Source organism: Kitasatospora sp. NPDC090091 (genome assembly GCF_044747365.1).
GTDB lineage: Bacteria > Actinomycetota > Actinomycetes > Streptomycetales > Streptomycetaceae > Kitasatospora.
Genome location: NZ_JBIVDY010000029.1, coordinates 57,432 through 101,172, shown reverse-complemented (window position 1 = coordinate 101,172; position 43,741 = coordinate 57,432). Strand labels below are relative to the sequence as shown.

Annotated in this window: 40 protein-coding genes, 4 tRNA genes and 1 pseudogene; 33 read left to right on the top strand and 12 right to left on the bottom strand. The window is 73.3% G+C overall.

Annotation, left to right across the window (positions count from 1 at the left end):
• The 4 genes and pseudogenes from ACIPSC_RS34745 to ACIPSC_RS34730 all read right to left on the bottom strand — a co-directional run.
• Nucleotides 1-134, bottom strand: a pseudogene (locus tag ACIPSC_RS34745) (ATP-binding protein); the annotation flags it as partial.
• On the bottom strand, nt 115-540 hold the full coding sequence (locus ACIPSC_RS34740) for a DUF742 domain-containing protein (protein ID WP_400676724.1): 426 nt from the start codon (nt 538-540) through the stop codon (nt 115-117). The gene ACIPSC_RS34740 and the pseudogene ACIPSC_RS34745, both read right to left, overlap by 20 nt.
• 160 nt (nt 541-700) lie before the next feature.
• Entirely contained in the window at nt 701-1,114 is a 414-nt protein-coding gene (locus ACIPSC_RS34735; RefSeq protein WP_030057391.1) for a roadblock/LC7 domain-containing protein, read from the bottom strand.
• Between the two features lie 10 nt (nt 1,115-1,124).
• On the bottom strand, nt 1,125-4,838 hold the full coding sequence (locus ACIPSC_RS34730; RefSeq protein WP_400832476.1) for a nitrate- and nitrite sensing domain-containing protein: 3,714 nt from the start codon (nt 4,836-4,838) through the stop codon (nt 1,125-1,127).
• Between the two features lie 629 nt (nt 4,839-5,467).
• Here ACIPSC_RS34730 and ACIPSC_RS34725 point away from each other — a divergent pair.
• The 7 genes from ACIPSC_RS34725 (at nt 5,468) to ACIPSC_RS34695 (ending at nt 8,991) form a co-directional block, all read left to right on the top strand.
• The gene (locus tag ACIPSC_RS34725) at nt 5,468-5,692 is read left to right on the top strand and encodes a hypothetical protein (protein WP_400832472.1); all 225 of its coding nucleotides are present in this window, start codon (nt 5,468-5,470) and stop codon (nt 5,690-5,692) included.
• 342 nt (nt 5,693-6,034) lie between these two features.
• Nucleotides 6,035-6,835 (top strand): fumarylacetoacetate hydrolase family protein, encoded by an 801-nt coding sequence (locus tag ACIPSC_RS34720; protein ID WP_238951377.1) that lies wholly within the window; start codon nt 6,035-6,037, stop codon nt 6,833-6,835.
• Nucleotides 6,828-8,327, top strand: a complete 1,500-nt coding sequence (gene gltX / locus ACIPSC_RS34715) for a glutamate--tRNA ligase (protein WP_400832468.1) — start codon at nt 6,828-6,830, stop codon at nt 8,325-8,327. The genes ACIPSC_RS34720 and gltX overlap by 8 nt, the downstream gene beginning before the upstream one ends.
• Nucleotides 8,328-8,561: 234 nt before the next feature.
• Nucleotides 8,562-8,633, top strand: a tRNA-Gln gene (locus ACIPSC_RS34710).
• 49 nt (nt 8,634-8,682) lie between these two features.
• Nucleotides 8,683-8,755: transfer RNA gene (locus tag ACIPSC_RS34705), tRNA-Glu, on the top strand.
• Between the two features lie 26 nt (nt 8,756-8,781).
• Nucleotides 8,782-8,857 (top strand) — tRNA-Glu (locus ACIPSC_RS34700).
• A 59-nt stretch (nt 8,858-8,916) separates the two neighbouring features.
• A tRNA-Gln gene (locus tag ACIPSC_RS34695) sits at nt 8,917-8,991 on the top strand.
• 107 nt (nt 8,992-9,098) lie between these two features.
• On the opposite strand, the gene ndgR is transcribed toward ACIPSC_RS34695, so the two are convergent.
• Nucleotides 9,099-9,812 (bottom strand): IclR family transcriptional regulator NdgR, encoded by a 714-nt coding sequence (ndgR, locus tag ACIPSC_RS34690; RefSeq protein ID WP_148642806.1) that lies wholly within the window; start codon nt 9,810-9,812, stop codon nt 9,099-9,101.
• Between the two features lie 231 nt (nt 9,813-10,043).
• On the opposite strand from ndgR, the gene leuC reads away from it, so the two are divergent.
• The 4 genes from leuC (at nt 10,044) to ACIPSC_RS34670 (ending at nt 13,447) form a co-directional block, all read left to right on the top strand.
• Nucleotides 10,044-11,465 (top strand): 3-isopropylmalate dehydratase large subunit, encoded by a 1,422-nt coding sequence (gene leuC / locus ACIPSC_RS34685; RefSeq protein WP_400832464.1) that lies wholly within the window; start codon nt 10,044-10,046, stop codon nt 11,463-11,465.
• 5 nt (nt 11,466-11,470) lie between these two features.
• Nucleotides 11,471-12,067, top strand: a complete 597-nt coding sequence (leuD, locus tag ACIPSC_RS34680) for a 3-isopropylmalate dehydratase small subunit (protein ID WP_238951374.1) — start codon at nt 11,471-11,473, stop codon at nt 12,065-12,067.
• A gap of 182 nt (nt 12,068-12,249) precedes the next feature.
• A complete protein-coding gene (locus tag ACIPSC_RS34675) occupies nt 12,250-12,597 on the top strand; it encodes a hypothetical protein (RefSeq protein WP_374209270.1) in 348 nt (115 codons plus the stop codon).
• A 133-nt stretch (nt 12,598-12,730) separates the two neighbouring features.
• The gene (locus ACIPSC_RS34670) at nt 12,731-13,447 is read left to right on the top strand and encodes an HU family DNA-binding protein (protein ID WP_400832450.1); all 717 of its coding nucleotides are present in this window, start codon (nt 12,731-12,733) and stop codon (nt 13,445-13,447) included.
• Between the two features lie 290 nt (nt 13,448-13,737).
• On the opposite strand, the gene ACIPSC_RS34665 is transcribed toward ACIPSC_RS34670, so the two are convergent.
• Nucleotides 13,738-13,959, bottom strand: a complete 222-nt coding sequence (locus tag ACIPSC_RS34665; RefSeq protein WP_392883854.1) for a hypothetical protein — start codon at nt 13,957-13,959, stop codon at nt 13,738-13,740.
• A gap of 43 nt (nt 13,960-14,002) precedes the next feature.
• Nucleotides 14,003-14,710 (bottom strand): 2-phospho-L-lactate guanylyltransferase, encoded by a 708-nt coding sequence (gene cofC, locus ACIPSC_RS34660; protein WP_400832441.1) that lies wholly within the window; start codon nt 14,708-14,710, stop codon nt 14,003-14,005.
• 218 nt (nt 14,711-14,928) lie between these two features.
• On the opposite strand from cofC, the gene ACIPSC_RS34655 reads away from it, so the two are divergent.
• From ACIPSC_RS34655 to ACIPSC_RS34645, 3 genes are all read left to right on the top strand, one after another.
• Complete coding sequence (locus tag ACIPSC_RS34655) at nt 14,929-15,759, top strand: lysophospholipid acyltransferase family protein (RefSeq protein WP_400832439.1); 831 nt, start codon at nt 14,929-14,931, stop codon at nt 15,757-15,759.
• The gene (locus ACIPSC_RS34650; protein WP_400832436.1) at nt 15,756-16,757 is read left to right on the top strand and encodes an NAD(P)H-dependent glycerol-3-phosphate dehydrogenase; all 1,002 of its coding nucleotides are present in this window, start codon (nt 15,756-15,758) and stop codon (nt 16,755-16,757) included. The genes ACIPSC_RS34655 and ACIPSC_RS34650 overlap by 4 nt, the downstream gene beginning before the upstream one ends.
• A 216-nt stretch (nt 16,758-16,973) precedes the next feature.
• On the top strand, nt 16,974-18,116 hold the full coding sequence (locus ACIPSC_RS34645) for a D-alanine--D-alanine ligase family protein (RefSeq protein WP_400832433.1): 1,143 nt from the start codon (nt 16,974-16,976) through the stop codon (nt 18,114-18,116).
• A gap of 97 nt (nt 18,117-18,213) precedes the next feature.
• Here ACIPSC_RS34645 and ACIPSC_RS34640 read toward each other — a convergent pair whose 3' ends face one another.
• Together ACIPSC_RS34640 and ACIPSC_RS34635 are read right to left on the bottom strand one after the other, a co-directional pair.
• Nucleotides 18,214-18,726, bottom strand: coding sequence for a DUF3515 domain-containing protein (locus tag ACIPSC_RS34640; RefSeq protein WP_400832430.1), 513 nt, complete (start codon nt 18,724-18,726; stop codon nt 18,214-18,216).
• A 20-nt stretch (nt 18,727-18,746) separates the two neighbouring features.
• On the bottom strand, nt 18,747-18,980 hold the full coding sequence (locus ACIPSC_RS34635; protein ID WP_395294246.1) for an Lrp/AsnC family transcriptional regulator: 234 nt from the start codon (nt 18,978-18,980) through the stop codon (nt 18,747-18,749).
• 210 nt (nt 18,981-19,190) lie between these two features.
• Here ACIPSC_RS34635 and ACIPSC_RS34630 point away from each other — a divergent pair, with 210 nt between their 5' ends.
• The 3 genes from ACIPSC_RS34630 to thiD all read left to right on the top strand — a co-directional run bounded on the left by ACIPSC_RS34630 (nt 19,191) and on the right by thiD (nt 22,283).
• Nucleotides 19,191-20,156 carry a thiamine-phosphate kinase gene (locus ACIPSC_RS34630; protein ID WP_313765658.1) on the top strand — a complete coding sequence of 322 codons (966 nt, stop codon included), beginning with the start codon at nt 19,191-19,193 and terminating at the stop codon, nt 20,154-20,156.
• Nucleotides 20,157-20,420: 264 nt separating this feature from the next.
• A complete protein-coding gene (locus ACIPSC_RS34625) occupies nt 20,421-21,446 on the top strand; it encodes an ATP-dependent 6-phosphofructokinase (protein WP_400832425.1) in 1,026 nt (341 codons plus the stop codon).
• Nucleotides 21,447-21,470: 24 nt separating this feature from the next.
• Nucleotides 21,471-22,283, top strand: a complete 813-nt coding sequence (gene thiD, locus ACIPSC_RS34620) for a bifunctional hydroxymethylpyrimidine kinase/phosphomethylpyrimidine kinase (protein ID WP_400832421.1) — start codon at nt 21,471-21,473, stop codon at nt 22,281-22,283.
• A 163-nt stretch (nt 22,284-22,446) separates the two neighbouring features.
• Here thiD and rpmB read toward each other — a convergent pair whose 3' ends face one another.
• Nucleotides 22,447-22,632: a 50S ribosomal protein L28 gene (rpmB, locus tag ACIPSC_RS34615; protein ID WP_078860753.1), complete on the bottom strand. Its 186-nt coding sequence runs from the start codon at nt 22,630-22,632 to the stop codon at nt 22,447-22,449.
• A gap of 282 nt (nt 22,633-22,914) precedes the next feature.
• On the opposite strand from rpmB, the gene ACIPSC_RS34610 reads away from it, so the two are divergent.
• The 10 genes from ACIPSC_RS34610 (at nt 22,915) to mutM (ending at nt 32,954) form a co-directional block, all read left to right on the top strand.
• Nucleotides 22,915-24,543: a DAK2 domain-containing protein gene (locus ACIPSC_RS34610; RefSeq protein WP_400832416.1), complete on the top strand. Its 1,629-nt coding sequence runs from the start codon at nt 22,915-22,917 to the stop codon at nt 24,541-24,543.
• Nucleotides 24,544-24,679: 136 nt separating this feature from the next.
• Nucleotides 24,680-26,893: an ATP-dependent DNA helicase RecG gene (recG, locus tag ACIPSC_RS34605; protein WP_400832410.1), complete on the top strand. Its 2,214-nt coding sequence runs from the start codon at nt 24,680-24,682 to the stop codon at nt 26,891-26,893.
• Nucleotides 26,894-26,999: 106 nt separating this feature from the next.
• Entirely contained in the window at nt 27,000-27,533 is a 534-nt protein-coding gene (locus ACIPSC_RS34600) for a hypothetical protein (protein WP_238951361.1), read from the top strand.
• Between the two features lie 148 nt (nt 27,534-27,681).
• Nucleotides 27,682-28,266: a 16S rRNA (guanine(966)-N(2))-methyltransferase RsmD gene (rsmD, locus tag ACIPSC_RS34595; protein WP_313765663.1), complete on the top strand. Its 585-nt coding sequence runs from the start codon at nt 27,682-27,684 to the stop codon at nt 28,264-28,266.
• Between the two features lie 50 nt (nt 28,267-28,316).
• Nucleotides 28,317-28,808 carry a pantetheine-phosphate adenylyltransferase gene (gene coaD, locus ACIPSC_RS34590; protein ID WP_238951359.1) on the top strand — a complete coding sequence of 164 codons (492 nt, stop codon included), beginning with the start codon at nt 28,317-28,319 and terminating at the stop codon, nt 28,806-28,808.
• A 207-nt stretch (nt 28,809-29,015) separates the two neighbouring features.
• The gene (locus ACIPSC_RS34585) at nt 29,016-30,206 is read left to right on the top strand and encodes an ATP synthase F0 subunit B (protein ID WP_400832399.1); all 1,191 of its coding nucleotides are present in this window, start codon (nt 29,016-29,018) and stop codon (nt 30,204-30,206) included.
• 160 nt (nt 30,207-30,366) lie between these two features.
• Entirely contained in the window at nt 30,367-31,035 is a 669-nt protein-coding gene (locus ACIPSC_RS34580) for a YceD family protein (RefSeq protein ID WP_400832395.1), read from the top strand.
• A 2-nt stretch (nt 31,036-31,037) separates the two neighbouring features.
• Entirely contained in the window at nt 31,038-31,211 is a 174-nt protein-coding gene (rpmF, locus tag ACIPSC_RS34575; RefSeq protein ID WP_030056747.1) for a 50S ribosomal protein L32, read from the top strand.
• Nucleotides 31,212-31,231: 20 nt separating this feature from the next.
• The gene (gene rnc / locus ACIPSC_RS34570) at nt 31,232-32,023 is read left to right on the top strand and encodes a ribonuclease III (RefSeq protein ID WP_238951356.1); all 792 of its coding nucleotides are present in this window, start codon (nt 31,232-31,234) and stop codon (nt 32,021-32,023) included.
• A 52-nt stretch (nt 32,024-32,075) separates the two neighbouring features.
• Nucleotides 32,076-32,954 (top strand): bifunctional DNA-formamidopyrimidine glycosylase/DNA-(apurinic or apyrimidinic site) lyase, encoded by an 879-nt coding sequence (gene mutM, locus ACIPSC_RS34565; protein WP_400832386.1) that lies wholly within the window; start codon nt 32,076-32,078, stop codon nt 32,952-32,954.
• 162 nt (nt 32,955-33,116) lie between these two features.
• On the opposite strand, the gene ACIPSC_RS34560 is transcribed toward mutM, so the two are convergent.
• Nucleotides 33,117-34,040, bottom strand: coding sequence for a hypothetical protein (locus tag ACIPSC_RS34560; RefSeq protein WP_400832381.1), 924 nt, complete (start codon nt 34,038-34,040; stop codon nt 33,117-33,119).
• A gap of 308 nt (nt 34,041-34,348) precedes the next feature.
• Between ACIPSC_RS34560 and ACIPSC_RS34555 the strand changes: the two genes are divergently transcribed.
• The 6 genes from ACIPSC_RS34555 to ftsY all read left to right on the top strand — a co-directional run bounded on the left by ACIPSC_RS34555 (nt 34,349) and on the right by ftsY (nt 42,404).
• The gene (locus ACIPSC_RS34555; RefSeq protein WP_400832375.1) at nt 34,349-35,707 is read left to right on the top strand and encodes a hypothetical protein; all 1,359 of its coding nucleotides are present in this window, start codon (nt 34,349-34,351) and stop codon (nt 35,705-35,707) included.
• Between the two features lie 118 nt (nt 35,708-35,825).
• On the top strand, nt 35,826-36,335 hold the full coding sequence (locus ACIPSC_RS34550; protein ID WP_400832372.1) for a winged helix-turn-helix transcriptional regulator: 510 nt from the start codon (nt 35,826-35,828) through the stop codon (nt 36,333-36,335).
• 35 nt (nt 36,336-36,370) lie between these two features.
• Nucleotides 36,371-36,670 carry an acylphosphatase gene (locus ACIPSC_RS34545; RefSeq protein ID WP_400832369.1) on the top strand — a complete coding sequence of 100 codons (300 nt, stop codon included), beginning with the start codon at nt 36,371-36,373 and terminating at the stop codon, nt 36,668-36,670.
• A gap of 443 nt (nt 36,671-37,113) precedes the next feature.
• On the top strand, nt 37,114-37,317 hold the full coding sequence (locus ACIPSC_RS34540) for a hypothetical protein (RefSeq protein ID WP_238951350.1): 204 nt from the start codon (nt 37,114-37,116) through the stop codon (nt 37,315-37,317).
• A 191-nt stretch (nt 37,318-37,508) separates the two neighbouring features.
• A complete protein-coding gene (smc, locus tag ACIPSC_RS34535; RefSeq protein WP_400832361.1) occupies nt 37,509-41,150 on the top strand; it encodes a chromosome segregation protein SMC in 3,642 nt (1,213 codons plus the stop codon).
• Nucleotides 41,151-41,198: 48 nt separating this feature from the next.
• A complete protein-coding gene (gene ftsY, locus ACIPSC_RS34530) occupies nt 41,199-42,404 on the top strand; it encodes a signal recognition particle-docking protein FtsY (protein WP_400832359.1) in 1,206 nt (401 codons plus the stop codon).
• 114 nt (nt 42,405-42,518) lie between these two features.
• Here ftsY and ACIPSC_RS34525 read toward each other — a convergent pair whose 3' ends face one another.
• Nucleotides 42,519-43,193 carry a bifunctional DNA primase/polymerase gene (locus ACIPSC_RS34525; RefSeq protein WP_400832356.1) on the bottom strand — a complete coding sequence of 225 codons (675 nt, stop codon included), beginning with the start codon at nt 43,191-43,193 and terminating at the stop codon, nt 42,519-42,521.
• Nucleotides 43,194-43,741: the final 548 nt, after the last annotated feature.

Below are 43,741 nucleotides of genomic sequence, written 5' to 3'. Positions count from 1 at the left end.
GCTTCGGTGCGCAGCGGGTTGATCTCGGAGACGGCGCCGACGAGCGTGGTCTTGCCGACGCCGAAGCCGCCGGCGACGACGATCTTCGCCGAGGTCGTGGCGCGGGTGGCTCCGTTAGAGCTTGCGAAGTCCACTGAGGACCCTTTCGAGCAGCGTGACGTCGGGCGTTCCGCCCGACTCGCCCGCGGCGGCGGGCTGGTGGATGGCGACGAGACCGGCCTCTGCCAGGTCGGCAACGAGGATGCGGGCCACACCGAGCGGCACGCCGGCCAGTGCGGAGATCTCCGCGATGGACTTGACCTCACGGCAGAGGTTCACGATCCGGGCGTGCTCGGGCAGCAGGCCGCCGGTCCGCTCGGCCGAGCCGGTCGTCGAGATCAGCGCCTCGATGGCGAGCTGGTACCGCGGCCGGGTGCGGCCACCGGTCATCGCGTACGGGCGGACCAGCGGCTGCTGCTCGTAGCCGTCGGACTGCTGCCCGCCGTAGCCGCTGCCGTACCCGTTGCCGTACGAGCCGGCGGGTGTCGAAGGCGGGGTCATGGGTCCTCCTAGTGCTGCAGCCTTGGGCAGCCGGTTCCAGCTGGGTGGTGCCAGCTGAGGCGAAATCAGCTGCCTGAGGGTAGCTGAGGGTGAGGCGCCGGGTCTGGTCGGGTCAGACCCGGCGGGGAGGTGGGACGGGTGGTGTCGCCGCGCAGGGGCCTCAGTGCAGGAGACTGCCCTGGAGTTCTGCGCGGAGTGCGGGGGTGAGGACGGCGCCGGCGCGGTCGACGAGCAGGGCCATCTCGTAGCCGACGAGGCCGATGTCGCTGTCCGGGGAGGCCAGTACGGCGAGGGCGGAGCCGTCGCTGACGGCCATCAGGAACAGGAAGCCGCGCTCCATCTCGACGACGGTCTGGTTGACCTCGCCGCCCTCGAAGATCCGGCTGGCGCCGGAGGTGAGGGAGGTGAGGCCGGAGGCGACCGCGGCCAGCTGGTCGGCGCGGTCACGCGGGAAGCCTTCGGACATGCACAGCAGGAGGCCGTCCGCGGAGACCACCACCGTGTGCGACACCCCGGGGGTGTTGTCCACGAAATTGGTGATCAGCCAGTTCAGGTTCTGTGCGGCCTGGCTCATCTGATTCAACTCAACGCTCCTGATGATCTGCGCCGTTGCCGTCGGTCCGGCCACCGAAACTATCGAACCCGGGCTGCTGGGCACCATGCTGGAAGCCAGGATTTCCCTGGCCGGAGGCCTGATCGGCACCGGCCCGGCGGCCCTGCTGGATGCCGCGGCGCAGGTTGGTGAGCCGGCCGCGCACCTCCTCGGGCGCACGGGACACCTGGGGACCGGTCATCGGCGACGCCTCGGCGGTGCCGGAGACCAGGTTGGCCTGCGGGGTGCGCCGCGGGAGGCCGGACATGGTGACCCCGCTGGTCGAGGGCTCACGGACCTGCTCGGCCCGGCGCCAGCGCTCGTCGTTGGCGGACGGGCGCCACGGGGCCTCGCCGGCCGGGCCCTGCTGGGCCTGTGCCTGGGCCTGGGCCTGCTGCGCCTGGGCCTGCTGCGCCTGGGCTTGAGCCTGCTGCGCCTGCGCCTGGGCCTGCGCCTGGGCCTGGGCCTGCTGGGCCTGGGGGGCCGGCTGGTCCTGGAAGCCCGGGGCGGTGGTCCCCGGCCGGCGCGGCTGGTACTGCCGGTCACCGCCCTGCGCGGCCTCGGCCGGCCGGCCCTGCTGCGGCTGGGGCCGGGTCCGGTCCGGAGACTCGAAGCCCGGGGCACCACCCTGCGAGGGGCCGGTCGGCAGCGCCATCGGCTCCTGGCGGACCGGCTCCTGGCGGACCGGCTCCGGACGGGCCGGGTTCGGCACGCCCGGCAGCACCGGCTCGACCAGGCCGAGGCCCAGCGGGTCGCGCGGGTCGATCTCACTGGCCTCGAAGCGCGGCCGGGCGAACTGCGCGGTGCTCTCCATCGCGGACTCGGCCGCCGGCAGCTGCTGGGGCTGGGCCTGCTGGGCGGGGAGCTGCGGCGGCTGGGCCTGCTGCGGCTGCTGGACCTGCTGGGGCTGGACCTGCTGGGCCGGGAGCTGCTGGGGGCGCCCCTGCTGCTGCGGACCCGGGCGCTGCGGCCGGCGCGGACCCTGCGGGCCCTGGGGACCCTGCGGGCCCTGCGGGCCCTGGCCGCCGGGGCCCTGCGGGGCCTGGCCGGGACGGCCGCGCTGCGGCAGGCCGTCCTGCGGGCGGTTGCCCGGACGGGCGGCGCCCTGCGGCGCACCCGGACGACCCGACTGGTCGGCCCAGCCGTGCTGGGGCTGCTCGCCGGTCCGGGGGCCCGGACCGGGCTGCGGCGCGCCGGGCTGCTGCTGGCCGCGGCGGGGCAGGCCGCCGGGCGCACCCGGCGCACCGGGACCGCCCTGCGGCGGGCCCTGGCGGCCCGGGGTGCGCTGCGGCAGGCCGCCCTGCTGGTTCTGCTGCGGGCCCTGCTGCTGGCCCTGCTGGGGGTTCTGCTGCGGGGCCCGGCCCGGCGGGACCATCGGGGTCTCGCGCAGCGCCTTGCCGACCTGTCGGGTCGGCAGACCGCCGGCGCGGCCGCCCTGGCCCGCACCCGGGCCGCCCGGCGCACCGGGACCGCCCTGGCCGAGCTGCGGACGGCCCTGCGGGGCGCCGCCCGCCGGACCCTGGCCGAGCGCGGCCGGGCTGCCGCCCGGGCCACCGGGCATCTGGCGCTGCTGGCGCGGCGTCGGGGCGGCCCCGCGCTGCTGCTTGGCCTGCGCCGGTCCGGGGCGGCCGGGGGCGCGGCGGTCGGCGGAGTTGGTGACGTCCACCGGGAGCATGACCAGCGCGGTGGTGCCGCCGGAGTCGCTGGGGCGCAGCTGGATCCGGATGCCGTGGCGGAGCGAGAGGCGACCGACCACGAAGAGGCCCATGCGGCGGGAGACGGAGACGTCCACCGTCGGCGGGTTGGCGAGGCGCTCGTTGATGTCGGCGAGGTCGTCGGGGCTGAGGCCGATGCCGGTGTCGTGGATCTCGACCAGCACCCGGCCGTCCGGCAGGGCGTGGCCGGTGACCCGGACGCGGGTCTGCGGGCTGGAGAACGAGGTCGCGTTCTCCAGCAGCTCGGCGAGCAGGTGGACGAGGTCGTTGACGACGCGGCCGGCGACCTCGGCCGACGGCACCGAGGCCAGCTCGATGCGCTCGTACTGCTCCACCTCGGAGGCGGCGGCGCGGAGCACGTCGACCAGCGGGACGGGGCGGGTCCAGCGGCGGCCCGGGTCCTCACCGGCGAGGACGAGGAGGTTTTCGCCGTTGCGGCGCATGCGGGTCGCGAGGTGGTCCAGCTTGAAGAGGTTGGCCAGCTGGTCCGGGTCGGCCTCGCGGCTCTCCAGCTCGGAGATGAGCGACAGCTGGCGCTGGATGAGGCCCTGGCTGCGGCGCGACAGGTTGGTGAACATCGCGTTGATGTTGCCGCGGAGGAGGGCCTGCTCGGCGGCGAGGCGGACGGCCTCGCTGTGCACCATGTCGAACGCGTGCGCCACGTGGCCGATCTCGTCCGTGGAGTCGACGGCCACGGGTTCGACGGTGACGTCGACGTCGTGCGGGTCGCTCTCGGAGAGCGTCTTGACCAGCTCGGGCAGTCGCCGCTCGGCGACGTCCTCGGCCGCGGCCTGGAGGCGGGTCAGCGAGCGCACCATCGAGCGGGCGATGACGGCGGCGCCACCGAGGGCGACGAGGAGCACCAGGGCGACGGCGGCACCGGTGATCAGGGCCTCGGTGTCGGCCGCGGCCTGGAGGTCCTGGGCCTTACCGTCGAGGTCCTCGATCAGCTTCGCCTCGATCCGGCGCTCGGCCGTGATCTTGGCGGTGATCTTCTCGTACCAGTCCTTGTAGCTGACCGGCTCGGTCTGGTGGATACCGCTCTGCTGGAGGATCGAGCGCGCGTAGCGGTCGGCGTCGGCGACCACGTTGTTGTAGCTGAGCTGGCCGCGCAGGTTGTCCAGGTCGTGCGAGGTGTAGATGTTGTTGAACCCGGTGAGCGCGTTGTCGTAGGACGTGCGCAGGCGGATACCGAACGACTCGTCGCTCAGGCTGAGGTCCGGGTTCTTGGGGTTCGCGAGCGCGGCGCTGATCAGCGCGCGCTGCTGCGAGGTGACGTTCTTGGCCAGCGAGAACTGCTGGAGCGCGCGGGTGGCGCGCACCAGGTCGCGGTTGTTGGACGCGAGGGCGATGTCCTGGGAGATCGCCAGCAGGTCGCGGATGATCACGTCGTAGGCGGTGATCGTGGCCTGGATGTTCTGGTTGTTCTGGTACGGGTTGCCGCGCGCGTCGGAGATCGAGTTCAGGTCACGGCGGATCTGGAACAGCAGCGCCTTACCGCCGGAGAGTTCGAGGTTCTCGAACTTGTCCGAGGAGGCGGTGAAGGTGCGGTTCAGGTCGTCGGTGATCTTGCGGGCGTTGACGATGTCGTCGTCGAGCGGCGCGTTCGGGTCGTGGGTGATCGGCCCGGCGCTGACGTCGCGCTCGTTCTGCAGGGCGTCGGCGAGGCTGGTCGCCTTCTTGGCCAGGTCGGAGAGGTTGGCCATCTGGGCGAGCTGCTGGGAGGCCTCGAGCGAGGTCTGGATGCGCAGGCCACCGAGGACGAGCGCGACCAGCACGGGGAGGGTGAGCAGGGCGATCAGGCGGGTACGAATCCGCCAGTTGCGCATCGCCAGTCGGCTCACACCCGTGGCGCGCCGCCGGGTGAGGGTCTTGCGGAGCTTGTCCCTGGTCGACTTCCGGTCGTCCCGGCTGTCGTCGGGGCGGCCGCCCACCTCGGGCGCCGGCTCGGCCGGGCCACCGAGCGCCGCCGCCTGCTGGGGGGCTGCCACAGGCTCACGCGACTCCGGGTCACCCGCGGCGCCGCTACCCCTTTTGAAACGTCCCTGCACTGGCGTCGCAACCTCTGGACCGGGCGTCCCGCCGCGTCGCCGCGGCCTGGACGGTGTGGAGTTTCCATCCGCTCCCCGGCCGGTCCGGGAGAGCGGGTCACCGGGGTGGACTGCTCCCTACCCACGGTCCGTGGCATTCCAGCACAGCCGGGGAATCCCAACAAGGGCCGCCAGGGTGCGCGGGGCGGCGCTACCGACCGCGCGCACGATTTCACAGACTGTGCGGTAACCGGACCGGAATACCGCCTTTTTCGGACACTCGACGCATACATGCCAAGTTGGCCCTAGATCAACAGGGTGAGTGGACCTTCCCGAATGTCCGGAATACGCATTATGTCGGTGAAACCTGATGCGGCGACATGTCGGATATTTGAGAATTGATTTCCAATTTGTGAGCAAAATCACAGGCCGATGTGTAGCTTTGGTCACGGTGGCTGTGGAATGAGATCCGTAACCTGGCTGTATCCGGAGCACGGCCTCGATTCAGCCTGCCCGCAATCCCCCCGAACCACTCAGGCCGGTGCCGATCCGTAGCGGTGCGCCGGTCGCGACCCCGAGGTGCTGACGCGATGTCCCAGGCGAAGAAGGCCGCCACCAAGTCCACGCTGTCCTGCCGCTCGACGGCGAACCCGCGCCGGACCACGCTGGCCTCGGTCGAGGACTTCAGCATGATCCCGGGCGCCCGCAAGCCCGGGGACGTCGTGACCTACGGCACCGAGCTGCCGTCGAGCACCGCCAACCCGCGCCGCACCAAGCTGATGGTCGCCCCGGTCGTCGCCGTTCCGCAGGACTGACCCGGCCGGCCCGCGGGGGCCGAACCCACCCGCGTCCCAGGGCGCCGTGGCCGCACCGAGAGGTGCCGCGACGGCGCCCTGCTGTCTGCCTGCCGCCTCCGGGTGCTCCGGGCGCTCCGGGCCCGGCGTCGACGGTCGTCGCCCCGTCGCTCCTCCCTCCCGGTGTCGGCGCGCCCTCGGACCCTCGGCCGCAACCCGCGCTGAACAGGGGCAAAGCGGACGGGGAGGGGCCCGCGCGATAGCCTGGACGCCGATTGACGGGGCCGCGCCCACCGAGGGCGGGGCGCCCACCAGCGCCCGGGCGCGCCCCGGGCGGCCGACGAAGCGAGGGGTAGCCCAGCCGTGCGCATTGCCAGGTTTTCCGTCCGGGAAGGGAGCCCTGCCGCCGGCAGCGTCTCCTTCGGCGTGGTCGAGGGCGATCCCGCCCAGCCCGAGTCTCTGGTCGTCCACGCGCTGGCCGGCCACCCGTTCGGTCAGCCCCAGCCGACCGGCGAGAGTTACCGCCTCCAGGACGTCCGGCTGCTCAGCCCGATGCTGCCCAACAAGATCGTGGCGGTGGGCCGCAACTACGCGGCACACGCGGCGGAGCTCGGCAACGACGTCCCCGACGTCCCGCTGACCTTCTTCAAGCCGTCCACCGCGGTGATCGGCCCGACCGAGTCGATCGCCTACCCGCCGTTCTCCTCGGACGTCCACCACGAGGCCGAACTGGCCGTGGTGATCGGCCGGATGTGCCGCGAGGTGCCGCTGGACCGGGTGCCCGAGGTGATCCTCGGCTACACCTGCGCCAACGACGTCACCGCGCGCGACGTCCAGCAGCGCGAGGGCCAGTGGGCCCGGGCCAAGGGCTTCGACACGGCGTGCCCGCTCGGCCCGTGGATCGAGACCGACCTCGACCCGGCCGACCTCGCCGTCACCTGCACCGTCAACGGCGAGCTGCGGCAGACCGGGCGCACCTCCCTGATGATCCGCTCGGTGGCCGAGCTGATCGTCCACATCTCCGAGGCCATGACGCTGCTGCCCGGCGACGTCATCCTCACCGGCACACCCGCTGGGGTGGGCCCGCTCAACGTCGGCGACGAGGTCGCCGTCTCCATCGAAGGCATCGGCACTCTCACCAACAAGGTGATCAAGCGTGGCTAACACTGACCCGAGCGTTCGGGTTCGCTTCTGTCCCTCGCCGACCGGGAACCCGCACGTGGGCCTGGTCCGCACCGCCCTCTTCAACTGGGCCTTCGCCCGCCACAACGGCGGCACGCTGGTCTTCCGGATCGAGGACACGGACTCCGCCCGCGACTCCGAGGAGTCGTACGACCAGCTGCTCGACGCCATGCGCTGGCTCGGCTTCGACTGGGACGAGGGCCCCGAGATCGGCGGCCCGCACGCGCCGTACCGGCAGTCGCAGCGGATGGACATCTACGCCGACGTCGCGCGCCGTCTGCACGAGGCCGGCCACGCCTACCACTGCTACTGCTCCACCGAGGAGCTGGACGCCCGCCGCGAGGCCGCCCGCGCGGCCGGCAAGCCGTCCGGCTACGACGGCCACTGCCGGAACCTGACGGACGACCAGATCGCCGTCTACAAGCTGGAGAAGCGCGAGCCGATCCTGCGCTTCCGGATGCCCGACCGCACCATCGCCTTCGACGACCTGGTGCGCGGCACGCTCACCTTCGAGCCGGAGAACGTGCCCGACTACGGCATCGTCCGGGCCAACGGCGCGCCGCTCTACACCCTGGTCAACCCGGTGGACGACGCCCTGATGGGCATCACCCACGTGCTCCGCGGCGAGGACCTGCTCTCCTCCACCCCGCGCCAGATCGCGCTCTACGCGGCGCTCGCCGAGATCGGCGTCGGCAACGGCGCCACCCCACGCTTCGGCCACCTGCCGTACGTGATGGGCGAGGGCAACAAGAAGCTCTCCAAGCGCGACCCGCAGGCCTCGCTCAACCTCTACCGCGAGCGCGGCTTCATCCCCGAGGGCCTGCTCAACTACCTGTCGCTGCTGGGCTGGTCGCTCTCCGCCGACGACGACGTCTTCAGCACGGAGCAGCTGGTCGCGGCGTTCGACATCGCCGACGTGAACGCCAACCCGGCCCGCTTCGACCTGAAGAAGTGCGAGCACATCAACGCCGAGCACGTGCGCAAGCTCGCGCCGGAGGAGTTCGTCCGCCGCCTGGTGCCGTACCTGCAGGCCCCCGGCCTGCTGCCGGCCGAGCCGAGCGCCGAGCAGCTGGAGCTGCTGGCCCAGGTGGCGCCGCTCACCCAGGAGCGGATGGTCGTGCTCAGCGAGATCGTGAACATGGCCGGCTTCCTCTTCGTCGACCCGGCCGACTTCGCGGTCGACCCGGACGACGCGGCCAAGGTGCTCACCGCCGACGCCCGCCCGGTGCTGGAGGCCAGCATCAAGGCGCTGGAGTCGCTGGCGGACTTCACCCCGGAGCCGATCCAGGCCGCGCTGCGCGAGGCCCTGGTGGACGGTCTGGGCATCAAGCCCAAGTTCGCCTTCACGCCGCTGCGGGTGGCCGTCACGGGCCGCCGGGTCTCGCCGCCGCTGTTCGAGTCGATGGAGCTGCTCGGGTGCCCCGAGACGCTGCGCCGGCTGGGCGCCGCCCTGGCGGCCCTCCCGGCCGCCTGAGGCCCCTCCGCGGGCGGCTGACGTCCCTCCGCGGGCGGCTGCGGGCCGGGTTCCGACCTGGTCCGCAGCCGCCCCGGCCACGGCCTGGGGTTATCGATTTTGGAGCCAGGCCAGACGTCGGGTAATGTTCTTTCTGCGCCGCCCGGGAGGGAACGGACGAGGGAGCGAAACCCCCGCCGGTTCCGAACGAGAGGCGCAACGCCTGAGCGGGGCCCGACGAGGGTTCAACTCTGGTGGGGTATGGTGTAATTGGCAGCACGAGTGATTCTGGTTCATTTAGTCTAGGTTCGAGTCCTGGTACCCCAGCGCAGTACCCTGAAGTACAAGCAGTGCAAGCAGGACAACTGAAGATCAAGCCCCCGTTGTGTAGCGGCCTAGCACGCTGCCCTCTCACGGCAGTAGCGCCGGTTCGAATCCGGTCGGGGGTACTGGTCCCGCAAGGGATCGCCAGGAAGCCCCCGTTGTGTAGCGGCCTAGCACGCTGCCCTCTCACGGCAGTAGCGCCGGTTCGAATCCGGTCGGGGGTACCAGAGCGGAAGCCGGTGGTTGTCGTCTTCTAGGAGACGCGCCCATCGGCTGAATGCTTTGTTGGGGTATGGTGTAATTGGCAGCACGAGTGATTCTGGTTCATTTAGTCTAGGTTCGAGTCCTGGTACCCCAGCCAGAGAAATGCAGGCCCCGGTGATCCGGGGCCTTTCGCATTTCCGGGTATTTCCACGGAAAGGGCCCGCGCACACTGTGCGCGGGCCCTTTCGTTCGGGGTTCGGCGGCTCAGCCGCGGCGCAGGGCCTCGGTGAGCCGGTTGGCGGCCTCGATGATGGCCTGGGCGTGCAGCCGGCCCGGGTGGCGGGTCAGGCGCTCGATCGGGCCGGAGACGGAGACGGCGGCCACCACCCGGTTGGAGGGGCCGCGCACGGGCGCGGAGACGGACGCGACGCCCGGCTCGCGCTCGCCGATGGACTGGGCCCAGCCGCGCCGCCGGACGCCGCTCAGCGCGGTGGCGGTGAAGCGGGCGCCCTGGAGGCCGCGGTGGAGCCGCTCGGGCTCCTCCCAGGCGAGCAGGACCTGGGCGGCCGAGCCGGCCTTCATCGGCAGGGTGCTGCCGACCGGGACGGTGTCCCGCAGACCGGAGAGCCGCTCGGCGGCGGCTACGCAGATCCGCATCTCGCCCTGCCGGCGGTAGAGCTGTGCGCTCTCGCCGGTGACGTCGCGCAGGTGGGTCAGGACCGGGCCCGCGGTGGCGAGCAGCCGGTCCTCGCCCGCTGCGGCGGAGAGTTCGGAGAGACGGGGGCCGAGGATGAACCGGCCCTGCATGTCCCTGGTGACCAGTCGGTGGTGTTCGAGTGCGACGGCGAGTCTGTGGGCCGTGGGCCGCGCCAGACCGGTGGCGGCGACCAGCCCCGCCAACGTGGCGGGGCCCGACTCCAGTGCGCTCAGCACCAGAGCGGCCTTGTCGAGAACGCCGACGCCGCTAGAGTTGTCCATGCCCTAAGACTGCAGTCTCATTCCGCGAGACGCAAGTTCAATCTTCCGCGAAAAGCGCCACTCTGGATGCAGCAGCCCGGGAGACATCCAGGATGCGACCTCGACAGAGTGTCCGCATCGTGGACACCGATCCGGCGTGCAGGTCGCGCGACGCGTGCCTCACAGGGCGGCGAAAGCACTGACCCCGACGACACGAGAAGGCCGGCAACGCGGCCGGCTGGAGGGAATCCGATGGGACGGACACTCGCAGAGAAGGTCTGGGACGACCACGTCGTGCGGCGCGCCGAGGGCGAGCCCGACCTGCTCTTCATCGACCTGCACCTGCTCCACGAGGTGACCAGCCCGCAGGCCTTCGACGGCCTCCGACTGGCCGGGCGAAAGGTCCGCCGCACCGACCTCACCATCGCCACCGAGGACCACAACACCCCGACCCTCGACATCGACAAGCCGATCGCCGACCCGGTCTCCAAGGTCCAGCTGGAGACGCTGCGCCGCAACGCCGCCGAGTTCGGCGTCCGGATCCACTCGCTGGGCGACGTCGAGCAGGGCGTCGTGCACGTGGTCGGCCCGCAGCTGGGCCTGACCCAGCCCGGCACGACCGTGGTCTGCGGCGACTCCCACACCTCCACCCACGGCGCCTTCGGAGCCCTCGCGTTCGGCATCGGCACCAGCCAGGTCGAGCACGTGCTGGCCACCCAGACGCTGCCGCTCGCGCCGTTCAGGACGATGGCGATCACCGTCGAGGGCGAGCTGCCCGAGGGCGTGACCGCCAAGGACCTGATCCTGGCGATCATTGCGCGGATCGGCACCGGCGGCGGCCAGGGCTACGTCCTGGAGTACCGCGGCTCGGCCATCCGCAGCCTCTCCATGGAGGCCCGGATGACCGTCTGCAACATGTCGATCGAGGCGGGCGCCCGGGCCGGCATGATCGCCCCGGACCAGACCACCTTCGACTACCTGGAGGGCCGTCCGCACGCCCCGAAGGGCGAGGACTGGGACGCCGCCGTGGCGTACTGGAAGACCCTGGGCACCGACGAGGACGCGGTCTTCGACCACGAGATCTTCATCGACGCGAACGAGCTGACGCCGTTCGTCACCTGGGGCACCAACCCGGGCCAGGGCGCGCCGCTCGGCTCGTCCGTGCCGGACCCGGCCTCCTTCGCCGACCCGCAGGAGCGGATCGCCGCCGAGAACGCCCTGGCGTACATGGGCCTGGAGGCCGGCACCCCGCTGCGCGAGGTCGCGGTCGACGCCGTCTTCGTCGGCTCCTGCACCAACGGCCGGATCGAGGACCTGCGCGCCGCCGCGGCGATCCTGGACGGCCGCCGGATCGCCGACGGCGTGCGGATGCTGGTCGTACCGGGCTCGGTGCGGGTCGCCCTGCAGGCCGTCGAGGAGGGCCTGGACAAGGTCTTCACCGCCGCCGGCGCCGAGTGGCGCCACGCGGGCTGCTCGATGTGCCTGGGCATGAACCCCGACCAGCTGGCTCCCGGTGAGCGCTGCGCCTCCACCTCGAACCGCAACTTCGAGGGCCGCCAGGGCAAGGGCGGCCGCACCCACCTGGTCTCCCCGCAGGTCGCCGCCGCGACCGCCGTCCTGGGCCGACTGGCCGCGCCCGCCGATCTCCCGTCCGACGTCGCTGTGGAGGCCTGAGCAGCATGGAGAAGTTCACCACCCACACGGGTCGCGCCGTTCCGCTGCGCCGCAGCAACGTCGACACCGACCAGATCATCCCGGCCCACTGGCTGAAGAAGGTCACCCGTTCCGGCTTCGAGGACGGCCTGTTCGAGGCCTGGCGCAAGGACGAGTCGTTCATCCTCAACCAGCCCGAGCGGCAGGGCGCCACGGTGCTGGTGGCCGGCCCCGAATTCGGCACCGGCTCCTCCCGCGAGCACGCCGTCTGGGCGCTGCAGAACTACGGCTTCCACGCCGTGATCTCGACCCGCTTCGCCGACATCTTCCGCGGCAACTCCCTGAAGAACGGCCTGCTCACGGTGGTTCTGCCGCAGGATGTCGTGGAGCGGCTCTGGGAGCTCACCGAGGCCGACCCGACCGCCGAGATCACGGTCGACCTGGAGGCCCGCGAGGTGCGCGCGCAGGGCGTCACGGCCTCGTTCGAGCTGGACGACAACGTCCGCTGGCGGCTGCTGAACGGCCTGGACGACATCAGCATCACCCTTCAGAACGAGGCCGACATCGCCGCCTTCGAGGCGACCCGGCCGGCCTTCAAGCCGCGTACTCTGCCGGCCGCCTGAGCCGCGTCGGAGAACAGGCATTCTGACGTTCTGCCGGATGGCCCGCCTCCCCTCGGGGGGGCGGGCCATCCGCCGTTCCGGCCCCGGAGTTAGCCGCCCCGGCCCACTGCCGATTGCCGATTTGGCAATGGCGCACAGGGGCCCGCGCAAGCACAACTGCGGGTAGATGGCACAATCAGTACATGCACCGGCACCATGAACCTCCGTACGCGGGCGGCGAACCCGCGTCACCGGAGTCCACGGGCCGGGGAGCCGAACGCCGAATTGACGATCGGCCGGACGCCGCCACCTCACCTGCTGAGGGGCTGGACGACCCGGAAGTCGCAGCGCTCTACGCGCTTGTGGCCGAGCGGTTGAAGCAAGCTCACGCCCGCGTGCATGCGCTGAACGTGTCTGCCGATGCAAAGACCGCTCTCACCCGACAACTCCTGATCGTCACCGAGACCGCCAAGCGCGATCTTCCGGAGGCGGCAAGGCGGTTGAGTCGCTTTGTCCAGGACCTCGACGAGGGGCGCCCGCCCGTCGTCTGAGGTCGCCGACGCGCAAATCCATTGCGACACTAGGGTGATTCGCGCGTTTGGTAATTGAAAGTCCGCAGATACATACCTAACGTGCGAAATGAACGGATGGAATCATCCGGCGCCCGTTTCCGAAGGGGAAGACGTGAACAAGGCTCAGCTTGTCGAAGCGGTGGCCGAGCAGCTGGGCGGTCGCAAGGCTGCCGCAGAGGCCGTCGACGCAGTGCTCGACACCATGGTCCGCGCCGTCGTGGCCGGCGACCGGGTGTCGGTCACCGGTTTTGGCACCTTTGAGAAGGTGGAGCGCTCCGCGCGCTTCGCCCGCAACCCGCAGACCGGCGAGAAGGTCAAGGTCAAGAAGACCTCGGTGCCCCGCTTCCGTCCGGGCCAGGGCTTCAAGGACCTGGTCAGCGGCAGCAAGAAGCTGCCGAAGGAAGGCCCCTCGGTGAAGAAGGCCCCCAAGGGCTCCCTCACCCCGGGCAAGAGCGGTGTCGCCGCGACCCCGGCCGCCAAGCGCGCCGCCACCAAGCGTGCCGCCGCCGCCGCGACCCCGGCCGCCGCCAAGAAGACCACGGCTGCCGCCAAGAAGACGGCGACCACCGCCGCGGCCAAGAAGACCACGGCGACCGCCGCCAAGAAGGCGACCGCCACCAAGAAGGCCACCACGGCCGCGGCGAAGAAGACCACCGCGACCGCCGCCAAGAAGACCACGGCTGCCGCCAAGAAGACGGCGACCACCGCTGCCGCCAAGAAGACCACTGCGGCCGCCGCCAAGAAGGCGACCGCCACGGCCAAGAAGACGGCTCCGGCGAAGAAGACCGCCACCCGCAAGACCACCGCGCGCAAGACCACCGCGAAGTAAGTCCGCGGACGGCCTGCCTGAGCCGTGGCGCACCCCTCCCGGGGTTCCGGGGGCGGGCCGCCACGGCTCTTCGCTTTCCGGGCGAGGCCGGGCGAGGCCGGGCGCGGCGGGGGTGTTGGGCGTCGGCCACGAGAAGTACGGCGGGCGCGATGGGGTGCGGCAGGGGCGCGCGACGGCGCCGATGCGCCTGTTCGGTGGGCGAACCCCCGGCGGTGGCCGGTGCTCGGGCCGGTGCTCGGGCCGGTGCGCGGCCCGCTCTCGGGCGGCCCGGTGATCGGACGCCCGGGGCGTCAGGCCTCGGCCGGGTCGGGGAAGGTCTGCAGCGTCACGAAGACGACCCGGCGGGCCTCGCCGGTGCCCTCGGTGCGGATCCGCACCCGCTGACCGGGGCGCAGCAGCCGGAGGCCGCCGGCGTCGAAGGCGGCCGCGTCGAACGGCACCGGGGTCCCGTCGTCGAGCAGCACGGAGCCGGCCCGGGTGGCGGGGTCGAAGGTGAACGCGGTGGCCTGCATGGCAGCAGCATAGCGAGCGCTGACGCCCGGCCCCGGAGCCGTCTCAGCGCTGCGCGGCGGGCGGGGCGGGGGAGTAGCCGAGCCGGGCCGACAGGGCGGCGGTGTGCGGGCCGACGCCGAGCGCGAGGGCCTCGCCGAGGTCCGCCCCGGTGTCGACGTCCCGGCGCACCGAATCCACGCCGGCCAGGCGGAGTTCACGGGCGCCGCCGGCCGCGTGGCGCTCCCGGGAGCCGTCGCCGAAGGCGGGCGCGAGCGGGCTGCCCGGGGCGCAGGCCAGCAGCGTGGTGCCCAGGCCGGGGGTGTCCGCCAGGAAAGCCCGGCCGGTCGAGGGCACGGCGGCCAGCACCCGGGCCAGTTCGGCCGGGCGCAGGGCCGGCAGGTCGGCCGAGAGCGTGGCCAGCGGCGCGTTCGGAGCCAGTGCCAGCGCGGCCGCCGCGCCGTGCGCCAGTGCGTGGTTGAGACCGCCCCCGGGTTCGTCGGCGACCACCGCGGCACCGAGTGCGGCGAGCCGGGCGCCGGCTGCCGCGTCCCGGGTGACGACCAGGACCCGGGCCACGCCGGGCGTGGCCAGCGCGGCCGCGACGGTGTCCAGGGCGAAGCAGAGCGCGAGGTCCGAGCGGTGCGCTCCGGCGAACGGCGCGAGCCGGGTCTTCGCCAGGGCCGGCGGCTTGAGCGGCAGCACCAGCGACCAGTCGGAGGCGGGTGCGGGGGGCGCGACGGCCCCGCTGGGGCGTACGGTGTCCTGGGTCATCGGCGTCATTGTGGCGCTGGTCCCGGAACCCTCGCCAGGCCGTCCGAGCTGTGCGGACGTGCGTTTGGTCACGCCCGCCGGAGGTGCTGGCGGGGTTGCTCGACAGCCGGTCGGCGGTGGGGCGAGACTGTTCCGCGCCCGCGCCCCGCACCGGGGCCCGCGGGAGGCGAGAGAACCTGCGGCACCCCGGGTGCCGCACCGGAAGAGGAGGACCTGGGGTGGCCCGCCGCTCGTACGCCAGCTTCGGCAACGCCGACTACGGCATCTGGTACCGCTTCGCGGCCGTGCTGGTGAAGCCGGTGACGACCGCGCTGGTGAAGCCCGACTGGCGGGGCTGGGAGCACCTCCCGAAGGAGGGCGGCTTCATCGCCGCGGTCAACCACAACTCGATCATCGACCCGGTGGTGTACGCGCACTGGCAGTACAACAGCGGGCGCCCGCCGCGGATCCTCGGCAAGTCCTCGCTGTTCTCGATCCCGTTCATCGGTTTCATGCTGCGCAAGACCGGCCAGATCCCGGTGTTCCGCGAGTCGACCGATGCCGCGCAGGCGTTCCGGGCCGCGATCGACGCGGTGAACGGCGGCCAGTGCGTGCAGTTCTACCCGGAGGGCACGCTCACCCGGGACCCGGACCTGTGGCCGATGACCGGCAAGAGCGGGGTGGCCCGGGTCGCGCTGATGACCGGTGCGCCGGTGATCCCGGTGGCGCACTGGGGCGCGCACGAGATCATCCCGCCGTACGGCAGGGGCGGCTCCGGCAAGGGGAAGTTCAACCTCTTCCCGCGCCACCGGGTGACCGTGGCGGCCGGGCCGGCGGTGGACCTGAGCAAGTACCAGGGCCAGGAGCTGACCCCGCAGGTCCTCAAGGACGCCACCGAGGACATCATGGAGGCCATCACCGCCGTCCTCGCCGGCATCCGCGGCGAGGAGCCGCCGGCCGAGCGCTACGACATGCGCGCGGCGGCCCGGCACCGGGCCGAGGCGGCCGCGGCCGAGCGGCAGCGCGCGGCAGGCAATCGCAGCAACGGTGACGAGGAGGCCGCCAAGTGACCCGCTGTGCCGTGTTCGGGACGGGCTCCTGGGGGACGGCGTTCGCGCTGGTCCTCGCCGACGCCGGCTGCGAGGTGGTCCTCTGGGGCCGCCGCAAGGAGCTGGTCGACGCCGTCAACACCACCCGGGTGAACCCGGACTACCTGCCGCAGGTGTCGCTTCCGGACTCGGTCCGGGCCACCACCGACGCCGCCGAGGCGCTGGCCGGCGCGGACTTCGCGGTGCTCGCCGTGCCCTCGCAGACGCTGCGCGAGAACCTGGGCGCCTGGGCCCCGTTGATCGAGCCGCAGACCGTGCTGGTGAGCCTGATGAAGGGCATCGAACTCGGCACCGCCAAGCGGATGAGCGAGGTCATCGCCGAGGTCGCCGGGGTCGGGCCGGAGCGGGTCGCGGTGGTCAGCGGCCCCAACCTGGCCCGCGAGATCGCCAACCGGCAGCCCGCGGCGAGCGTGGTCGCCTGCGCCGACGAGGCGGTCGCCAAGCGGCTCCAGGCCGCGTGCCACACGCCGTACTTCCGCCCGTACACCAACACCGACGTGATCGGCTGCGAGCTGGGCGGCGCGGTGAAGAACGTGATCGGCCTGGCGGTCGGCATGGCCGACGGCATGGGTCTGGGCGACAACACCAAGGCGACGCTGATCACCCGCGGCCTGGCCGAGACCACCCGGCTGGGGCTGGCGCTGGGCGCCGACCCGTACACCTTCGCCGGGCTGGCCGGCATGGGCGACCTGGTGGCGACCTGTTCCTCGCCGCTCTCCCGCAATCACACCTTCGGCACCAACCTGGGCCGGGGGATGTCGCTGGCGGAGACCATCGCCGCCACCCGGCAGACCGCGGAGGGCGTGAAGTCCTGCGAGTCGGTGCTCGACCTGGCCCGGCGCAGCGGCGTCGACATGCCGATCGTCGAGGCCGTGGTGGACGTCGTGCACAACGGGCGCCCCACCCAGGAGGCGCTGCAGGCGCTGATGTCCCGCTCGGCCAAGGCCGAACGGCACTGACACGGCCTGCGCAGGTCCGGACCACGCCGGTCCGGACCGCACTGCGGACCGCACCGGTACGAACGGCACCGATTCGAACGGCATCGGGCGCCGCCGGGGCGCCGGGCGGCCCCGAGGCGTCGGAGGGCGGTTCCCGGGCGGTCCGTCGCCCACCCGGCGGTGCCCCGGGGCGGCTGACTTTCCGGAAACACCTCGCACGGTAGTCTCGAACGCGATATGAGCATCGAACAGACCTCCCCGAACCCGTCCGCGAAGCCGCGTGTTGCGCTGGTCTTCGGCGGGCGCAGCTCCGAGCACGCCATCTCGGTGTCCACCGCGGGCAGCGTGCTCAGGGCGATCGACCGCGAGAAGTACGACGTGCTGCCGATCGGCATCACCCACGAGGGCCGCTGGGCGCTGGTGAGCGACGAGCCGTCCCGGATGGCCATCACCGACGGCCGGCTGCCGGACGTCGCCCACGTCGCCGAGGCCGTCGAGGGCCAGGTGTCCCTGCCGGCCGCCCCCGGCAGCCGCGAGGTGGTCCTCAGCGAGCCGGGGACCGCCCCCAAGGTGCTCGGCGAGGTCGACGTGGTGTTCCCGCTGCTGCACGGCCCCTGGGGCGAGGACGGCACCCTGCAGGGCCTGCTGGAGCTCTCCGGCGTGCCCTACGTCGGCAACGGCGTGCTCTCCAGCGCGGTCGGCATGGACAAGGAGTTCACCAAGCGGATCCTGGCCTCGCACGGCCTGGGCGTCGGCCGGTACACCATCGTCCGCCCGCGCGACTGGGAGACCGAGGCCGGCCGGGACGCCGTCCGCGAGCGGGCCGCCGAGCTGGGCCTGCCGCTGTTCGTGAAGCCCTGCCGGGCCGGCTCCAGCATCGGCATCACCAAGGTCAAGGACCTCGCGGACCTCGACGCCGCGATCGAGGAGGCCCGCCGGCACGACCCCAAGCTGATTATCGAGGCGGGCGTGACCGGCCGCGAGATCGAGTGCGGCGTGCTGGAGTTCGAGGACGGCCTGCGCGCCAGCGTGCCGGGCGAGGTCCTGGTCGGCGGCGGCTACGAGTTCTACGACTTCGAGGCCAAGTACATCGACTCCTCCGAGGTGCGGATCCCGGCGGAACTGAGCGCGGAGGAGACCGCGGAGATCCGCCGCCAGGCGATCGCCGCGTTCGAGGCGCTCGGCTGCGAGGGCCTGGCCCGCGTCGACTTCTTCCTGCTGGAGGACGGCAGCTGGATGGTCAACGAGGTCAACACCATGCCCGGCTTCACCCCGATCTCGGCCTACCCGAAGATGTGGGAGGCCACCGGACTGGCCTACCCGGAACTGATCGACCGGCTGCTCCAGGCGGCGCTGGGCCGCTCGACCGGCCTGCGGTAGTCCGCACCCGACGACGAGGGCGGGCCGGGAGCTGCTCCCGGCCCGCCCTCCGTCGGTGCCGCTGCTGCGGGGAGTGCCCGCCGTGGGACGTCCGCCGCTACGGGATGTTCGCCTTCACCGCTGCGCTGAGTGCGGCGACCGGGTCGAACGGGTTGGCGGCGGCCCCGCCGGGGACGGTCACCTCGACGTACGCCTTGCGCATCGTCGAGGTGAACCGGTAGCCGCCGTCGTCGAGCTTCTGCGGCCACCAGGTGACGTCGTCGACGGTGGGGGAGTAGTCCTTGGCGGCCTCGCCGTTCAGCTGCTCCGGGCGGTCCACGCCGCAGCGCAGCACGATGCGCGGCGAACCGGCCCACGCGGCCACGTACGGCGAGGCCGGCGACGGGTCCTTGCGGGCGTGGCCGAGCAGATCCTGCGGCAGTGCGGCGGCGAGGTTCCGGCAGTAGCCGGCCGCCTTGGGGGCCGGTTCCGGCACCTCGATCTGCTCGGGCTCGGACCAGATGCCGAGCAGCACGACAACCGTGCAGGTCAGCGCGACCGGCAGCGCCAGCCAGCGGATCGGGGCCGGCAGCGCTGCCAGGGCGCGGGGAACGCGGAGGTCTCTGGACACCCGCCGATGGTAGCCGGGCCTTACAGGTGGACCACCGGACAGGTGAGGGTGCGGGTGATGCCCTCGATCTGCTGCACCTTGGCCACCACCAGGCGGCCCAGCGCGTCGACGGTCTCGGCCTCGGCCCGGACGATCACGTCGTAGGGGCCGGTCACGTCCTCGGCCTGGAGGACTCCGGCGATCTTGGTGATCGCATCGGCCACCGCGGTGGCCTTTCCGACCTCGGTCTGGATCAGGATGTATGCCTGTACCACGGAAGGACCTCCCGGCGGCTGGGTACGGGGATCGGCGCCGTGATCGCCCGGTCGGGCGTCGGGGGTGGAACGGGCTCACGGGCAGTCTGATCACCACGCTACCGCGCGGGGCCCCCGGGAGGGAGACCTCTGCACCGCCGGAGGGCGTACGCTGCGCGCGGGGGAGCGCGTACCGCAGGAGTTCTTATTTCAAACGCGAGAGGACGGCAGATGCAGGGGACCGTGGGCGAGCTCGGCGAGTTCGGCCTCATCAGGGAGCTGACCGCCCGGGTACCGCTCACCGCCGCGGTCGACCTCGGCCCGGGCGACGACGCCGCCGTGGTGAAGGCGCCGGACGGCCGGGTGGTGGCCACCACGGACGTGCTGATCGAGAACCGGCACTTCCGCCGCGACTGGTCGACCGCCTACGACGTGGGCCGCAAGGCCGCCGCCCAGAACCTCGCCGACGTGGCCGCGATGGGCGCGGTGCCGACGGCGATACTGCTCGGCCTGGTCGCCCCGGCCGACCTGCCCACCACCTGGGCCACCGAGCTGATGGACGGCCTGCGGGACGAGTGCCAGGTGGCCGGCGCGACGGTGGTCGGCGGGGACGTGGTGCGCGGGGACGTCATCACGCTGGCCATCACGGCGCTCGGGGATCTCCAGGGGCGTGCGCCCGTGACGCGCGCCGGGGCGAAGGTGGGCGACGTGGTCGCCGTCACCGGCTGGCTGGGCTGGTCCGCGGCCGGGCTGACCGTGCTGCAGCGCGGCTTCCGTTCGCCGCGCGCCTTCGTCGAGGCGCACCGCCGGCCCGAGCCGCCGTACCACGCGGGACCGGCCGCGGCCGAGTTGGGCGCCACCGCGATGGTCGACGTGAGCGACGGGCTGGTGGCCGACCTCGGCCACGTCGCGCGGGCCAGCGGGGTGGACATCGACCTGCGCGCCGCCGACTTCGACGTGCCGGCGCAGATGGCCGACATCGGCCAGGCGGTCGGTGTGGACCCGCTGGTCTGGGTGCTCTCCGGCGGCGAGGACCACGCGATCGTGGCGACCTTCCCGCGCGGCGTCCAACTCCCCGCCCGCTGGCGGGTGGTGGGCGAGGTCACGGCCCCGGCGCGGGCGGCCCGCGGCGGCCGGGTGACGGTGGACGGCGAGGCCTGGGACCGGGTCGGCGGCTGGGACCACTTCGCGGAGTGACCGCGCCGCTCGCCGAGTGGCCCGGCCGGCGGGGCGGTTGGCGCCCCGCCGGGCGCGCCGGGTCGCCACGTCGGGCCGAACCTCCGGCCCCGCGGGCTCTCCTGCGCACCTCCCCGGCGCGTGGTGCAACGCCGCGCGCCCCTCCCATGGGCGAAGCGCCCGGCTCCGGCCGGGGCCGGCGCGTACGCTGGCGGTGAACCGAGCCCGCCCGCCCGTCCGGTGCGGGTGGTCCGAACCACTGCGGAGCGGGAGAGCCCACCCATCATGCGCATCGGTGTCCTGACCAGCGGCGGCGACTGCCCGGGCCTCAACGCCGTGATCCGCTCCGTGGTGCACCGCGGCACGGATGTGCACGGTGACGAGATCGTCGGCATCGAGGACGGTTTCCTCGGTCTGATCGAGGGCCGCACCCGCCCGGTCTCGCACGACGACGTCACCGGTCTGCTGACGCTGGGCGGCACCATCCTCGGCTCGGCCCGGGTCAAGCGCGACCGGATCGCCTGGGCGGTGGACAACGCACGGACCCTCGCCCGGGACGTCGGCATCGACGCGCTGATCACGATCGGCGGCGAGGGCACACTGACCGCCGCGAAGATGTTCAGCGACGCCGGACTGCCGGTGGTCGGCGTGCCGAAGACCATCGACAACGACATCGACGCCACCGACGTCACCTTCGGCTTCGACACCGCGGTGCACGTCGCGACCGAGGCGATCGACCGGCTGAAGACCACCGCGGAGTCCCACCAGCGCGTCATGGTCGTGGAGTTGATGGGCCGCCACACCGGCTGGATCACCCTGACCGCCGGGATGGCGGGCGGTGCGCACGGCATCCTGATCCCGGAGAAGCCCTTCGACATCGAGGCGGTGGCCCGGATGGTCGAGGACCGGTTCTCCCGCGGCAAGAAGTTCGCCATCATCGCCGTCGCGGAGGGCGCGGCGCCGCTGCCCGGAACGCTGCGCTTCGACCACGGCGCCGTCGACCAGTACGGCCACCAGACCTTCGGCGGGATCGGCAACCGGCTCGCCCACGAGCTGGAGGACCTGCTCGGCAAGGAGGCCCGCCCGGTCATCCTCGGCCACACCCAGCGCGGCGGCACCCCCACCGCCCGCGACCGGGTGCTCGCCACCCGGTTCGGCTGGCACGCGGTCGAGGCCGTCCACCAGGGCGCGTTCGGCCACTTCACCGCGCTGCGCCGCAACGAGATCCGGCTGGTGCCGGTGGGGGAGGCGGTCACCCGCCTCAAGACCGTGCCGAAGGACCGCTGGGCGGAATCGGAGGCCGTGCTCTGAGCGGCCGGGGGTAGGTTGGGCCCCATGCTTTCGACTGCACCTCCCCGCGAGGCACCGCCCCGCGTCCTCACGGTGGCCGGATCCGACTCCGGCGGCGGCGCCGGCATCCAGGCCGACCTGAAGGCCATGCTCGCCCTCGGCGTCCACGGCATGAGCGTGATCACCGCCGTCACCGCGCAGAACTCGCTCGGCGTCCAGGGCTACTGGGAGCTGCCGGCCGAGGCCGTCCGGGCCCAGTTCCGCAGTGTGGTGGACGACATCGGCGTGCAGGCGGTGAAGACCGGGATGCTCGCCTCGATCGAGCTGGTCGAGACCGTCTCCGAGCTGCTCGCCGGGGTGGACGCCCCGGTGGTGGTCGACCCGGTCGGCGTCTCCAAGCACGGTGACGCCCTGCTCGCCGCCGAGGCGGTGGCCACCGTCCGGGAGAAGCTGCTGCCGGTCGCCACCCTCGCCACGCCCAACCTGCACGAAGTGACGCAGCTCACCGGCCGCACCGTCGAGCACGAGGGCCAGATGCTGGACGCGGCCAAGGCGCTGCTCGACCTCGGGCCGCGCTGGGTGCTGGTGAAGGGCGGCCACCTGGAGGGCGAGGCGGCGGACCTGCTCTACGGCGGCGCGGGGGAGGAGCACTGGTACCGGGCGCCCCGGTACGACAACCGGCACACCCACGGCACCGGCTGCACACTGGCCAGCTCGATCGCGGCCGGGCTCGCCAAGGGCGAGTCGCTGCCGGAGGCGGTGGCCTCCGCGAAGGAGTACATCACCGGTGCGATCGCCGGCGGCTTCGCGCTCGGCGCGGGGATCGGCCCGGTGGACCACGCCTGGCGCTGGCGCTGAACGGTGGTGGGCGGGCCCTGGGGCCCGCCCACCCGGGCGCTGCGGAACACCGCCGGCCCCCGACGGGCGGAGTCGACGGGGGCCGGCCGGACCGGAAAGACAGGAAGCCGGTCCATCCGAGGATGAACCGGCTTACTGGAGGACCGGCGTACCGGTCTGCGCGTCAGCGCGAGACCTTACCGGCCTTGATGCACGAGGTGCAGACGTTGAGCCGCTTCGGCGTCCGCCCAACCACAGCGCGCACCGTCTGGATGTTGGGGTTCCAACGACGGGAGGTGCGGCGGTGAGAGTGGGAGATGCTGTTGCCGAAGCCCGGCCCCTTGCCGCAGACGTCGCAGTTGGCAGCCACAGGAGTCACTCCAAGACTTCAGATCACTTACATTCGAAACCCCGCCGAACCAGCGGAGCACTCACGTGAACCGAACCGGGCCGAGGGGTGAGCCCGGACTGTTCCGGGCAACCGGGAGAGCATACAACGCCTGCTCCCGTTCAACGAAACTACCACGATCCGGCAGGTGATCGCTTCGCTCGCCGCCCCCGGCGGCGCCCTCCGGCCCCCGATAACCTGCCAGGTATCACCCCTCGCCGTTCACCCTCGGGCCATCGCGGCGTCCCATCCGGAGGAGACCTGGTGCTGCACACGCTCGACGCCCCGGCCGTGCGCAGCTGGTGCCAGCTGGCTCTGCGCGCACTCGGCCAGGCACGCGAGGAGATCGACGCACTCAACGTCTACCCCGTCCCGGACGGCGACACCGGCACCAACCTGTACCTGACCGTGGAGTCCGCCGCCGCCGAGGTGGAGAGCCGCTTCGCCGACCCCGCCGCCGGCCCGCCGCCCGGGCTGGCCGAGACGGTCCGGGCGATGGCCCGCGGCGCGCTGATCGGCGCGCGCGGCAACTCCGGCGTGATCCTGGCCCAGTGGCTGCGCGGCACCGCCGAGACGCTCGCCGAGGGCGGCGGCGCCGACCAGCTGCGGGCCGCGCTCCAGCGGGCCGCCGACTCCGCGTACCAGGCCGTCGCCGAACCGGTCGAGGGCACGCTGCTGACCGTCGCCCGGGTCGCCGCCCGGGAGGCCGTCCGGGCCGGGGGCGGGCTCGCCCAGGTCGCCGACACCGCCCACCGGGCCGCCCGGGACGCACTGCGGCACACCCCGGAGCAGCTCGCCGTCCTGGCCGAGGCCGGGGTGGTGGACGCCGGCGGGCGCGGCCTGGTCGCCGTCCTCGGCGCGCTCGCCGACGCCGTCGCCGGCCACCAGCCGATGGGCCCGGTCGCGCTGCGCGGGGACGTCCGGGTCGAGCGGTGCGAGACGCACCTGCGCCCGCCCGGCCCCGGCCACCCCGCCTTCGAGGTCATCTACCTGCTGGACGCCCCCGACGACGCGCTGCCCGCGCTGCGCGAGACGCTCGGCGGGCTCGGCGACTCCCTGGTGGTCGGCGGCGGCGACGGCCTCTGGAACGTCCACGTGCACGTGGACGACGCGGGCGCCGCCGTCGAGGCCGGGGTCCGGGCCGGGCGGCCGCACCAGATCCGGATCACCCACTTCGCCGAGGCCGCCGCCCGCTCCGGCACCGCCGCGGACCGGGGCGAGCGCGAGGAGCGCACCCGCGCGGTGCTCTCGGTGGTCTCCGGCACCGGGCTGGCCGAGCTCTGCGAGCAGTCCGGCGCGGTCGTCCTGCACGCCGACCCGGACCGTCCCCCGGCCAGCGCCGAACTGGCCGCCGCCGTCCGCCGGGCCGGCGCCCGGGAGGTCGTGCTGCTGCTCAACGACCCCGAGCTGCGGGCCGCCGCCGGCGCCGCCGCCGACCAGCTGCGCGAGGAGGGCGTGCGGATCGCCGTGCTGCCCACCCGCTCGCCGGTCCAGGGCCTGGCCGCGCTCGCCGTGCACGAGGCCGGGCGGCGCTTCGACGAGGACGTGGTCGCCATGACCTCGGCCGCCGGCGCCACCCGGTACGCCGAACTCGCCGTCGCCGAGGGGGAGTCCTGGACCATGGCCGGGGTCTGCCAGGCCGGGGACGTGCTCGGCCTGATCGACGGCGACGTGGCGCTGATCGGCGCGGACCTCGCCGGGGTCGGCAGCAGCGTGCTGGACCGGATGCTCGGCGCCGGCGGCGAACTGGTCACCCTGGTACTCGGCGGGGGCGTGCCCGACGGGCTCGCCGAGACACTGGTCGCGCACGCCCGGCACCGGCGGCCGGAGGTCGACGCGGTGGTGTTCCACGGCGGGCAGGAGTCGGCGGCGGTGCTCATCGGGGTCGAGTAGGGCCTGACTTGTGGGTCGCGCCGCGACCCCGGGCCGGTCCGCAGGACGGGCCCCGGCCGCCGGCCGGCAGGGGCGGGCGCGGAGCCCGGGCGGGGAACGCCCGGAATGTCGGTGCGGTGGTGTAAACAGGGGCCTGATGGGCGCTCTCGATGAACCACTGACCAAGCTCGTCGGCGACCGCACCGCGAAGGTGCTCGCCGACAGCCTCAAGCTGCGCACGGTCGGCGACCTGCTGCACCACTATCCGCGCCGCTACGTCGAACGCGGCCAGCTCACCAGCCTGGACGAGCTGGAGATCGACGAGCACGTCACCGTGCTCGCCCGGATCGAGAAGGTCACCCTGATCCCGTTCCGCGGGCGCAAGGGCGACCGCCTGGAGGTCGTCGTCACCGACGGCCGCAGCCGGCTCTCGCTGGTCTTCTTCAACCAGGGCTGGCGGCAGAAGGAGCTGAAGGCGGGCGCCCAGGGCCTGTTCGCCGGCAAGGTCGGCGTCTTCAACCGGAGCCGCCAGCTCGTCTCGCCGGACTACCAGCTGCTCGACGAGGACGCCGGCTCCGACGCCGCCCGGCAGTTCGCCGGCCGGCTCATCCCGGTGTACGGCGCCAGCGCCCAGATGCCCAGCTGGAAGCTGTCCATCTGCATCGAGACCGCGCTCACCAAGCACCTGGCCGACGTCGGCGAGCCGCTGCCCGCGGAACTGCGCGAGCGGCACGACCTGATCCCGCTGCCCGAGGCGCTGGAGCTGATCCACCGGCCGCGCAGCCAGGCCGACCGCGAGCGGGCCCAGAGCCGGCTCCGCTGGGACGAGGCCTTCGTCCTCCAGGTCGCCCTAGCCCGGCGTCGGGCGGCCGATTCCGCCCTTCCCGCCGTCCCGCGCAGGCCGTGCGCGGACGGCCTGCTGGACGCCTTCGACGCCCGGCTCCCGTTCACCCTCACCGAGGGCCAGCAGAAGGTCTCCGCCGAGATCGCCGCCGACCTGGCGAGCGAGCACCCGATGCACCGGCTGCTCCAGGGCGAGGTCGGCTCCGGGAAGACGCTCGTCGCGCTGCGGGCCATGCTGGCCGTGGTCGACGCGGGCGGCCAGGCCGTGCTGCTGGCACCCACCGAGGTCCTCGCGCAGCAGCACCACCGCTCGATCGTCGAGATGATGGGCGACCTCGCCGAGGGCGGCATGCTCGGCGGCTCGGACCTCGGCACCCGGGTCGTGCTGCTGACCGGCTCGATGGGCGTGCCGGCCCGCCGCCAGGCGCTGCTCGACATGGCCTGCGGCGACGCCGGCATCGCGATCGGCACCCATGCGCTGATCGAGGACAAGGTGCAGTTCCAGGACCTCGGCCTGGTCGTGGTGGACGAGCAGCACCGCTTCGGCGTCGAGCAGCGGGACGCGCTGCGGGCCAAGGGCGAACAGCCGCCGCACCTGCTGGTGATGACGGCCACCCCGATCCCGCGCACGGTCGCGATGACGGTCTTCGGGGACTTGGAGACGTCCGTGCTGGACCAGCTGCCGGCCGGCCGCTCGCCGATCTCCACGCACGTCGTCCCGGCCGTGGAGAAGCCCAACTTCCTGGCCCGGGCCTGGGAGCGGGTCCGCGAGGAGGTGGCCAAGGGCCACCAGGCGTACGTGGTCTGTCCCCGGATCGGGGACGAGGAGCCCGCCGAGCCGAAGAAGCGGCGCAGGGCCGCCGAGGAGGACCTGGAGGACGTCGCGGACGCCGGCGCCGACAGCGACGAGCGCCGGCCCCCGCTCTCCGTCGTGGAGACCGCCGAGATGCTGGTGAAGGGCCCGTTGGCCGGGCTGCGGGTGGAGATCCTGCACGGCCGGCTCGCCCCGGACGCCAAGGACGAGGTGATGCGCCGGTTCGCCGCCGGCGAGGTCGACGTGCTGGTCGCCACCACGGTGATCGAGGTCGGTGTCAACGTGCCGAACTCCACCGCCATGGTGATCATGGATGCCGACCGCTTCGGCGTCTCCCAGCTGCACCAGCTGCGCGGCCGGGTCGGGCGCGGCAGCGCGCCCGGCCTCTGCCTGCTGGTCAGCGACATGCCCGCGGCCAGCGCGGCCCGGGCCCGGCTGGACGCGGTGGCCGGCACCCTGGACGGCTTCGCGCTCTCCCGGATCGACCTCGAACAGCGCCGCGAGGGCGACGTGCTGGGCCAGGCGCAGTCCGGGGTGAAGTCCTCGCTGAAGGTGCTCTCCGTGCTGGAGGACGAGGAGGTCATCGTGACCGCGCGCGCCGAGGCCACCCGGCTGGTCGCCGAGGACCCGGACCTGGACGCCCACCCGGAGCTGCGCACCGCGCTGGAGAGCCTGCTCGACGCGGACCGTGCGGCCTACATGGAGAAGGGCTGAGGGCGGGCGCACGGGCCGCCGGAATGTCAGACCCCCGGGAGAGAATGTAGTTGTTCGGGACGCACCCTCAAGGTGCGTACCCGGCACGACATTTGGGGGTCCTGCCATGGCATTCCGTCATCTCAACGAGCTCCCGCTGGGCGACAAGGTCTTCCGGATCGAACTCGCCAGCGACGACGACCGCGAGGTCACCCTCACCCTGACCGGCTGGCGCGAGGGGGAGGCCGCCGCGCCCCTCGCCTCGGGCAAGCTCCGCCTGCCGGTCGAGGACGTCGCCTCGCTGCGGATCGCGCTGAACCGCGCGCTCCGGGCCCTGGCCATCGTCGCCGACGTCTCCGAGCCCATCCCCGACCGCGACGTGCTGCGCGAGCTCTACCCCGGCCACGGCGCCCCCTGGGTGCCGCAGCACGAGGAGGAGCTGGTCCGGCGGTTCCACGACGGCGAGACCATCGCCCGGATCGCCGCCCGCTTCGGCCGCACGCCCGACTCCGTCCGCACCAAGCTGCGCGAGCTCGGGCACGACCCGCGCCGCCCCGAGTTCTGCCCGCCCGACGGCTGCCTCTCCTGGTCCCGCTACGCCTCGCCGGCGCTCCTCGGTGCGGCGATCCCGGCCCAGTCCGCGGGGGCGGACGCCGGCTGAGCCGCCGGCCCCGCACGGCCCGCAAGCCCCGCCACAGCCCCGCCGGTCCGTCCGGCGGGGCTGTGCGCCGTCAGGGGCCCGGGGGAGCCCACCTGCGGCCGGGGCGGGATAGCGTGGTCGCGCAGCGACGAAAGGACCTCCCACCACCATGACCCGCGTCATCGCCGGGGCGGCCGGCGGCCGCCGGCTGGCCGTACCGCCCGGCCGGGGCACCCGCCCGACCTCCGACAAGGCCCGCGAGGCGATGTTCTCCACCCTGGAGTCGCTGCGCGGCACCCTGCACGGGGCCCGGATGCTGGACCTGTTCGGCGGGTCCGGCGCGGTCGGCCTGGAGGCGCTGTCCCGCGGGGCCGAGCACGTCCTGCTGGTCGAGGCGGACGCCCAGGCGGCCCGGGTGATCCGGGAGAACGTCCGGATCGTCGACCTGCCCGGGGCGCTGGTGAAGGCGGCCCGGGCCGAGAAGGTGATCGCCGGGCCCGCCCCGGAGGCCCCGTACGACCTGGTCTTCCTCGATCCGCCGTACGTCGTCACCGATGACGAGGTGCGCGAGATGCTGATCACACTGTCGGCGGGGGGCTGGCTCGCGGACGACGCACTCGTCACCGTGGAGCGCAGCACCCGCGGCGGTGAGTTCGGCTGGCCGGACGGCTTCGAGGTGCTGCGCTCCCGCCGCTACGGCGAGGGCACCCTCTGGTACGGTCGCGCCGCCGCCGAGACCCGCCACCACCCCTAGCGGGCCGAGGAGGCCCGCAGCACCCGTCACCCACGAGGGAGCATCACGCCATGCGCCGCGCCGTCTGCCCCGGTTCGTTCGACCCGATCACCAACGGTCACCTCGACATCATCGAGCGGGCCTCGAAGCTGTACGACGTGGTGCACGTCGCGGTCGCGGTCAACCGGAACAAGCAGGGCATGTTCACCATCGACGAGCGGATCGCCCTGATCGAGGAGGTCACGGCGCCCTACGGGAACATCGTGGTCGAGTCGCACCTCGGCCTGCTGGTGGACTTCTGCCGGGACCGCGGCATCCCGGCGATCGTCAAGGGGCTGCGCGCCGTCAGCGACTTCGACTACGAGCTGCAGATGGCCCAGATGAACCACGGCCTGACCGGCGTCGAGACGCTCTTCGTGCCCACCTCGCCGACGTACAGCTTCCTGTCCTCCACGCTGGTCAAGGAGGTCGCCTCGTACGGGGGCGACGTCTCGCACCTGCTGCCCGAGGTGGTGCACCGCCGGCTGGTCGAGCGGATCGCGGAGCGTAAGGCGCAGCAGTAGGCACCTCCGCCCGCCGGGCGCCCGGCGGTGGTCCGTTTCTGCCGGTTCGTCACCACTTGTCCCGGGCCCGGGCGGGCGTCGGGGGCCGGTCGTTGTGACCTCGGCCCGGAGTGGCCGTACAGTCTGTAGTCCTGCCCTGCGGTGAGTTCCACCGTGTCGGGCCTGCCTCCGCCGGAGCGTCGGCGGCACACGGAAAGACGGAGTCCCGTGGACGTGCAGAACAAGGTCGACGAGATCGTCGCGGCCGTCGAGAACGCCCGCTCGATGCCCATGTCGGCCTCCTGCGTGGTGAACCGGGCCGAGCTGGTCGGCCTGCTCCAGGAGCTCAGGGAGGCGCTGCCCGCCGAGCTGGCCCAGGCCCAGTCGGTGATGGCCGACCACGAGCAGGTGGTGGCCGACGCCCAGGCCGAGGCCGACCGGATCATCCACGGTGCGCACACCGAGCGCGGTTCGCTGATCTCCGACACCGAGGTGGTCCGCCGGGCCCAGTCCGAGGCCGACCGGATCCTCGCCGAGGCCCGCGCCGAGGTCGACACCAAGCGCGCCGAGGCCGACGACTACGTGGACAGCAAGCTGGCCAACTTCGAGGTCGTGCTCACCAAGACGCTCGGTGCGGTCGGCCGCGGCCGGACCAAGCTGCGCGGCGACTCCAGCGTCTTCGAGGCCGACTTCGAGGGCGAGACCGACGGCGAGGAGTTCCGGCCGCAGCGGATCAGCCCGAGCCCGGAGGTCGACGAGTACGTCGATGTGAAGCTCGCCACCCTGGAGAACGTGCTCAGCGCGACCCTGGAGGCGGTCGGCAAGGGCCGGGACAAGCTGCTCGGCAAGCGCCCGATCGACGAGCTGGGCGCCTACCTGGCCGCCGCCGACCAGGCCCAGCAGGCCAAGGACCGCGCCGAGGCGGTCGCGGCGGGCTTCGCCACCGACGAGGACGGCGAGGAGGTGCCGTGGTACCGCGAGGAGGTGCCGCAGCAGCAGACCTGGCCCGAGCAGACCCCGGCCGCGGCCGGCTGGCAGCAGCCCGGCGTCGACCAGTACGGGGCCACGCAGCAGCCCGGCGGCCAGTACGCCGAGGTGTACGGCGGCGGCTTCGACCCGGCCGGCCAGGCCGACCCGTACGGCGCGCAGTACGGCTACCCGCAGCAGCAGCCGCAGCAGGGCTACCAGGACGGCGGCCAGCAGGGCGGCTACGGCTACCCGCAGCCCCAGCAGGGCTACCAGGCGCAGCAGCAGTACGACGAGTGGGGCCACCCCCGTCCGGAGGCCGGTGGGGGCTACCCGCAGCAGCCGGCCCTCCCGCCGGCCGTGCCGCACCAGCAGGCCGGCCTGGACGAGACCAGCTTCTTCGACACCAGCATGATCGACATGACCAGGCTGCGGGAGCTCGGCGGCCGCTGACGGGCGTGCTCCGCCGGGGCCGATCGGGGCCGAAGTTGGGCCTGGCCGGAGACTCCGGTAGTCTGACCACTCCGGCCTCTCCGTGTCGGGCCGTCGGTCTGCCCGCGCATCGTCCGGCGAGCAGTGCCGCGCATCAGTTTTCTCAGGAAGTCAGGACACCTTGAACCGCCTCGACCACCGCGACCCCCTCGTGTTCGACACGCACGAGCTGGGACGTCGCCCGGGCTCGCTGCGCAAGGTGTCCCGCACCCTGGAGGCCCCCGAGGGCCTCGGGATCATCGATGTGATCGGCGTCCCGGAGAACAGCGAGATCCGGCTGGACCTCCGCCTGGAGTCGGTGGTGGAGGGCGTGCTGGTGACCGGCACCGCCGAGACCCACGTCGAGGGCGAGTGTGTACGGTGCCTGGAGCCCGTCGACTTCGACGTCGACGTGGACTTCCAGGAGCTGTACTACTACCCGGAGTCCGACGAGCGCCATCGCGCCCGGACCGCCGGGACCGAGGACCTCGACGAGGACTCGGAGGAAGAGACTTACCGTCTGGAGGGCGACTTCTTCGACCTCCGGCCGGTGCTGCGTGACGCGGTGGTGCTCGCACTGCCGCTGCAGCCGGTGTGCCAGGAAGACTGCCTGGGCCTGTGCTCCGAGTGCGGAGCGCGCCTGAGCGACGACCCGGCACACCACCACGACGCCGTCGACCCCCGGTGGGCGGCTCTGCAGGGACTCTCCGCCGACCACGGCGACGAGGCCCGCGGCGACGTCGCTGATCGGCGGCGGGGAATCAAGAACAGCGACACCCGTGAGGGTCTCGCCGAGAACCAGGAGAAGTAGCCGTGGCTGTTCCGAAGCGGAAGATGTCGCGCAGCAACACGCGCCACCGCCGTTCCAACTGGAAGGCCGTCGTTCCGGCCCTCGTGGCGTGCGACCGCTGCCACGAGCCGAAGCTCGGCCACATCGCGTGCCCGAGCTGCGGCACGTACAACCGTCGCCAGGTCCTCTCGGTCTGATCGGCGGGGTGTACGGATCGATGTCGGACGGTAACTCCTCCCGCAAGGCGGCCACCGCCTCGAAGGCTACTTCGGGCGGCGGAAAGGCCGGCGGGCCGGCTTCGACCGAATACGACGTCCTGGAAGGGCGCCTCGGGTACGTACTCGAGCGCGCCCTTCTGGTACGCGCCCTGACCCACCGCTCGTACGCGTACGAGAACGGGGGGCTGCCCACCAACGAGCGCCTGGAGTTCCTCGGCGACTCGGTGCTGGGCCTGGTGGTGACCGACACCCTCTACCGCGTCCACCCGGACGTCCCGGAGGGCACGCTCGCCAAGCTGCGCGCCGCGGTGGTCAACTCGCGTGCGCTGGCCGACGTCGGCCGCGGTCTGGACCTCGGCTCGTTCATCCGCCTCGGCAAGGGCGAGGAGGGCACCGGCGGCCGCGACAAGTCGTCGATCCTCGCCGACACCGTCGAGGCCGTGATCGGGGCCATCTACCTGGACCAGGGCCTGGAGGCGGCGACCGAGTTCGTCCACCGCCTGTTCGACCCGCTGATCGAGGAGTCCTCTCAGCTGGGCGCCGGCCTGGACTGGAAGACCAGCCTCCAGGAGCTCACCGCCTCGGTGGGCATCGGGGTGCCGGAGTACGTGGTCGAGGAGTCCGGACCGGACCACGAGAAGACCTTCACCGCGGCGGCCCGGGTGGCCGGCGAGGACTTCGGCAGCGGCGTCGGCCGCTCGAAGAAGGAAGCCGAGCAGAAGGCCGCCGAGAGCGCCTGGCGGGCGATCAAGGAGAAGTACGCCGACCGCCTGCCCAGCGGCGCCGCCTGAGCGCGCAGTACCCTTCCTCCTGCCCGTTCCCGCGCGCCGGAAGGCTGTCGAGGTGCCTGAACTCCCCGAGGTAGAGGTCGTCCGCCGTGGCCTGGCCAACTGGGTCGCCGGACGGACGGTGGCCGGCGTCGACGTGCTGCACCCGCGTGCGGTGCGCCGCCAGCCGGCCGGGGCGGCGGACTTCGCCGCCCGGCTCACCGGCACCGTGCTCGGCCCCGCCCAGCGCCGCGGCAAGTACCTCTGGCTGCCGCTGGCCGGCTCCGGGGCCGGCTTCTCGCTGATCGGCCACCTCGGGATGAGCGGCCAGCTCCTCGTGCAGGACCCCTCGGTACCGGACGAGACCCACCTGCGGGTGCGGCTGCGGTTCACCGACGGCGGGCGCGAACTGCGCTTCGTCGACCAGCGGACCTTCGGCGGCCTGGCGGTCGAGGAGGCCGAGCCGGACGACCCCGAGGGCACGCCGGTCTCCATCGCGCACATCGCCCGCGACCCGCTCGACCGGCGCTTCGACGACGCCGCGTTCGTGAACGCGCTGCGGGCGAGGCGCACCACGGTCAAGCGGGCCCTGCTGGACCAGACCCTGATCAGCGGCGTGGGCAACATCTACGCGGACGAGGCGCTCTGGCGCTCCCGGCTGCACTACGACCGCCCGACCTCCTCGCTCACCCGCCCGCAGGTGGCCCTGCTGCTGGCCGGGGCCCGGGACGTGATGACCGAGGCCCTGGCCGTCGGCGGCACCAGTTTCGACAGTCTCTACGTCAACGTGAACGGCGAGAGCGGCTACTTCTCCCGCGACCTGGACGCCTACGGCCGGGAGGCGGAGCCGTGCCGCCGCTGCGGCACGGCGATCCGGCGGGTCGCCTGGATGAACCGCTCCAGCTACTTCTGCCCCCGCTGCCAGCGCGTCCCACGCGCCCGCAACGGGGGCTAGCTGCTACGCGCCCGCTCGCCTCCGGGGCGCTCAGACCCGGTGCCGACGGTCGGCGCTCCAACGCCGCTCTCCCCCAGCCTCCGGCCGGGGGTGCCCCCATCTCACGGCGTCCTCGCTTCTTCCTTTCGGCACCGGCGCGCCCCTTCGGCTAGGGGCGGGTGCTCAGCGCTTCGTGAGTTCGGGCTCGGACGGGGTGACGGGTTCGGCCGCGCCGTGGGTGTCCTGGCCGAAGTAGGCGACGCCCACCGCCGAGACGACGGCGAGCAGGAAGCCGGCCACGCCGAGCCAGGCCAGGCCGTCCTTGGAGCTGTCCCCGAGCCACAGCACGCCGACCGCGCCGGGCAGCACCGTCTCGCCGACCACCAGGGCGGCGGTGGCCCCGTTCACCGAGCCGATCTGCAGCGCGACGGTGTGCACGTACATGCCGCCGAGGCCGCCGACCAGGATCGCGTACAGCGCCGGGTCGGAGAGCAGCGCGCCGAGCTCGAACGGCTCGATGCCGTTGAGGATGCGCACGCCGACGCCGAGCGCGCCGAAGCCGAGGCCGGAGAGCAGACCGGCGAGGATCGCCCCGTTGGCGCCCATCCGCCGTACCAGCAGAGTGCCGCCGACCAGCAGCACGGTGGTGGCCAGCAGCAGCCACCAGTGGAAGGACATGTCCGCGTGGTGGCCGCCCTCCGGGCCGGCCGAGACGGCGAGCAGCACCAGCGCCGAGCAGAGCACGCCGATCGAGGCCCACTCCAGCTGCTTGAGCCGGATGCCGAGCAGCTTGATGCTGAGCACCGCGGTGATCACCAGGTTGGCGCTGATGATGGTCTGCGAGAGGAACAGCGGCAGCATGCGCGCGGCCACCGCGCCGAGCCCGAAGGCGATGAAGTCGAGCACCGTGCCGAGGATGAACTCCCAGGTGACGGCGGCCTTCGCGGTGGATGCGAGGCTGGGCCCGCCGTGCTCGGTGGTGCCGGCCGAGGCGTTCCCGGCGGCGGCCTCCTCCCGGGCGGAGCGACGTGATCCGACGGCCTGCAGGACCGAACCGGTGCCGTAGCAGGCGGAGGCCGCCACGGCGGTGACGAGGCCGATGAACACCCAGTGCTCCGATCGAGAGAGAAGGTCAGGACGAGAAGGTCAAGAGAAGGTCATGGGAACCAGGCCCGGCCACCACTATGCCTGGTCGCGGGGTACGGTCGGAGCGCCCCCGCGTCCTGCCCGGCCCCCGTCGGGACGTACGTCCGGGCCGGCGGCCGGGTTCCCGCGGCGGGCGGGGTTCAGGGGCGGCCGGGCAAACATCATCCCCGAGGAGGGGGCGGCCCCCGGCGGACGATGGGGTCGGTTCCGGGAAGTGGTACACGAGCGGTATGCCCTGCCGGGACGCCGCCGGCGGTAGCGTCGATGGCATGAGAACCCTTGCTCCACGACGTTCCCGGAGCGCCGGGCCGCTGGCACTGGTGGCGGCGCTGCTGGGGCTGCTGCTCCTGCTGGCCCCCGCGGCCTCCGCGGCCGGCGGGTTGGACGACGCGGCCGCCTCGCTCAAGCAGGGCCGGGTGTACGTCGACCCGGCGATGGCGGGCCGGTTCAGCCAGGGCCAGGCCGACGCCCTGACCGAGAAGATCCGCAAGGCGGACAAGCCGATCTTCATCGCGGTGGTCCCGGCCGCCGATCCGTACGGCCCCACGACGGTCTTCAACGACCTGCGCACCAAGGTCGGCATCACCGGTACCTACGGCATCTGGCGCGGCGACCAGTTCCAGGCCCGCTCGGACAAGGCGGCGCTGCCGAGCCAGAGCGCCGAGCGGATCGCCGGCGCGTCCTTCCGCTCGCACCCCGGCGACATCGACGCCGTCCTGAACGACTTCGTCGACACCGCCGCACCGCAGGTCAAGGGCCACGGGGTGGACAGCTCCGCGGGCGGCGTCTCCGCCGCTGCGATCGTCGTCCCGCTGGCCCTGCTGGCGCTGGCCGGCGCGGGCGTGTTCCTGCTGTTCCGCCGGTCCAAGAAGCGCAAGGAGGAGCAGCGCCGGGCCGAGCTGGAGCAGCTGCGCCGGGTGGTGGACGAGGACATCACGGCCTTCGGCGAGGAGCTCGACCGGCTCGACTTCGACCCGGGCGCCGCGGACGCCGACGACGTCCAGCGCGCCGACTACTCGCACGCCCTCGACTCCTACGAGCGGGCCAAGCGGAGCATGGACGGGGCGAAGGGCCCGGAGGACGTCAAGCCGGTCACCGAGGCGCTGGAGGACGGCCGCTTCGCGCTGGCCACGCTGGCCGCCCGGCGGGAGGGCAAGCCGCTGCCGGACCGGCGCCCGCCGTGTTTCTTCGACCCCCGGCACGGTCCGTCGGTGCAGGACGCCGACTGGGCTCCGGCCGGCGGCGCCGTGCGCACCGTCCCGGTCTGCCGGGCCGACGCGGACCGGCTGGCGACCGGCCAGGACCCGGACATCCGGACCGTCCCGACCGAGCACGGCCCTCAGCCGTACTGGAACGCCGGCCCGGCGTACGGCCCGTGGGCTGGCGGGTACTTCGGCGGCTACGGCGGCGGCCTGCTGCCCGGCCTGCTGGTGGGCACCGCGCTCGGCTCGATGATGGGCTCCCCGGCGTACGCGGCCCCGGGCGACGTCGGCGGTGACTACGACGGTGGCGACTACTCCGGCGCCGACTACGACTCCTCCGACTTCGGCGGTGGGTTCGGTGGCGGCGGGGACTTCGGCGGTGGCGGCGACTTCGGTGGTGGTGGGGACTTCGGCGGAGGGTTCTGACCGGCCGCCGGACCGGCCCCGCGGCGCCCGCCCGGCACCCACCGGGCGGGCGCCGTCGCGTCCGCGGCCGGCCGGACGATGCGTTTGAGAATGCGACCCTGTGTGGCAGGCTGGCGCCGTGACCTCCAGCACGCCCCCGGCCCGGTCCGCCCCGCCCGCACTCCCCGGGCGGCCCTGCTCGATCGCCGCCGCACTCCACGTGGTGGGCGAGAAGTGGGCCCTGCTCGCCGTCCGCGAGCTGTTCTACGGCAACCACCGCTTCGACCGGATCGCCCGCAACACCGGTGCGCCGCGCGACCGGCTCACCGCCCGGCTGCGGGCGCTGGAGGAGGCCGGGGTGGTCGAGCGCCGCGCGTACAGCGAGCGGCCGCCGCGCTACGAGTACCACCTCACCGAGGCCGGCCGGGACCTCGCACCGCTCACCCAGGCCCTGTTGGCCTGGGGGGACCGCTGGCAGCTGCCCGAGCACCCGGTCGGTCTCCGGCACGAGCCCGAGGGCCACGAGCCGCACCCGTACGACCCGGCGTGGGTCTGCCGCAGCTGCGGCGAGGAGGCGCGGCGCGGGGAGCTGCGGGTCGAGATCCACAGCCCGGGGTGGACCATCGAGGGCCCCGTCGCCGCACCGTGAAGCGGGCCACCCCCGCTGCGGATAGGGTCGGGCCCATGCACGGTCGTGAGGCGCACAGCGATGAACCGGTCCGGGTGACCGCCTGGGTCCGGGGGAAGGTCCAGCAGGTCGGCTTCCGCTGGTGGACCAGGGCGCGGGCGCTGGAGATCGGTCTGACCGGCTACGCGAGCAACCTCGGCGACGGTCGGGTCCAGGTGGTGGCCGAGGGCCTCGCGCTCGACTGCGAGCAGCTGCTGGCCCTGCTGCGCGGCCCCGACACGCCCGGCAGTGTGAGCGGTGTGACCGAGATCTGGACCGCCGTCGGCTCGGGCTACGGGAGTTTCGAGATCCGCTGAGGTACGCCGAGGCCCGCGGAGGCCGGTGTTCACAAGGGTTCGGGCGGATTGCGGACCGGGCGGGCACGAAATGATCGGCAACAGCCGGTGTCATACGGTTGCCATCGGGGCAGACTCGTGGTTGACTCCGCATCGAACGATGATCCACGAGCCCCATGGTGGACCGGCCCGAGGCCGCCCGGCGTGACCACACCGCCAGGCAGGTGACAGGGGCGCGGTAGCGTGCGGTGATCGTGTTGACCCTTTCCGTCTTTGGTGAGACGCTGGAAGCCCGCGCACACGACCGCGTTATTCCGGTAGGCGTATGCCATCGTGAGCCCAGCTCACGGCGGTTGCGCTGTAGTGCCCAGCCAGTACTGCCGGTTGGCGCCGCGCGTGCGTCCCCCTTCCCCCTAGACCTGTACCGTTCCGGTTCGGTCACTCAGCGTGGAGGACCATTCATCATGGCAAAGGCGCTTCTCGGGTACGTCGGCGGCCCCGACCCGCGAATGCTCTCCGAGATGCGACGGCTTCAGCGGCGCGTCCAGGACCTCGAAGCGGAGCTCCTTCGGATGCAGGCTGAGAACGACGCGCTCACCGCTGTCGCTGACGAGCACTCGCTGCTCAACAGCATCGATCTGGACCAGCGGGAGCCGGCTCTCACCTGAGTCCCGCCCGGTCACCGAAGATCGACGCCGTTGTGCACTGAGCCGCCCCGCTAGGGACGCAGCTTGCAAGGGACGCCTCGTGGCGTCCCTTCGTCGTGTCCGGAGGCGTTCGCGCCGGTCACGGCCGGATACAGTCGCCGCAGGGGCCCTGGGAGGTCGAGGGCTCCGGCGAGCGAAGAGGAGTCCGGCCCGTGCACCTGAAGAGCCTGACCCTGCGCGGGTTCAAGTCCTTCGCCTCCGCCACCACCCTGCGGTTCGAGCCCGGCATCACCTGTGTGGTGGGGCCCAACGGCTCCGGCAAGTCCAATGTGGTGGACGCGCTCTCCTGGGTCATGGGGGAGCAGGGTGCCAAGTCGCTGCGCGGCGGCAAGATGGAGGACGTCATCTTCGCCGGCACCAGCGGGCGCGCCCCGCTCGGCCGCGCCGAGGTCAGCCTCACCATCGACAACTCCGACGGCGCGCTGCCGATCGAGTACGCCGAGGTGACCATCACCCGGACCATGTTCCGCAACGGCGGCAGTGAGTACGCGCTCAACGGCGACACCTGCCGGCTCCTGGACATCCAGGAGCTGCTCTCCGACTCCGGCATCGGCCGTGAGATGCACGTCATCGTCGGCCAGGGGCAGCTCGACTCCGTCCTGCACGCCGACCCGATGGGCCGCCGCGCCTTCATCGAGGAGGCCGCCGGCGTCCTCAAGCACCGCAAGCGCAAGGAGAAGGCGCTGCGGAAGCTGGACGCGATGCAGGTCAACCTCAACCGCGTCCAGGACCTGGTGGCCGAACTGCGCCGCCAACTCGGCCCGCTCGGCCGGCAGGCGAAGATCGCCCGGCGCGCCGCCGGCATCCAGGCCGACCTGCGCGACGCCCGGCTGCGCCTGCTCGCCGACGACCTCCTCACCCTGCGCAGGGCCGTCGAGGCCGAGGTCGCCGACGAGCTGGCGCTGAAGCTGCGCCGCTCCACCGTCGAGCAGGAGCTGGCCCGCGCGATCCAGCGCGAGGCCGTCCTGGAGGCGCAGGTCCAGCAGCTCGGGCCGGGCCTGGAAGCGGCCCGGCAGACCTGGTACCGGCTCTCCGCCCTGGCCGAGCGCACCCGCGGCACCGTCGGCCTGGCCGAGGCGCGGGCCCGGCACGCGGCCGCCGGCGGACAGGCCGAGGAGCGGCGCGGGCGGGATCCGGAGGAGCTGGAGCGGGAGGCCGAGCAGGTCCGGGAGGAGGAGGCCGCGCTGGCCGAGGCGCTGGAGGAGGCCCAGTACGCGCTGGCCGAGGCGGTCGAGACCCGGGGTGAGCTGGAGCGCGCGCTCGCCGCGGAGGAGCGGCGGCTCAAGGACGCCGCCCGGGCGATCGCGGACCGCCGCGAGGGCCTGGCCCGCCTCCAGGGGCAGGCCGCTGCCGCGCGCTCCAAGGCGGCCGCGGCCGAGGCCGAGATCGGCCGGCTCGCCGAGGCCCGGGACGAGGCGGTGCTGCGCGCCGGGGCCGCCCGGCAGGAGTACGAGGAGCTGCGCGAGCAGGTCGGCGGCTCGGCCGGGGACGACGAGCGGGCCGATGCCGCGCACGAGGCCGCCCGGGAGCGCCTGGCCGCCGTCGAGAAGGACCTCGCCGCCGCCCGGGAGGAGGCCGGCGCTGCCGAGCGCGAGCGGGCCGGGCTGACCGCGCGGCACGAGGCACTGGCGCTGGGGCTGCGCCGCAAGGACGGCACCGGGGCCCTGCTGGCGGCCGGCGACCGGCTGGCCGGCCTGCTCGGCCCGGCCGCGGCGCTGCTGCGGATCGCCCCCGGCCACGAGATCGCCCTCGCGGCGGCGTTCGGCGCGGCCGCCGACGCGGTGGCGGTCGACTCGCCCGGCACCGCCGCCGAGGCGCTGCGCCTGCTGCGCAAGGAGGACGCCGGCCGGGCCGCCCTGCTGATCGCCGGCGCGCCCGAACCGTCGGCCCCGGCCGGGCAGTTGCCGGCCGGAGCCCGTTGGGCGGCCGAACTGGTGGACGGACCGGCCGAGTTGCGGCCGGCTGTGCGGGCACTGCTGGCCGGCGTCGCGGTGGTCGGCTCCCTCGACGAGGCGGTGGCGGTGGTGGCCGGCCAGCCCGACCTGACCGCGGTCACCGCCGAGGGCGATCGGCTCGGCGCGGGCTTCGCGCACGGCGGCGCGGGCGGCGCACCGAGCCTGCTGGAGACCCAGGCGGCGGTCGACGACACCGCCCGCGCGATCGGACAACTGGCCGGGCGGTGCGCCGAGTCGGCCGAGCGGCTGGCCGAACTCACCGAGCTGCGCCGGGAGTCGGCGGCCGAGCTGGAGCAACTGGGCGCCGACCGGCGGCAGGCGGAGAGGCAGCGGGCCGAGGTCGCCGGTGCGCTCGGCCGGCTCGGCGGGCAGTCCCGGGCCGCCGCCGGCGAGGCCGAACGCCTCACCGCGGCCGCCGCCCGGGCCGAGGAGGGCCTGGCCCAGCTGCTGGCCGCCGCCGAGGAGCTGGCCGAGCGGCTCGCGGTCGCCGAGGAGTCGGCGGAGGAGGGCGAGGACGAGCCGGACCCGGCCGAGCAGCAGCGGCTGGCCGGCGCCGCCACCGCCGCCCGGCAGGGCGAGCTGGAGGCACGGCTCGCCGTGCGCACCCACGAGGAGCGGGTCCGCGCGCTGAGCGGCCGCGCGGACCAGCTGGACCGGGCCGCCCGGGCCGAGCGCGAGGCCCGGACCCGGGCCGCCGAGCGCCGCCGGCGGGCCGAGCACGACGCCCGGGTGGCGAACGCCGTCGCGGCGGGGGCCCGGCAGCTGCTCGCCTGTCTGGAGGTGTCGCTCGCCCGCGCGGACGCCGGCCGGGCCGCCGTCGAGCAGGCGCGCGCCGAGCGCGAGACGGAGCTGAAGGAACACCGCGAACACGGCCGCGAGCTCAAGTCGGAGCTGGACAAGCTGGTCGACGCCGGGCACCGGGACGAAGTGCTGCGGGCCGAGAAGCGGCTGCGGATCGAGCAGCTGGAGTCGCGGGCCCTGGAGGAGTTCGGCATCGAGGGCGGCGAGCTGCTCGCCTCGTACGGCCCGGACCGGCTCGTCCCGCCGTCGCCCGCGGCGTCGGCCGGCGACGGCGCCGCCGAGGACGGCCGGGAGGCCGGCGAGCCGCGCCCGTACGACCGGGCCGAGCAGGAGAAGCGGCTGAGGGCGGCCGAGAAGGCCTTCCAGCAGCTCGGCAAGGTGAACCCGCTGGCCCTGGAGGAGTTCGCGGCGCTGGAGGAACGGCACCGGTTCCTCGGCGAGCAGCTGGACGACCTCAAGCGGAGCCGCCGCGACCTGCTGGACATCGTCAAGGACGTGGACGAGCGGGTCGAGCAGTTGTTCACCTCGGCGTTCCACGACACCGCGGCCCAGTTCGAGGGCGTCTTCGCACGGCTGTTCCCGGGCGGGGAGGGTCGGCTGGTGCTGACCGACCCGGCGTCCATGCTGACCACCGGCGTCGAGGTGGAGGCCCGCCCGCCGGGCAAGAAGGTCAAGCGGCTCTCGTTGCTCTCCGGCGGCGAGCGCTCGCTGACCGCGGTGGCGCTGCTGGTGTCGATCTTCAAGGCCCGGCCCAGCCCGTTCTACGTCATGGACGAGGTGGAGGCGGCGCTCGACGAGACCAACCTGCGCCGACTGGTCGCGATCATGGAGGAGCTGCGGGAGAGCTCCCAGTTGATCGTGATCACCCACCAGAAGCTCACCATGGAGTCCGCCGACGCCCTGTACGGCGTGACCATGAAGGGTGACGGCATCTCCCAGGTGATCAGCCAGCGCCTGCGGCAGGGCGGGGCCGACCGTCCGGGGAGCGCAGCGGGCCGGCATCGGACCCCCGGAGCGGCCCGGGGCGGATCGGTGTAGCCCGGCTGCGGTTCATCCGGAGCCCCGTCACGGATACTGGGTTCCGTTATGGAATACGTGATTCTTGCCGTAGTCATCGCCGTGGTCGCCATTGCCGCGATCGCCGGCCTCGTCGTTTCCGGCAGACGACGCCAGCAGCTGCCCCCGAAGTCGCAGGCGCCGGTCATCACGGCGCCCAAGCCCACCCCGAGCGAGCCCCAGGTCGGCGAGGAGGCCGCGCCGCCGACCGAGGAGCCCCGCCGCACCGTCGAGGAGGTGGAGCTCCCCGAGGCCGAGGCCGTGACCGTCCCCGAGACGGTCGAGGAGGAGGTCCCGGCCCTCGAAGTCCCCGAGCCCACTGCCGGCCGGCTGGTCCGGCTGCGGTCCCGGCTCTCGCGTTCGCAGAACTCGCTCGGCAAGGGCCTGCTCTCGCTGCTCTCCCGGGAGCACCTGGACGAGGACACCTGGGAGGAGATCGAGGAGACCCTGCTCACCGCCGATGTCGGCGTGGCCCCCACCCAGGAGCTGGTCGAGCGGCTCCGCACCCGGGTGAAGGTGCTCGGCACCCGCACCCCGGATGAGCTGCGCGGGCTGCTGCGCGAGGAGCTCGTCGAGCTGATCGGCAAGGACGCCGACCGTACCGTCCACTCCACCAAGCACGCGGAGGGCCCGGCGGTCGTCCTGGTCGTCGGCGTCAACGGCGTCGGCAAGACCACCACCACCGGCAAGCTGGCCCGGGTGCTGGTCGCCGACGGGCGCAAGGTGGTGCTCGGCGCGGCCGACACCTTCCGAGCCGCCGCCGCGGACCAGCTGCAGACCTGGGGCGAGCGGGTCGGCGCGCGGACCGTGCGCGGTCCCGAGGGCGGCGACCCGGCCTCGATCGCGTTCGACGCGGTCAAGGAGGGCATCGCCGAGGGCGCGGACACCGTGCTGGTCGACACCGCCGGCCGGCTGCACACCAAGACCGGCCTGATGGACGAGCTGGGCAAGGTCAAGCGGGTCGTCGAGAAGCACGGCCCGGTGGACGAGGTGCTGCTGGTGCTGGACGCCACCACCGGTCAGAACGGCCTGATCCAGGCCCGGGTCTTCGCCGAGGTGGTCGACATCACCGGCATCGTGCTGACCAAGCTGGACGGTACGGCGAAGGGCGGCATCGTGGTCGCGGTCCAGCGCGAGCTGGGCGTGCCGGTCAAGCTGATCGGTCTCGGCGAGGGCGCGGACGACCTGGCGCCGTTCGAGCCGGGTGCCTTCGTGGACGCGTTGATCGGGGACTGAGCCCCGGCCGTCACCGGTGAAGGGTCCGCTCCGCGAGGGGCGGGCCCTTCGTCGTACCCGCTGCCTCGTGGGAGGAGAGCGGGGGACCCCGCCCCGCGAGCTGCGCCGACGACGTTACGACGCGAGCCAGGCGGGCTCGGCGGTGCGCTCGCGGCCGCGGTGGCAGGCGTAGGCGAGGGTGCCGAGGAGCAGCCGGGCCTCGGGCGGGCAGCCGGCGTTGTCGCGGGTGGGGCGGCGCAGCCAGCTGACCGGGCCGAGGCCGCCGAGCACGGTGGGCGGGGCGGCGACGTAGCTGCCCTCGCCGTGGCAGGTGAGGTCGAGGGCGGCGTCGTCCCAGCCCATCCGGTACAGCAGGTCGGGCAGCCGGCGGGCGGTGCCGGCGGCGACCAGGAACTGCAGCCGCCCGGTGGGTGCGGCCAGCACCGGGCCGACCTGGGTGCCCATCCGCTCCAGCCGGACCAGGGCCTGCAGGCCGGCCTGCTCGGGGACGTCCAGGACGTCGAAGGCGCGACCGGTGGGGAACAGCACCGAGACGTCGGCGCCGGACCGGGCGGCGGGCTCGTCGCCGGGGACCGGGTGCAGGCCGGGGGCGGCGCAGCGGGAGGTGCCGCACCGGCAGCGGGCCGGGTCGCCGGTCGGCGCGGCCGGGGTGCCGACGGCGACCGCCCAGCCCCAGCGGCCGGTGTACTCCGCGGCGGCCTGGGACGCGGTGAGCCGGGTGCGGCGGCGCACCCCCAGCGGGGCCAACCGAAGGTGCCCCAGTCGAAGTTCGCCGAACAGGTTGTCCATGCCTCCCCCAACAGGTTCTCGTTGCCGATGGTTACGGGACGGTGACTTTGTGTTGATTGTCCGTTGCGTGGTGCGTTGTGCGGTGGCGGCGCGCAGCGCGTGGCGTGCGCCTGTTGTGGTGGTGCGCCTCGGGCGCCCCTTGTGGCGGGTGGGGCCGATGCCGGATCGTCGTGTGCGCGAGACGGCCGTCGACCAGGGCGGGCGGCAAACTCGCCTGTGGCTGCCGTGGGTTGCCGTGCCGAGCCGGATGCCGGTGGGGACTTGGCGGCCCGCATATGCCGGGCCGTCGGGACTACCCAGTGAAGCGTGTGCGGACTTGCTTCGGTTCACTCCTGGGGGTGGCGAAAGGTGGCGTTTCGCCAGGGCCGCTCCCCGGGCTGTCGCACGGGGCACTACGTTCAGCACACGGACATCGTCGGAGAGTCCGCTCCGGGCCCAAGGGGGGCGGGAGTTGAGGGAACTGACGGTACGTCCGTGACGATGGCACACCAGTGCGACCAGCGGTTCGGTGTGCGGTTCCGACCGCACCTCAGGTACGGCACGTCTGG

Bases quoted from the DNA above. Each gene is read 5' to 3' on its own strand.
- ACIPSC_RS34740 (WP_400676724.1), bottom strand. From the start codon at position 540: ATGACCCCGCCTTCGACACCCGCCGGCTCGTACGGCAACGGGTACGGC.
- ACIPSC_RS34735 (WP_030057391.1), bottom strand. From the start codon at position 1,114: ATGAGCCAGGCCGCACAGAACCTGAACTGGCTGATCACCAATTTCGTG.
- ACIPSC_RS34725 (WP_400832472.1), top strand. From the start codon at position 5,468: ATGTCCCAGGCGAAGAAGGCCGCCACCAAGTCCACGCTGTCCTGCCGC.
- ndgR (WP_148642806.1), bottom strand. From the start codon at position 9,812: ATGGACAACTCTAGCGGCGTCGGCGTTCTCGACAAGGCCGCTCTGGTG.
- leuC (WP_400832464.1), top strand. From the start codon at position 10,044: ATGGGACGGACACTCGCAGAGAAGGTCTGGGACGACCACGTCGTGCGG.
- leuD (WP_238951374.1), top strand. From the start codon at position 11,471: ATGGAGAAGTTCACCACCCACACGGGTCGCGCCGTTCCGCTGCGCCGC.
- ACIPSC_RS34675 (WP_374209270.1), top strand. From the start codon at position 12,250: ATGCACCGGCACCATGAACCTCCGTACGCGGGCGGCGAACCCGCGTCA.
- ACIPSC_RS34665 (WP_392883854.1), bottom strand. From the start codon at position 13,959: ATGCAGGCCACCGCGTTCACCTTCGACCCCGCCACCCGGGCCGGCTCC.
- cofC (WP_400832441.1), bottom strand. From the start codon at position 14,710: ATGACCCAGGACACCGTACGCCCCAGCGGGGCCGTCGCGCCCCCCGCA.
- ACIPSC_RS34645 (WP_400832433.1), top strand. From the start codon at position 16,974: ATGAGCATCGAACAGACCTCCCCGAACCCGTCCGCGAAGCCGCGTGTT.
- ACIPSC_RS34630 (WP_313765658.1), top strand. From the start codon at position 19,191: ATGCAGGGGACCGTGGGCGAGCTCGGCGAGTTCGGCCTCATCAGGGAG.
- ACIPSC_RS34625 (WP_400832425.1), top strand. From the start codon at position 20,421: ATGCGCATCGGTGTCCTGACCAGCGGCGGCGACTGCCCGGGCCTCAAC.
- thiD (WP_400832421.1), top strand. From the start codon at position 21,471: ATGCTTTCGACTGCACCTCCCCGCGAGGCACCGCCCCGCGTCCTCACG.
- recG (WP_400832410.1), top strand. From the start codon at position 24,680: ATGGGCGCTCTCGATGAACCACTGACCAAGCTCGTCGGCGACCGCACC.
- ACIPSC_RS34600 (WP_238951361.1), top strand. From the start codon at position 27,000: ATGGCATTCCGTCATCTCAACGAGCTCCCGCTGGGCGACAAGGTCTTC.
- rsmD (WP_313765663.1), top strand. From the start codon at position 27,682: ATGACCCGCGTCATCGCCGGGGCGGCCGGCGGCCGCCGGCTGGCCGTA.
- coaD (WP_238951359.1), top strand. From the start codon at position 28,317: ATGCGCCGCGCCGTCTGCCCCGGTTCGTTCGACCCGATCACCAACGGT.
- rnc (WP_238951356.1), top strand. From the start codon at position 31,232: ATGTCGGACGGTAACTCCTCCCGCAAGGCGGCCACCGCCTCGAAGGCT.
- ACIPSC_RS34555 (WP_400832375.1), top strand. From the start codon at position 34,349: ATGAGAACCCTTGCTCCACGACGTTCCCGGAGCGCCGGGCCGCTGGCA.
- ACIPSC_RS34545 (WP_400832369.1), top strand. From the start codon at position 36,371: ATGCACGGTCGTGAGGCGCACAGCGATGAACCGGTCCGGGTGACCGCC.
- ACIPSC_RS34540 (WP_238951350.1), top strand. From the start codon at position 37,114: ATGGCAAAGGCGCTTCTCGGGTACGTCGGCGGCCCCGACCCGCGAATG.
- ftsY (WP_400832359.1), top strand. From the start codon at position 41,199: ATGGAATACGTGATTCTTGCCGTAGTCATCGCCGTGGTCGCCATTGCC.
- ACIPSC_RS34525 (WP_400832356.1), bottom strand. From the start codon at position 43,193: ATGGACAACCTGTTCGGCGAACTTCGACTGGGGCACCTTCGGTTGGCC.